General features: G+C 62.7%; 51 protein-coding genes (2 of these 51 running past the window's edge). 25 read left to right on the top strand and 26 right to left on the bottom strand.

From position 1 onward, the window contains the following. From A0O30_RS18290 to A0O30_RS18270, 5 genes are all read left to right on the top strand, one after another. On the top strand, positions 1-857 hold the 3' end of the coding sequence (locus A0O30_RS18290) for a TonB-dependent receptor (protein ID WP_105947418.1). It extends 1,480 nt beyond the left edge of the window; 857 of the gene's 2,337 nt are visible here — the last part of the coding sequence; its start codon lies off the left edge, out of view; it ends in the stop codon at positions 855-857. Positions 858-874: 17 nt separating this feature from the next. Next, positions 875-2,551, top strand: coding sequence for an aryl-sulfate sulfotransferase (locus A0O30_RS18285; RefSeq protein ID WP_105947417.1), 1,677 nt, complete (start codon positions 875-877; stop codon positions 2,549-2,551). A gap of 339 nt (positions 2,552-2,890) precedes the next feature. Further along, the gene (gabD, locus tag A0O30_RS18280; protein ID WP_015268576.1) at positions 2,891-4,333 is read left to right on the top strand and encodes an NADP-dependent succinate-semialdehyde dehydrogenase; all 1,443 of its coding nucleotides are present in this window, start codon (positions 2,891-2,893) and stop codon (positions 4,331-4,333) included. Positions 4,334-4,515: 182 nt separating this feature from the next. Next, positions 4,516-5,793: a 4-aminobutyrate--2-oxoglutarate transaminase gene (gene gabT, locus A0O30_RS18275; RefSeq protein ID WP_105947416.1), complete on the top strand. Its 1,278-nt coding sequence runs from the start codon at positions 4,516-4,518 to the stop codon at positions 5,791-5,793. A 138-nt stretch (positions 5,794-5,931) separates the two neighbouring features. Beyond that, complete coding sequence (locus tag A0O30_RS18270; protein WP_105947415.1) at positions 5,932-7,191, top strand: response regulator; 1,260 nt, start codon at positions 5,932-5,934, stop codon at positions 7,189-7,191. Positions 7,192-7,354: 163 nt separating this feature from the next. Here the strand turns inward: A0O30_RS18270 and A0O30_RS18265 are convergent, their stop codons facing one another. Together A0O30_RS18265 and desA are read right to left on the bottom strand one after the other, a co-directional pair. Continuing rightward, positions 7,355-8,341, bottom strand: a complete 987-nt coding sequence (locus A0O30_RS18265; RefSeq protein WP_105947414.1) for a sensor domain-containing diguanylate cyclase — start codon at positions 8,339-8,341, stop codon at positions 7,355-7,357. Between the two features lie 140 nt (positions 8,342-8,481). Next, positions 8,482-9,666, bottom strand: a complete 1,185-nt coding sequence (desA, locus tag A0O30_RS18260) for a delta-9 fatty acid desaturase DesA (RefSeq protein ID WP_019096488.1) — start codon at positions 9,664-9,666, stop codon at positions 8,482-8,484. A gap of 146 nt (positions 9,667-9,812) precedes the next feature. Here desA and dibA point away from each other — a divergent pair, with 146 nt between their 5' ends. Next, a complete protein-coding gene (gene dibA / locus A0O30_RS18255) occupies positions 9,813-11,708 on the top strand; it encodes a phosphodiesterase DibA (protein WP_105947413.1) in 1,896 nt (631 codons plus the stop codon). A gap of 126 nt (positions 11,709-11,834) precedes the next feature. Here dibA and A0O30_RS18245 read toward each other — a convergent pair whose 3' ends face one another. The 9 genes from A0O30_RS18245 to tcyJ form a co-directional block, all read right to left on the bottom strand. Continuing rightward, positions 11,835-12,479 carry a methionine ABC transporter permease gene (locus A0O30_RS18245; protein ID WP_105947411.1) on the bottom strand — a complete coding sequence of 215 codons (645 nt, stop codon included), beginning with the start codon at positions 12,477-12,479 and terminating at the stop codon, positions 11,835-11,837. Then, positions 12,469-13,578, bottom strand: a complete 1,110-nt coding sequence (locus tag A0O30_RS18240; protein WP_105947410.1) for a methionine ABC transporter ATP-binding protein — start codon at positions 13,576-13,578, stop codon at positions 12,469-12,471. The genes A0O30_RS18245 and A0O30_RS18240 overlap by 11 nt, the downstream gene beginning before the upstream one ends. 1 nt (position 13,579) lies before the next feature. Beyond that, complete coding sequence (locus A0O30_RS18235; protein ID WP_105947409.1) at positions 13,580-14,380, bottom strand: MetQ/NlpA family ABC transporter substrate-binding protein; 801 nt, start codon at positions 14,378-14,380, stop codon at positions 13,580-13,582. Then, positions 14,373-15,764, bottom strand: a complete 1,392-nt coding sequence (locus A0O30_RS18230) for an LLM class flavin-dependent oxidoreductase (protein WP_105947408.1) — start codon at positions 15,762-15,764, stop codon at positions 14,373-14,375. Before A0O30_RS18230 ends, A0O30_RS18235 begins: the two co-directional genes overlap by 8 nt. After that, positions 15,764-16,945 carry an SfnB family sulfur acquisition oxidoreductase gene (locus tag A0O30_RS18225; RefSeq protein WP_105947407.1) on the bottom strand — a complete coding sequence of 394 codons (1,182 nt, stop codon included), beginning with the start codon at positions 16,943-16,945 and terminating at the stop codon, positions 15,764-15,766. Before A0O30_RS18225 ends, A0O30_RS18230 begins: the two co-directional genes overlap by 1 nt. A 153-nt stretch (positions 16,946-17,098) precedes the next feature. Further along, positions 17,099-18,340, bottom strand: coding sequence for an SfnB family sulfur acquisition oxidoreductase (locus A0O30_RS18220; protein WP_105947406.1), 1,242 nt, complete (start codon positions 18,338-18,340; stop codon positions 17,099-17,101). Between the two features lie 327 nt (positions 18,341-18,667). Then, positions 18,668-19,426, bottom strand: coding sequence for an L-cystine ABC transporter ATP-binding protein TcyN (tcyN, locus tag A0O30_RS18215; protein WP_060499433.1), 759 nt, complete (start codon positions 19,424-19,426; stop codon positions 18,668-18,670). A gap of 2 nt (positions 19,427-19,428) precedes the next feature. Then, positions 19,429-20,097 (bottom strand): cystine ABC transporter permease, encoded by a 669-nt coding sequence (gene tcyL / locus A0O30_RS18210; protein WP_016714445.1) that lies wholly within the window; start codon positions 20,095-20,097, stop codon positions 19,429-19,431. Then, positions 20,094-20,888, bottom strand: coding sequence for a cystine ABC transporter substrate-binding protein (gene tcyJ, locus A0O30_RS18205; RefSeq protein ID WP_016714446.1), 795 nt, complete (start codon positions 20,886-20,888; stop codon positions 20,094-20,096). Before tcyJ ends, tcyL begins: the two co-directional genes overlap by 4 nt. A gap of 308 nt (positions 20,889-21,196) precedes the next feature. Here tcyJ and epsC point away from each other — a divergent pair, with 308 nt between their 5' ends. Then, a complete protein-coding gene (epsC, locus tag A0O30_RS18200) occupies positions 21,197-22,129 on the top strand; it encodes a serine O-acetyltransferase EpsC (RefSeq protein ID WP_016714447.1) in 933 nt (310 codons plus the stop codon). Positions 22,130-22,367: 238 nt separating this feature from the next. Further along, on the top strand, positions 22,368-24,329 hold the full coding sequence (gene betT, locus A0O30_RS18195) for a choline transporter BetT (protein WP_164525217.1): 1,962 nt from the start codon (positions 22,368-22,370) through the stop codon (positions 24,327-24,329). Positions 24,330-24,454: 125 nt separating this feature from the next. Here betT and tauD read toward each other — a convergent pair whose 3' ends face one another. Genes tauD through tauA form a run of 4 tightly spaced genes read right to left on the bottom strand, consistent with a single transcriptional unit; the run spans position 24,455 to position 27,946 of the window. Continuing rightward, the gene (tauD, locus tag A0O30_RS18185) at positions 24,455-25,288 is read right to left on the bottom strand and encodes a taurine dioxygenase (RefSeq protein WP_105947404.1); all 834 of its coding nucleotides are present in this window, start codon (positions 25,286-25,288) and stop codon (positions 24,455-24,457) included. A gap of 48 nt (positions 25,289-25,336) precedes the next feature. Then, the gene (tauC, locus tag A0O30_RS18180; RefSeq protein WP_105947403.1) at positions 25,337-26,176 is read right to left on the bottom strand and encodes a taurine ABC transporter permease TauC; all 840 of its coding nucleotides are present in this window, start codon (positions 26,174-26,176) and stop codon (positions 25,337-25,339) included. Further along, positions 26,173-26,961, bottom strand: coding sequence for a taurine ABC transporter ATP-binding subunit (gene tauB / locus A0O30_RS18175; protein WP_105947402.1), 789 nt, complete (start codon positions 26,959-26,961; stop codon positions 26,173-26,175). The genes tauC and tauB overlap by 4 nt, the downstream gene beginning before the upstream one ends. A 13-nt stretch (positions 26,962-26,974) precedes the next feature. Beyond that, complete coding sequence (tauA, locus tag A0O30_RS18170; protein WP_016484395.1) at positions 26,975-27,946, bottom strand: taurine ABC transporter substrate-binding protein; 972 nt, start codon at positions 27,944-27,946, stop codon at positions 26,975-26,977. A gap of 498 nt (positions 27,947-28,444) precedes the next feature. Here tauA and A0O30_RS18165 point away from each other — a divergent pair, with 498 nt between their 5' ends. The 8 genes from A0O30_RS18165 (at position 28,445) to A0O30_RS18130 (ending at position 35,504) form a co-directional block, all read left to right on the top strand. Then, a complete protein-coding gene (locus A0O30_RS18165; protein WP_105947401.1) occupies positions 28,445-29,773 on the top strand; it encodes an OprD family porin in 1,329 nt (442 codons plus the stop codon). 165 nt (positions 29,774-29,938) lie between these two features. Next, positions 29,939-30,577 carry a peroxiredoxin gene (locus A0O30_RS18160; protein ID WP_105947400.1) on the top strand — a complete coding sequence of 213 codons (639 nt, stop codon included), beginning with the start codon at positions 29,939-29,941 and terminating at the stop codon, positions 30,575-30,577. A gap of 197 nt (positions 30,578-30,774) precedes the next feature. After that, on the top strand, positions 30,775-31,368 hold the full coding sequence (gene ssuE / locus A0O30_RS18155; RefSeq protein WP_105947399.1) for an NADPH-dependent FMN reductase: 594 nt from the start codon (positions 30,775-30,777) through the stop codon (positions 31,366-31,368). Between the two features lie 84 nt (positions 31,369-31,452). Further along, on the top strand, positions 31,453-32,418 hold the full coding sequence (locus A0O30_RS18150) for a sulfonate ABC transporter substrate-binding protein (protein WP_105947398.1): 966 nt from the start codon (positions 31,453-31,455) through the stop codon (positions 32,416-32,418). Between the two features lie 60 nt (positions 32,419-32,478). Next, positions 32,479-33,627, top strand: coding sequence for an FMNH2-dependent alkanesulfonate monooxygenase (gene ssuD / locus A0O30_RS18145; protein WP_060501273.1), 1,149 nt, complete (start codon positions 32,479-32,481; stop codon positions 33,625-33,627). Positions 33,628-33,637: 10 nt separating this feature from the next. Continuing rightward, positions 33,638-34,435, top strand: coding sequence for an aliphatic sulfonate ABC transporter permease SsuC (gene ssuC / locus A0O30_RS18140; protein WP_105947397.1), 798 nt, complete (start codon positions 33,638-33,640; stop codon positions 34,433-34,435). Next, positions 34,432-35,244, top strand: coding sequence for an aliphatic sulfonates ABC transporter ATP-binding protein (ssuB, locus tag A0O30_RS18135; protein WP_019096900.1), 813 nt, complete (start codon positions 34,432-34,434; stop codon positions 35,242-35,244). Before ssuC ends, ssuB begins: the two co-directional genes overlap by 4 nt. Positions 35,245-35,288: 44 nt before the next feature. Beyond that, the gene (locus tag A0O30_RS18130) at positions 35,289-35,504 is read left to right on the top strand and encodes a molybdopterin-binding protein (protein ID WP_008095172.1); all 216 of its coding nucleotides are present in this window, start codon (positions 35,289-35,291) and stop codon (positions 35,502-35,504) included. A 128-nt stretch (positions 35,505-35,632) separates the two neighbouring features. Here the strand turns inward: A0O30_RS18130 and A0O30_RS18125 are convergent, their stop codons facing one another. From A0O30_RS18125 to A0O30_RS18110, 4 genes are all read right to left on the bottom strand, one after another. Continuing rightward, on the bottom strand, positions 35,633-36,259 hold the full coding sequence (locus A0O30_RS18125; protein ID WP_105947396.1) for a TetR/AcrR family transcriptional regulator: 627 nt from the start codon (positions 36,257-36,259) through the stop codon (positions 35,633-35,635). Beyond that, a complete protein-coding gene (gshA, locus tag A0O30_RS18120) occupies positions 36,259-37,836 on the bottom strand; it encodes a glutamate--cysteine ligase (RefSeq protein ID WP_371921627.1) in 1,578 nt (525 codons plus the stop codon). The genes A0O30_RS18125 and gshA overlap by 1 nt, the downstream gene beginning before the upstream one ends. Before the next feature lie 153 nt (positions 37,837-37,989). Beyond that, entirely contained in the window at positions 37,990-38,373 is a 384-nt protein-coding gene (locus A0O30_RS18115) for a PaaI family thioesterase (protein WP_105947394.1), read from the bottom strand. Next, entirely contained in the window at positions 38,373-40,697 is a 2,325-nt protein-coding gene (locus A0O30_RS18110) for a Tex family protein (RefSeq protein WP_105947393.1), read from the bottom strand. The genes A0O30_RS18115 and A0O30_RS18110 overlap by 1 nt, the downstream gene beginning before the upstream one ends. A 217-nt stretch (positions 40,698-40,914) precedes the next feature. On the opposite strand from A0O30_RS18110, the gene ompR reads away from it, so the two are divergent. Continuing rightward, positions 40,915-41,655 carry a two-component system response regulator OmpR gene (gene ompR, locus A0O30_RS18105; protein ID WP_016484407.1) on the top strand — a complete coding sequence of 247 codons (741 nt, stop codon included), beginning with the start codon at positions 40,915-40,917 and terminating at the stop codon, positions 41,653-41,655. Positions 41,656-41,668: 13 nt separating this feature from the next. Then, on the top strand, positions 41,669-42,982 hold the full coding sequence (locus tag A0O30_RS18100; RefSeq protein WP_060501261.1) for an ATP-binding protein: 1,314 nt from the start codon (positions 41,669-41,671) through the stop codon (positions 42,980-42,982). 115 nt (positions 42,983-43,097) lie between these two features. Here the strand turns inward: A0O30_RS18100 and rimK are convergent, their stop codons facing one another. Continuing rightward, positions 43,098-44,003 carry a 30S ribosomal protein S6--L-glutamate ligase gene (gene rimK / locus A0O30_RS18095; protein ID WP_012316721.1) on the bottom strand — a complete coding sequence of 302 codons (906 nt, stop codon included), beginning with the start codon at positions 44,001-44,003 and terminating at the stop codon, positions 43,098-43,100. After that, complete coding sequence (locus A0O30_RS18090) at positions 44,000-44,482, bottom strand: ATP-dependent zinc protease (RefSeq protein WP_025754077.1); 483 nt, start codon at positions 44,480-44,482, stop codon at positions 44,000-44,002. Before A0O30_RS18090 ends, rimK begins: the two co-directional genes overlap by 4 nt. 109 nt (positions 44,483-44,591) lie before the next feature. Here A0O30_RS18090 and A0O30_RS18085 point away from each other — a divergent pair, with 109 nt between their 5' ends. Next, positions 44,592-44,993 carry an RNA-binding S4 domain-containing protein gene (locus A0O30_RS18085; RefSeq protein WP_105947392.1) on the top strand — a complete coding sequence of 134 codons (402 nt, stop codon included), beginning with the start codon at positions 44,592-44,594 and terminating at the stop codon, positions 44,991-44,993. A 126-nt stretch (positions 44,994-45,119) separates the two neighbouring features. On the opposite strand, the gene A0O30_RS18080 is transcribed toward A0O30_RS18085, so the two are convergent. Continuing rightward, complete coding sequence (locus A0O30_RS18080) at positions 45,120-45,914, bottom strand: phosphatase PAP2 family protein (RefSeq protein ID WP_105947391.1); 795 nt, start codon at positions 45,912-45,914, stop codon at positions 45,120-45,122. 120 nt (positions 45,915-46,034) lie between these two features. On the opposite strand from A0O30_RS18080, the gene hslO reads away from it, so the two are divergent. The 3 genes from hslO to A0O30_RS18065 all read left to right on the top strand — a co-directional run bounded on the left by hslO (position 46,035) and on the right by A0O30_RS18065 (position 49,357). Further along, positions 46,035-46,934: an Hsp33 family molecular chaperone HslO gene (hslO, locus tag A0O30_RS18075; RefSeq protein WP_105947390.1), complete on the top strand. Its 900-nt coding sequence runs from the start codon at positions 46,035-46,037 to the stop codon at positions 46,932-46,934. A 179-nt stretch (positions 46,935-47,113) separates the two neighbouring features. Further along, entirely contained in the window at positions 47,114-48,655 is a 1,542-nt protein-coding gene (locus tag A0O30_RS18070; protein WP_016714468.1) for a phosphoenolpyruvate carboxykinase, read from the top strand. A gap of 261 nt (positions 48,656-48,916) precedes the next feature. Beyond that, positions 48,917-49,357, top strand: a complete 441-nt coding sequence (locus tag A0O30_RS18065; protein WP_060501251.1) for a thioesterase family protein — start codon at positions 48,917-48,919, stop codon at positions 49,355-49,357. Between the two features lie 55 nt (positions 49,358-49,412). Here A0O30_RS18065 and A0O30_RS18060 read toward each other — a convergent pair whose 3' ends face one another. The 3 genes from A0O30_RS18060 to fdhD all read right to left on the bottom strand — a co-directional run bounded on the left by A0O30_RS18060 (position 49,413) and on the right by fdhD (position 53,270). After that, positions 49,413-49,892 (bottom strand): glycine zipper domain-containing protein, encoded by a 480-nt coding sequence (locus A0O30_RS18060; RefSeq protein WP_060501250.1) that lies wholly within the window; start codon positions 49,890-49,892, stop codon positions 49,413-49,415. Between the two features lie 196 nt (positions 49,893-50,088). Continuing rightward, positions 50,089-52,434 carry an FdhF/YdeP family oxidoreductase gene (locus A0O30_RS18055; RefSeq protein ID WP_105947389.1) on the bottom strand — a complete coding sequence of 782 codons (2,346 nt, stop codon included), beginning with the start codon at positions 52,432-52,434 and terminating at the stop codon, positions 50,089-50,091. Positions 52,435-52,439: 5 nt separating this feature from the next. Beyond that, positions 52,440-53,270: a formate dehydrogenase accessory sulfurtransferase FdhD gene (gene fdhD, locus A0O30_RS18050; protein ID WP_105947388.1), complete on the bottom strand. Its 831-nt coding sequence runs from the start codon at positions 53,268-53,270 to the stop codon at positions 52,440-52,442. Between the two features lie 177 nt (positions 53,271-53,447). On the opposite strand from fdhD, the gene lysM reads away from it, so the two are divergent. Continuing rightward, positions 53,448-53,888 carry a peptidoglycan-binding protein LysM gene (lysM, locus tag A0O30_RS18045; protein WP_105947387.1) on the top strand — a complete coding sequence of 147 codons (441 nt, stop codon included), beginning with the start codon at positions 53,448-53,450 and terminating at the stop codon, positions 53,886-53,888. 112 nt (positions 53,889-54,000) lie between these two features. Here lysM and yrfG read toward each other — a convergent pair whose 3' ends face one another. After that, positions 54,001-54,663, bottom strand: a complete 663-nt coding sequence (gene yrfG / locus A0O30_RS18035; RefSeq protein ID WP_019096888.1) for a GMP/IMP nucleotidase — start codon at positions 54,661-54,663, stop codon at positions 54,001-54,003. Between the two features lie 64 nt (positions 54,664-54,727). On the opposite strand from yrfG, the gene nudE reads away from it, so the two are divergent. Then, entirely contained in the window at positions 54,728-55,294 is a 567-nt protein-coding gene (nudE, locus tag A0O30_RS18030) for an ADP compounds hydrolase NudE (protein WP_060501240.1), read from the top strand. Beyond that, positions 55,291-56,006, top strand: partial view of a 3'(2'),5'-bisphosphate nucleotidase CysQ gene (cysQ, locus tag A0O30_RS18025; RefSeq protein WP_105947385.1) — the 5' portion only. The gene runs 103 nt beyond the window's last position; 716 of the gene's 819 nt are visible here — the first part of the coding sequence; its start codon is at positions 55,291-55,293; the stop codon falls past the right edge of the window. The genes nudE and cysQ overlap by 4 nt, the downstream gene beginning before the upstream one ends.

The raw sequence follows: 56,006 nt of genomic DNA, 5'->3' as shown, positions 1-56,006 counted from the left end.
ACGATTCGGGCGACCTCAACCAGTACAGCTTCAGCCCCTCCGGCCTGCTGGGCCTGAGCTACCGCTTCAACGAGCAGCTGCTGGGCTACGCCACCCTGACTCACGGCGAGAAGTCTGGCGGCGTCAACCTCACCGTCGGTGCTGCGCCACGGTTGGGTACCGATTCGCTGCTGGTCGGTACCGAGCGGGTCAACAATGCCGAACTGGGCTTGAAAAGCACCCTGTTCGACGGCCGCCTGCAACTCAACAGCAACCTGTTCTGGGCCGAAGTGCATGGCTACCAGGCCAACGTCTACGACCAGATCAACCGCGTGCAATACCTGGCCAACGCCGGCCGCGTACGCTCGCGAGGCCTGGAGTTCGAGGCCATGGCGCTGCCGATCCGCGGCCTTACCGTCAACTTCAACGGCTCGTGGAACGATGTGCGCTACACCGAGTACAAGGATGCCCCGTGCCCACCTGAGGTGAGCCTGGCTAATGCCACCGCCACTTGCGACTTGTCCGGCCACCAGGTGGTCGGTGCCTCCAAGTACATCGCCAACCTCAACACCCAATACAAATGGCAGGCCACCGAGCACGTAGAACCCTACGTCACTGCCAGCTACGCCTTCCGCTCGAAGGCGGTGGGCACCATCGACGATTCCGATTTCGGCCAGATCCCCAGCTACGCGCTGGTCAACCTTTCCGCCGGTGTGCGCCTGGACCAGGGCGACGGCGTAGTCGACCTGTCGCTGTGGGTGAAAAACGCCGGCGACAAAACCTATTTCACCAGCCTGTGGAACTCCGCCAACGGTGGCTATGCCGGTGTACTCGGCACCCCGCGCACCTTCGGCGCAACTGCCCGTTACGACTTCTGAGCACAAGGAGCTTTGCCATGAATGCCAAGACTGAAACCCCTGCATTGCCTGAGGGCGCCTGCCTGACCGCGAAAGTGCCGGAGCGCGACGAAGCGCTGCTGGGGGACGTGGTCGTCAACCCGTACCGCCTGGCGCCGTTGACCGCGATCATCCGGGACGGTGGCCGCAGCCTGAGTGACGCGCATGTGCGCGTACTGGGGCGCGGCGAGCGCGGTGTGGACATTGCCTACGAAGTGTCTGACCGCTCGTTGTGGACCTACGGCGGTATCCCCGTGTTCGGTTTGTACCCAGACTACGTCAATCAGGTGGAAGTGACCTATAAGCTCGACGGCGAGCGTATTCGCCAGCAATACCAGATCTACGCCCCGGCCGTGCGCCTGCCGGTGGTGGCGAAGCAGACCGCTGCGTTGCCGGAAGTGGAGCCGATCAAGGTGGCGCCGGGCTTTGAAAAGCGCCTTTACCTGTTCAACCACTTGCAGGGCGATATTCCTGGGGGCCGTGCCTTCAAATGGAACGCACTGGGCGGTGCGGCGGAATGGGACCAGGTGGGCAACAACTGGATCGCCGACAGCAACGGCGATGTGCGCTGGTACCTGGACATCGAGCAGATCCACGATTCCAACCGCCGCGATGGCCTGGGCGGCACCATGGGCTTCCAGCAGACCCGCGACGGCAAGCTGATCTGGGGCCAGGGCCAGACCTATTCCAAGTACGACTTGCTGGGGCGGCGTATCTGGCAGCGCACGCTGCCCGACAAGTTCGCCGATTTCTCCCATGAAATTCGCGAGACTACCAATGGCACTTATCTGCTGCGGGTGGGTACCAGCGACTATCGCCGCCCGGACGGTAAGCGCGTACGTTCGATCCGCGACCACATCATCGAGGTTAACGAGGCCGGGGATGTGCTGGACTTCTGGGACCTCAACCAGATCCTCGATCCGTATCGAGGCGACTTGCTGGAAACCTTGGGCAAGGCCGCCATTCAGTTGCCGGAAGGGGTGCAGAAGCAAGACGAGCGGCTGGCAAATGAACTGGCCGAAGGTGATTTGCCCTTTGGTGACACCCCCGGCGTGGGCACCGGGCGCAACTGGGCGCACGTCAATGCCATCGACTACGACGCCGATGACGACAGCATCATCGTTTCAGCACGGCACCAGGGCGTGGCGAAGATCGGCCGCGACAAGCAGGTGAAATGGATTCTGGCCTCGCCCCAAGGCTGGCCGCAGCATCTGCGTGAGAAGGTGCTGAATCCGGTCGAGCGCGAAGGTTTTGACTGGTCGTGGACCCAGCACACCGCCTGGCTGACCGGCAAGGGCACGCTGACCGTGTTCGACAACGGCTGGGGCCGCGACTTTGCACCGACCAAGCTGAGCGGCAACTATAGCCGGGCGGTGGAATACCGCATCGACGAAGCCAAGGGTACCGTCGAGCAGGTGTGGGAGTACGGCAAGGAGCGCGGCGACGAGTGGTACAGCCCGGTCACTTCGGTGGTGGCTTACCGGCCCGAGACCGACACCCAGTTCATTTACTCGGCCTCGGTTAATTTCCTGACCCCCGAAAAACTGACCACGACCGTGCTCAACGAGGTACGGCGCGGGACCCAGGAGGTGCTGGTGGAGCTGAAGGTGCACAGCCGACAGCCGGGCAGTGTCGGCTACCGGGCACTGGTGATCGACCTGGCCAAGGCCTTCTGACACATCCCTGCCGGGAGGGCCGTCGGTCCTCCCATCACATTTCCTTCAGCTTGTTCGTCTAACCTGTACCGGCCCTATCGCCGGCAAGCCAGCTCCCACAGGGACCCCACAAAATTCAGCACCTGTGCAGTCCCTGTGGGAGCTGGCTTGCCGGCGATAGGGCCAGTTGCCACAGCACAAAATTGTGAAATTTCCGCCCGGCTGTTCAACCATTCGTTCTTTTTTTCGAACAGCCTATTGTCCAACACCCCAGCAGCCGCTTAGCATTCGTTTGAGATTTCAAACGCTCGATGCCCTGCCTTGGGCGCTTTTCAACAATCAACAATTCGGGAAGCCGACATGCAGCTCAAAGACGCTCAGTTGTTCCGCCAGCAAGCCTATATCAATGGTGAGTGGCTGGATGCGGACAACGGCCAGACCATCAAGGTGACCAACCCGGCCACCGGTGAAGTCATCGGTACCGTGCCGAAGATGGGCACCGCGGAAACCCGCCGCGCCATCGAAGCCGCCGACAAGGCCCTGCCGGCCTGGCGTGCCCTGACCGCCAAGGAGCGTTCGGCCAAGCTGCGTCGCTGGTTCGAACTGATGATCGAGAACCAGGACGACCTGGCTCGCCTGATGACCACCGAGCAAGGCAAGCCACTGGCCGAAGCCAAGGGCGAAATCGCCTACGCCGCCTCGTTCATCGAGTGGTTCGCCGAAGAAGCCAAGCGCGTCTACGGTGACACCATCCCTGGCCACCAGCCAGACAAGCGTCTGATCGTCATCAAGCAGCCAATCGGCGTTACCGCGGCCATCACCCCGTGGAACTTCCCGGCCGCCATGATCACCCGTAAAGCCGGCCCGGCCCTGGCCGCTGGCTGCACCATGGTGCTCAAGCCTGCTTCGCAAACCCCATACTCCGCCCTGGCCCTGGTCGAGCTGGCCCACCGTGCCGGTATCCCGGCTGGCGTGCTGAGCGTCGTTACCGGCAGCGCTGGCGAAGTTGGCGGCGAGCTGACTGGCAACTCCCTGGTACGCAAGCTGTCCTTCACCGGCTCGACCGAAATCGGTCGCCAGCTGATGGAAGAATGCGCCAAGGACATCAAGAAGGTTTCCCTGGAGCTGGGTGGCAACGCCCCGTTCATCGTGTTCGACGACGCCGACCTGGACAAGGCGGTCGAGGGCGCGATCATCTCCAAGTACCGTAACAACGGCCAGACCTGCGTCTGCGCCAACCGTATCTACGTGCAGGACGGCGTCTACGACGCGTTCGCCCAGAAGCTGGCCGCCGCTGTTGCCAAGCTGAAGATCGGTAACGGCCTGGAAGAAGGCACCACCACTGGCCCGCTGATCGACGGTAAAGCTGTCGCCAAGGTTCAGGAACACATCGAAGACGCCGTTGGCAAAGGCGCCAAGGTGCTGTCCGGTGGCAAGATCATCGAAGGCAACTTCTTCGAGCCGACCATCCTGGTTGACGTACCGAAGACCGCTGCCGTCGCCAAGGAAGAGACCTTCGGCCCACTGGCGCCGCTGTTCCGCTTCAAAGACGAAGCCGAAGTCATCGCCATGTCCAACGACACCGAGTTCGGCTTGGCTTCGTACTTCTACGCCCGCGACATGAGCCGTGTGTTCCGTGTTGCCGAAGCCCTGGAATACGGCATGGTGGGTATCAACACCGGCCTGATCTCCAACGAAGTGGCACCGTTCGGTGGCATCAAGGCTTCGGGCCTGGGCCGCGAAGGTTCCAAGTACGGTATCGAGGACTACCTCGAAATCAAATACCTGTGCATCAGCGTCTGATAGCACGGTAAAGGCTTTACCTCTGCCAGCGGGGCGCGAGAGCGACGTCTCGCTGGCCTTTTTTACATCGCAGTACCTGGTGGCCAGGGCGTTTGCGGCAGTCGATCAACGAATACTGTTCGCGAGCACTCCCAGCCACCCCCGAATAAAAGCGCCATTCCTGTCGGCGCAATGAGGGCATTATGAGCAAGACCAACGAATCCTTGATGCAACGTCGTGTAGCTGCCGTCCCACGTGGCGTCGGCCAAATCCACCCGATCTTCGTCGACACCGCGAAGAACTCGACCGTGATCGACGTTGAAGGCCGCGAACTGATCGACTTCGCCGGCGGCATCGCAGTACTGAACACCGGCCACCTGCACCCGAAAGTGGTTGCAGCCGTGCAAGATCAGCTGACCAAAGTCAGCCACACCTGCTTCCAGGTGCTGGCCTACGAACCCTACGTAGAGCTGTGCGAAAAGATCAACAAGCTGGTACCAGGCGACTTCGACAAGAAGACCCTGCTGGTCACCACCGGCTCCGAAGCCGTTGAAAACGCCGTAAAAATCGCCCGTGCCGCCACTGGCCGCGCTGGCGTGATCGCCTTCACCGGCGGCTACCACGGCCGTACCATGATGACCCTGGGCCTGACCGGCAAGGTCGTGCCGTACTCCGCTGGCATGGGCCTGATGCCAGGCGGCATCTTCCGCGCCCTGTTCCCGAGCGAACTGCACGGTATCAGCGTTGACGACGCCATCGCCTCGGTCGAGCGCATCTTCAAGAACGACGCCGAGCCACGCGACATCGCCGCGATCATCCTCGAACCAGTACAAGGCGAAGGCGGCTTCCTGCCAGCGCCGAAAGAGCTGATGAAGCGCCTGCGCGAGCTGTGCGACAAGCACGGTATCCTGCTGATCGCCGACGAAGTACAGACCGGCGCTGGCCGTACCGGTACCTTCTTCGCCATGGAACAGATGGGCGTTGCGCCTGACCTGACCACCTTCGCCAAGTCCATCGCTGGCGGCTTCCCGCTGGCCGGTGTGTGCGGCAAGGCCGAGTACATGGATGCCATCGCGCCAGGCGGCCTGGGCGGCACCTACGCCGGTTCGCCGATCGCTTGCGCCGCGGCCCTGGCCGTGATCGAAGTGTTCGAAGAAGAGAAACTGCTGGACCGCAGCAAGGCTGTGGGTGAGCGCCTGACCACTGGCCTGCGCGAAATCCAGAAGAAGTTCCCGATCATCGGCGACGTCCGTGGTCTGGGCTCGATGATTGCTGTCGAAGTCTTCGAGAAAGGCACTCACACCCCGAACGCTGCTGCTGTTGGCCAGGTTGTTGCCAAGGCACGCGACAAGGGTCTGATCCTGCTGTCCTGCGGCACCTACGGCAACGTCCTGCGTATCCTGGTACCGCTGACTGCCGAAGACGCCCTGCTGGACAAAGGCCTGGCCATCATCGAAGAGTGCTTCGCTGAACTCGCTTGATGTGACACGCTTCAGAAAAAACCCGCCTCGGCGGGTTTTTTTTGTGCCCAGAAAAGCCATGGGGCGCTATCGTTAGCGGAGGATTTGCTTTGGAAGCTGCGACGGACTGTGTGTCAGGCTAATCAGGAGCTGTTGGCGATGAGCGCTGCAAACCCCACCGCACCAAACGTACTGATTGTCGAGGGCGATCCTTGGGTACGTGACATGCTCAGCGAAATGCTGCTCAGCGTACGCTGTGATGCCCGGTTGCATGTATGCGCCGACGGTTCGCAGGCACTCAACCTGTTGGCCAACAAACCTGACCTGATCATCGCCGCCCGCGAGCTGGCCGGTGTCGACGGCCTGGACCTGTTGCGCAAGGTCCGCGCCAAAGGGCCGGAGTTGCCGTTCATCCTCATGAGCAACCGCAGCGACAGCGCCAGCGTGCGCGAAACATTGCCGCTGCACCCTACCGCCTACCTGAGCAAGCCGCTGAACCTGGACAACCTGCGCAAGCGCCTGGAAGAGCTGCTGGTGGCGGTTGGCGAGGAAATCGCCTGCCCGGTCCCTGCCTTGCAGCCCGGTGCCAGCCTGCCGGCCTACCTTGAGCAACGCCGCGCTACTGCCGATGGTGGGCCGTTGCTGGCGGATGTGCAGGTAGCGATCAAGCGCGCGCTCAACCCTCAGGGCCTGAACCTGAAGGTGCTCGAAGAGGAAGTGCGTAACGACCCTCAGGTTACCGCTGTGTTGATTGCCGCCGCCAACAGCGCCGCGCTGCACCGTGACGCCCCGGTACAAACGTTGCTGCAGGCTTTGAACAAGCTTGGCAGTACCCAGAGCATGAACCTGATCCTGGGCATGACCCTCAAGCGCAGCGCACGCCTCAGCGACCCGTTGCTGGCGGAACATGCCGCCCGTTACTGGGACCTGTCGCTGCACACTGCCGAATATGGCCGTACCTTGGCGCGCATGCTCGAACTGGACGAAGGGCGTTGTTATTGCGCGGGTTTGCTGCATTGCCTGGGTGACCTGGCGGTGTTGCGTTGCCTGCAGGAGTGGCGCCTGGCCGGTGGCGAGCTGGACGAGGGCAAGGTGCAGCTGTCGCTTGACGAATTTGGTGCTGCGTTCGGCTCGGCGCTGCGTACCCGCTGGCGCTTGCCGTTGGCGCTGCGGGAGTTGATCGCGGCCATTTACCAGCTTGGCGGTGGCGTGTATTCGCGGGAGATTCTGGCCATGAACCTGGCTGGGCAGTTGTCGCGGCTGCCGGCCGAACAGGGGATGGAGAAGGTGGCCAGTGGCAAGACGGCGCGGTTGCTCAAGCTTGGGTTGCCAGAGCTGAACCGGCTGCGCAAGGTGGAAAACCCGGAGTTGAAGCCGCAGCAAGAGCCGCCTGTGGCTGAGACTGAAGTGTCCAACTGAGATTTTGGGGCCGCTTTGCGGCCCATCGCCGGCAAGCCAGGCTCCCACAGGTACAGCGCAATGCCTGAGGGGTGCACCGTACCTGTGGGAGCCTGGCTTGCCGGCGATGGGCTGCGCAGCAGCCCCATTTATCCTCGGCATCGCCTGAGTCGCGGGTAATGCGTCAGCCGCGGACTATCTGGTTCTTGCCCTGCCGCTTTGCCTGGTACATCGCCGCGTCAGCCCGGGCATACAGGCTATCCAGCGTCACATCTTCATCCGTCAGCGCAGTTAGCCCCTGGCTCACCGTCACCCCGTACACCTGCTCTTCATGGCTAAAGCTCAAACGCTGGATCGCCCGCTGCAAGCGCTCGGCAATCTGTTCTGCCGCGTGGGCATCGCAACCCGGGAACACCGCCGCAAATTCCTCACCACCAATACGCCCGAACAGGTCGCCACGGCGTAGCACGGCCTTGCCGCTGTCGGCGATGCGTTGCAGCACCTGGTCGCCTTCCTGGTGGCCGTAGCTGTCGTTGATGCGCTTGAAATCATCGATATCCAGCAACAGGAAGGCCAGCGGCGTACCGGCTTCGCGGGCGTTGTCGAAGGCTTGCTGGGCACACTCGAAAAAGTGCCTGCGGTTGCTGCTCTGGGTCAGCACGTCAGTGGTGGCCAGGCGTTGCAACTCGCCTTCAAGCTGCTTCTTTTCGGTGATGTCTTCGGCGATGCCGACAATGATCACCCGGTCGCCGTCGTGCTGCTGGTTGATGTAGCACTTGTCGCTCAGCCAGCGCAGTTGGCCGTCGGCATTGAGAATGCGGTATTCGCGGTCTTCCACCGAGCCCTTGAGCAGCACCTGGGCCAGGCTGCGCTCGGCGTACTCCAGGTCGTCGGGGTAGATGCTGTCGCGCCATTCGTTGTAGTCGGCCAGCACCAGGCTGACCGGGCGGCCGAAGATTCGCTCGTAGGCGGGGCTGACGTACAGCACCTGGCGGGTTTCCCAGTCGAAGGCCCAGAGCACCGCATTGACGCTGTCGAGCAGTGAACTGAACAGTTGCTCGCGTTCGCTCAGGCGGGCGACTTCGCCTTGGGCGTGGAGCAAGGCCAGCAGGGTCTGGGCGGCTTCAGGAGGCGGGGTACCGGGAAGGATCGTGGGGATGTTCTTGGCCATGTGCACGAATCAGGTCTCGACTTGAAAGCGTGCGGCCAGCATCCTGCCCGCCACGCGGGCGATGTGCGAGTTTGAGTGGTGGCGAGGGGGCGAAGTTCCGAACGGCATGCCCCGAAAGGGGGCATGCCGACTAACGGCGGTCAGGCGCCGGAGGGGCGTAGGGAATAGGTTTTCAGCTGCGCTGCGAAGTCGCGCAGGGCATGAATGCCGCTGGTTTCGGCCTCGTGTACCCAGTCCTTCATGGCCGCTAGCATGTCGTGCCCGTTGGCGCTGGTACGCGCCCAGATCTGCTGCAGGGCCAGGCGCTTTTCGTAAATGGTCTTCAACGCCTGGCTGTGCGCAAGCATGGACTCGATGCGCATGTGGTGGCGGTCTTCCAGCAGGCTGGTTTCACGCGACAGCAGGCGCTTGGCGCGGCGGAAGTGGTGACTTACCGAGGCGTCTACCCGGGCCAGCTCCTGCTTGACCAGCGGGCCGATCACCAGCTTGCGGTACTGCGCCATGATCTGGAAGCGGTTGTTGAGGATGGCCATGGCGGTGTCCATGTCCAGGCTGGCCTTGCCCGCCACCCGGTGAGCGATCGGCGCCACACGCTGCACCTTGGCCAGGCGCAACAGGCAGAACAGGCGTATCCAGGCCCAGCCCATGTCGAATTCCCAGCGTTTGACCGACAGCTTGGCCGAGTTGGGGTAGGTGTGGTGGTTGTTGTGCAGTTCTTCACCTCCAATGACGATGCCCCAAGGCACCAGGTTGGTGGCTGCATCGCGGCATTCGAAGTTGCGATAACCCAGTGCGTGGCCCAGGCCGTTGACCACGCCGGCAGCCCAGAACGGAATCCACATCATCTGCACGGCCCAGATGGTGATACCGATGGTGCCGAACAGCAGCAGGTCGATGACGGCCATCAATGCAATACCGCCCAGCTTGTAGCGCGAATAGAGGTTGCGCTCGATCCAGTCCTCCGGGCAGTTCTTGCCATAAATGCGCAGGGTTTCGGGGTTGCGCGCCTCTTCCCGGTACAGCTCGGCGCCCTTGCGCAATACCGTGCTCAGGCCCTTGTGCACCGGGCTGTGCGGGTCGTCGGGGGTTTCGCATTTGGCGTGGTGTTTGCGGTGGACAGCGGTCCACTCGCGTGTGTTCTGCGCCGTGGTCAGCCACAGCCAGAAGCGGAAGAAGTGCTTGAGCGCGCCGTTGAGCTCCAAGGCCCGGTGCGCGGAGTAGCGATGCAGGTAGACCGTGACGCTGACGATGGTCACATGGGTCATCAACAGAGTGATGCCGACCAGTTGCCAGGCCGACAAGTCGAGCAGGCCGTTGTACCACATAGGTGTAAAAACCCTCGGAATGCAGGAGGAGGGGCTGATTATCCCTCGGGAGGGAAATAAAACCAGTCACCCGTTCAGATAGGAGGTCACGACATGTTTCAGCCTTTATACTGCCCCATTATTTCTGATGGGCTATCCCACCCGACATGTCTGTTTCCGTTCGCGACGCCTTGCGCATGGCTGCGCTGTATGTGGTGCTCTCGATCCTCTGGCTGGTGCTGGCCGAGGTGGTGCTGCACGGCATGACTGACGATCCCCTCGCATTGACCGTGGGGCGGCAGATCAATGTGGTGCTGTGGGTGCTGTTCAGTGCCTTGCTGATTTACGTGTCGCGGGTGCGCCTGCTCAATTTCATCGGCCGTGGTGCCCGCTTGCGTTGCGAAGACCGTGAGCGGCTGCGCATGGCGGCTGCGGTGTTCGACAGCACACTCGAAGGGGTGTTGGTCACCGACCGCCAGGGCCTGATCGTGCACGTCAACCGCGCGTTCATGCGCATCACCGGCTACCAGCAGAATGAAGTCATCGGGCAGCGCCCGAACAAGTTCAAGTCAGGCCGCCATGGGTTGCCGTTCTACGAGCAGATCTTCGCCACGCTGGCCGATAAGGGCGAGTGGAGCGGGGAAATCTGGAACCGGCGCAAAAGCGGCGAAATCTACCCGCAATGGCAGACCATTTGCGCCATTCGCGACGACGATGGTGAACTGAGCCATTACGTGGCGGTATTCAGTGATATCAGCGCAATCAAGCATTCGGAGCAGGAACTGGCCTACCTGGCCCACCACGACCCGCTGACCGGCCTGCCCAACCGGCTGCTGTTCACCGACCGCGTCGAGCAGGCTTTGGCGTCGGCCCAGGCCAACAAGCGCGGGTGTGCCCTGTTGCTGCTGGACCTGGACCACTTTCAAAGCATCAACGATGGCCTGGGCCACACCATCGGTGACCAGTTGCTGAAGCTGGTGGGCGAGCGCCTGGGTGAGGTACTGGGTGCAGGCGTGACCTTGGCGCGCCTGGGCGGCGACGAATTTGGCGTGCTGGCGGAGAACTGCCAGCAGGTCGGCCAGGCGGGCAAGCTGGCGCAGTGCATCATCGAGCGTATGCGCGAGCCGTTCCAGTTCGATGGCCATCGCCTGTTCATCAGTGTCAGTGCGGGCATCAGCCTGTTCCCCAGCGATGCGTTGAGTGCCGAACAACTGCTGCGCAACGCCGATTCGGCACTGTTCAAAGCCAAGAGCAACGGGCGGGCGTGCTATGCGCTGTATACCGAAGAACTGACCGCCCATGCCCAGCACCGGGTAGAGACCGCCGGTGAGCTGCGCCGGGCCCTGGAGCAGGATGAGCTGCGGGTGTACTTCCAGCCGGTACATGACCTGGCTTCAGGCCGACAAGTCGGGGTCGAAACGCTGGTGCGCTGGCAGCACCCCCAGCGCGGCCTGGTGCCGCCGGGCGAGTTCATCCCGATTGCCGAGCGCACGGGGCTGATTGCCGAGATCGACACCTGGGTGCTGCGCCAGGCCGGCCAGCAAATGGTGCAATGGCAGGCCGAAGGCCGGCAGCTGGCGTTCGTGGCGGTAAACATCTCCAGCCGCCTGTTTGGCCAGCACGAGTTGTACCGGCAGGTGGCCGAAGTGCTGCACGAGACGGGCCTGGCCCCGGCCCTGCTGGAGCTCGAAGTAACCGAAAGCGCGGTGATGGAAGACCCGGAAGTGGCACTGGAGCAGTTGCACCGGTTGCGTGAGCTGGGGGTGACCTTGGCCATCGATGACTTTGGCACCGGGTATTCATCGCTGCTGCGGCTCAAGCGTTTGCCGGTGCAGAAGCTGAAAATCGACCAGGGCTTCGTGGCCGGTTTGCCGCATGATGAAGACGACATCGCGATCGTGCGGGTGATCATCGCCCTGGCCCACAGCATGGGTATGCAGGTGCATGCCGAGGGCATCGAGCAGGCAGAGCAGGCCAGCTTCCTGTTGCAGGAGCAGTGTCAGCTGGGGCAGGGCTATTGGTTCGGGCGGCCGGTGCCGGCTGGGGATCTTCGCTGGGATTGAGATCTTGGGGCCGCTTTGCGGCCCATCGCCGGCAAGCCAGCTCCCACAGGTACAGCATAAGGCTGGAGGGCTGCGCGGTAGTTGTGGGAGCTGGCTTGCCGGCGATGGGCGCAAAGCGCCCCCTATCTATCGCTTGTTCAAGCCCTTCGCCAAGCGGTCCCCGCCCAGCTGGATCAACGCCACCAACGCCACCAGCATGGCGATCACGGTCAGCATGATCTGGCTGTCGAAACGCTGGTAGCCATACCGGTAGGCAATATCCCCCAACCCTCCCGCACCAATCGCGCCGGCCATGGCCGAAGAGTTGATCAGGGTTACCAGGGTAATGGTGAAGCCACCGACAATGCCGGGCAGCGCCTCAGGCAAAAGCACATGCCAGACGATGTGCCAGCGTCGGCAGCCCATGGCCTGCGCAGCTTCCACCAGGCCATGGTCCACTTCGCGCAGGCTGACCTCGGCAATCCGCGCGAAGAACGGTGTGGCGGCAATGGTCAGCGGCACCACCGCCGCCCATACGCCGTAAGTGGTACCTACCAGCAGGCGGGTGAAGGGGATCAGCGCGACCATCAGGATCAGGAACGGGATCGAGCGGAACAGGTTGACGAAGGCGCCCAGCACGCGATTAAGCAGCGGTGCTTCGAAGATGCCACCCTTGTCACTGGTGACCAGCAGCACCGCCATCGGCACCCCTACCAGCAGGGCGATCAGCGACGACACGCCGACCATCAGCAGGGTATCGAGCAAACCTTCCAGCAGGCGATCAAACCACATGGCCCAGTACCTCCACGTCCTCGGCCCAGCGGCGGGCGCGCTCCAGTAATTGATGCGTGTCATGCGGCGAGTGCCGCACCGACAGGATCAGCTGGCCCAAGGCATGTTCGCCAATGGTCTCCACGCCGCCCTGCAGCAGGCGCACACGCCCGCCCAGTTCGTTGAACAGGGCAGACAGTTCAGGCTCGCCCAGCACCGTCAGTTTCAACACCACGGCACTGTCGCGGCTCGCCGGGCTGGCTTGCAGGCCGGCTTGCAGCGCGGCAGGCAGCCTGGCCTGCAGTGGCGCAAGCAAGGTGCGGGTGACCTCGTGGCGAGGCGAACCGAACACCCGCCAGACCTCGCCCTGCTCGACCACTTCGCCACGTTCGAGCACCACCACCCGGTGGCAGATATCGCGGATCACGGCCATTTCGTGGGTGATCAGCACGATGGTCAGCCCCAGGCGCTGGTTGATGTCGCGCAGCAGCTCAAGGATCGAGGCCGTGGTTTCCGGGTCCAGCGCGGAGGTGGCTTCGTCGCACAGCAGAATCTCGGGGTCGTGTACCAGCGCCCGGGCAATACCGACGCGCTGCTTTTGCCCGCCGGACAGCTGCGCCGGGTAGACGTGGTGTTTTTCCTGCAGACCAACCAGCTCCAGCAGTTCACGCACCTTGCGCTGGCGCTCGGCCTTGGCCACGCCGGCCACTTTCAATGGCAACTCGACGTTCTGCCACACGGTTTTGGCCGACATCAGGTTGAAGTGCTGGAAGATCATGCCGATGCGCTGACGCAGCGCCACCAGGCGGTCTTCGTCGAAGGGGGCGATGTCCACCTGATCGATCAGCACCCGGCCTTGGCTGGGTTGCTCCAGCCGGTTGATGGTGCGCAACAGCGATGACTTGCCGGCCCCGCTGCGGCCGATGATGCCGAAGATCTCGCCATGGCGGATGTTCAGGTCGATGCCTCGCAAGGCCGGTTGTGCCTGGCCAGGGTAGGTCTTGCCCAGGCCGATGAAGCGCACATGGGCTTCATTGACCTCCGGGCGCAGGGCCTGTTCCTTGACCGTTGGCGGCAATGGTTGGGGGGTAGGCGCCCTGAGCGCGCTGGCCTGGCTCATGTCAGCCTTCCCAGCCGGCTTGATAGAGCTTGCCGTGGGCTTTGTCGAGCGCTGCACGCACGGCTGGCGAGTGCTGGTAGATGTCAACAAACTTGGCCAGGCGCGGGTCGTCCTTGCTCTGTGGGCGAATGACGAACTGGATCACGTATTCCTTGTTCTCCAGGCCGTCGAACAGCAGCGCAGAGCCTGCGTCGAAGCTGTTGGCCAGGCGGATGTAGGCCGGGTAACCCTGCACCAGGTCGGCGTCATCGTAGGCGCGGACCAGCTGAACCGCCTCGACCTGAAGGATTTTCAGCTTTTTCGGGTTGGCGACGATGTCGTCCTCGGTGGCCTTGTAGCCAACGCCCGGCTTGAGGGTAATCAGCCCGGCCTTGGCCAGCAGTTGCAGGCCACGGCCGCTGTTGATCGGGTCGTTGGCAATGGCCACGCTGGCGCCCTCAGGCAGCTCGGCAAAGCTTTTGTACGTTTTCGAGTACAGGCCAACGTTGTTGATGATGCCGGGTGCGTAAGGCACCAGGTTGAAGCCGGCAGCTGCCTTGGCGTTTTCCAGGAACGGGATGTGCTGGAAGTAGTTCACGTCGATGTCGCCGCTGTTGAGGCTGACGTTGGGTGCGATCCAGTCGCTGAACTCGATGAGCTTCACTTCCAGGCCTTGCTTGTGCGCTTCTTCCACGGCGGCTTCCAGCGGGATCGCAAAGGCCGAGGTGGTGCCGATCTTCAGTGGGTCGGCTGCCAGGGCGTGGGCGGACAGGCCAAGGGTGAGGGCAATGGCCGCGACGGGCCGGAACAGTTTCTCAAGCATGGTGCGGGACTCCAGTCGGGGCAGGGGAAGGGACAAAGCGATAGGCCGAACCAGGGTGATCGGCGGGCAAGTGCGGGTGGTCGGCCTGGAACAGCTTCTCGCGCAGGGTGCCTTCGGCGTAGGCCGTCTTGTAGCGGCCACGCTGCTGCAGTTGCGGGACGACCAGGTCGATGAAGTCTTCGAAGCTTTCCGGGGTGACGGTGCGGGTCAGGTTGAAACCGTCCAGGCCGGTTTCATCAATCCACGCGATCAACTGCTTGGCCACCTGGTCAGGTGAGCCGACCAAGGTTACGTAGCGGCCACCGAGGGCGTGCTGCTCAAGCAGACGGCGGCGGGTCCAGGCGTTGTCTTGTAACTGGCGCGTGGCGGACTGAATGGCGTTGCCCTGGCTGAAGCCGATTGGCTCGTCCAGTTCATAGGCCGCAAAGTCTATGCCGGTGGATGCTGCGAAGTGCGCGACGCCGGCTTCAGGGCTTGCATGGCGCAAGTACTCGGCATGCTTGGCCTGGGCCTCTTGCTCGGTGGCTGCCACGATCACTGTGATACCCATGAACACCTTGATTGCCTGCGGGTCGCGGCCAGCGGCCTGTGCAGCGGCGCGCACCTTGTCGACCTGGGCGCGGGTGGCGGCTTTGTCCTGGCCACTGATGAACACGCATTCGGCATGATTGCCGGCAAAGGCCAGGCCGCGCTGCGAGCTGCCGGCCTGGAACAGCACCGGCGTGCGCTGTGGCGAGGGTTCGCTCAGGTGATAGCCCTCGACGTTGTAGAACTCGCCGTGGTGGCTGACTTTGCGCACCTTGTCGGGCTGGGCGTACACGCGCTGCTGGCGGTCGGCGACCACCGCATCGTCGGCCCAGCTGCCTTCCAGCAGCTTGTACAGCACCTGCAGGTATTCGTCGGCCTGGTCGTAGCGGCGGTCATGCTCCGGTTGCTGCGCCAGGCCCATGGCCCGGGCGGCGCTGTCGAGGTAGCCGGTGACGATGTTCCAGCCCACCCGGCCATTGCTCAGGTGGTCGAGGGTGGAAAGGCGCCGGGCGAACAGGTACGGCGCCTCGTAGGTGAGGTTGGCGGTAAGGCCGAAACCCAGGTGGCGGGTAACTGCTGCCATGGCCGAAACCAGCAGCAGCGGGTCGTTGACCGGCAGCTGGATCGACTCCTTGAGGGTGACGTCCAGCGACTGACCGTAGATGTCGTAGGTACCCACGATGTCGGCAATGAACAGCCCATCGAACAGGCCGCGTTCCAGCAGGCGTGCCAGGTTGGTCCAGTAGTCCAGGGTCTTGTACTGGGTCGAAGTGTCCCGTGGGTGGGTCCACAACCCATGGTTGATGTGCCCGATGCAGTTCATGTTGAAGGCATTGAGCAGGAGCTGCTTGGCCATCAGATGGTCCCCCGGCGTGGCGGGTTGGCATCGTTGAGGTAGTAGTTGCCGATGGCGTGGTACTTCCAGCGCACCGGGTCGTGCAGGGTGTGCACGCGGGCGTTGCGCCAGTGGCGGTCGAGGTTGTGTTCGGCCAGGGTGGCCTGGCTGCCGCCCAGTTCGAACAGGGCGGTACCGGCGGCAAGGGAAATCTCGGTGCTGATGGCCCGTGCTTCGGCCACGGCGATGGAGGCGGCGGCCACATTGTCTGCGGTGCTGTCGTCGCGGGCGCGGTCGAGGTATTCACCGGCGCGTTCCAGCAGGGCCTCGGCGGCGTGCAGGCGGATGGCCAGGTGGCCGAAGCTTTTGAGGGTCAGCGGGTCGTCCGTGGCCTTGTCCAGGCCGGAGTCGACCCACGGGCGGCTGCGGGTACGCACGAAGTGCAGGGCATCTTCATAAGCGGCGCGGGCGATGCCGGTGTCGATGGCGGCATGAAGGATCTGCGCCAGCGGGCCGACCGGAGTAGGGCGCTCGAAGGCGCTCTGGAATGGCACCACGTCGGCAGCGCTGACGTACACGTTGTCGAACACCACCGAGCCACTGCCGGTGGTGCGCTGGCCGAAACCGCTCCAGTCGTCGATCACTTGCAGGCCCTGGCTGTCGGCCGGGACGAAGGCCAACTGCTGTACGCCTTGGTCATCAACGACCGAAGTCGGGATGCGCTGGGCAAAAATGGCGCCAGTCGAATAGAACTTGCGGCCGTTGATGCGGAAACCGTCACCCTCACGGCTCAGGCGAGTGGTGCGCTCGTTGGCGGTCTTGGTGCCCAGTTCGGCCAGGGCGTTGCCGAAGCGGCTGCCGGCCAGTACTTCGGCGTACAGGCGTTGTTGCTGCTCGGGTGTACCGTTTACCCGCAGCACTTCCAGGCCGTAGAAGTGGTTTTGCGGGATTTGCCCGAGCGAGCCGTCGGACTGGGCGATACGGGCAATGACCTTGGCCAGGGTGACGTTGGACACGCCAGCGCCGCCGAAGGCCTTGGGTACGCTGATGGCCCACAGGCCGGAGCGGGTGAACAGCTCCAGTTCGGCGTGGGGCAGGCGGCGCTCGCGGTCGCGCAGGGCGCTGTCGCGGCGCAGTTGCTGGGCGATGTCTTCGGCGACGGCCAGGGCTTGGGCGTCGCTGGTGATGATTTTTGTAGTCATGTTGTTTCTCCGGGGCCCTAGGGGCCGCTTCGCGCCCCAATCGCCGGCAAGCCAGCTCCCACAGGGACCGCACAGGTCTTGAGGTCAGTGCGGTCCCTGTGGGAGCTGGCTTGCCGGCGATTGGGCTGCAAAGCAGCCCCCAAGGCCTGAAAATCAGATCCAGGAATGCCGCGCAGGCAGGGTGCCGTTGAGGTGGTAAGCGCCCACCGCGTGGTACTTCCAGCGCACCGGGTCATGCAGGGTGTGCACCCGGGCATTGCGCCAGTGGCGGTCGAGGTTGAACTCGGCAAGGGTGGCGCGGCTGCCAGCCAGTTCGAACAGCTTCTCGCTGGCTTGCAGGGAAATCTCGGTGGTCAGCACCTTGGCCTCGGCCACGGCAATCGAGGCTCGCGCCGCGCTGGCTGCGTCGATTGGCGCGGCATTGACCTCGTCCAGTACCCGCGCAGCCTTGCGCAGCAGCGCTTCGGCGGCGTGTAGCTCAAGCTTCAGGCGCCCGATGTCGGCGATGACATACGGGTCGTCGCTGGCGCGGTCCACGTTGGCTTCGATCCACGGGCGAGACTTTTCGCGCACGAAGGTGATCGCATCATCAATTGCTGCTTCGGCGATGCCGGCATCAATTGCCGCCTGGATCAGCTGTGAAGCCGCACCCTGGATGTTGGGGATATCACGCTGGCGCCAGTTGTCGATCACCAGCTCCGCGTCGACCGGCACCTGGTCCAGCAGCACGGTGCCGCTGGCAGTGGTGCGTTGGCCGAACCCGGACCAGTCATCGACGATGCGCAGCCCCGGGCTGCCACGGCGCACGAACGCAAGGCGCTGACGTCCTTCGTCGTCCAGTGCCTTGACGGCCACCCAGTGGGCGAACAGGGCGCCGGTGGAATAGAACTTCTCGCCGCTGATGCGATAGCTGTCGCCAGCGCGAGTGATCCGGGCCTTGAGGGTGAGGGTGTCTTTGGTGCCGCGCTCGGGGCCGGCATTGCCGATGCGCCAACCGTCGAGCACGCTGCGGAAGATCAGCGCCTGTTGCGCCTCGGTGGCTGTCAGGCGAATCAGTTGCAGCATGCCGAACTGGTTCTGCGGGATCTGCCCCAGGGCCGGGTCGGCGGCGCTGATCACGCGGAACACTTCGGCAACGGTTTCGAACGACACGTCGGGGCCGCCGTGGGCCTTGGGTACGCTGATGCTGCCCAGGCCGCTGCGGGTGAACAGTTCGATCTCGGCCCAAGGCAGTTTGCGTTGCTGGTCGCGGCGTGCGGCCTGCTCGCGGGCGACCTCAGCCAGTTCGCGGGCCGCTTGCAAGGCTTCGGCGTCGTTGCGCAGAACCTTGGCCGGCAGCAGCAGGGGCGAGCTGTCGAGATCGCTATGGAATTGGGTGTTTGGCTGGCTGGACATCAGTACCGCTCCTTGGCTGCACTCAATGCCCTGGCGTTACGCACTGGGGTGATTGTGATCCTGACCATTCCTGACCTCACAAAAAAGTTGTGCCGCTACAGCTGATCGCGACAGATATGTGCTGGTCCGGTGGTCCGGTTTATATACCCTAATGCTTTATAAAAAGTTTATGAACTAACTCTTTGGAATATGTATAGAAGGAGGGATTTTCTACACATGTGCCGGCCCTTTCGCGGGTGAACCCGCTCCCACAGGTTCTCGCACCAGCCCTGAAAGCGGTGCGATTCCTGTAGGAGCGGGTTTACCCGCGAAGAGGCCGGAACAGGTTTATTCGGAGGCCGCAGTACCGAGGAACTTGCGCAAAAACTGGCGGGTACGTTCTTCCTTAGGCGCTGCAAACAGCGCCTTGGCTTCACCCTGTTCCACGATCACGCCCTTGTCGAAGAAGATCACCCGGTTCGCCACATCCCGGGCAAAGCTCATTTCGTGCGTGACGATGATCATGGTGCGCTTCTCCTCGGCCAGGCCGCGGATGGTCGCCAGCACTTCACCCACCAGCTCCGGGTCCAGTGCCGAGGTGGGTTCGTCGAACAGGATCACCTCCGGCTCCATGGCCAGGGCACGGGCGATAGCCACCCGTTGCTGCTGACCACCGGACAAGCGCCGGGGGTAGGCGTCTTCCTTGCCTGCTAGGCCAACCTTGGCCAGCAGGCGCCGGCCAAGGTCGATGGCCTGCTCGCGGGGCGTCTTCTTGACGATCACCGGCCCCTCGATCACGTTCTCCAGGGCGGTGCGGTGCGGGAACAGGTTGAAGTTCTGGAACACGAACCCTGCTTGCTGGCGCAAACGGCGAATTGCACTTTGCTGCCCGCCCAGCGGGCGGTTGGCATCGATGCTGATAGCACCGATCTGGATCTGCCCGGCATCCGGGGTTTCCAGCAGGTTGAGGCAGCGCAGGAAGGTGGTCTTGCCCGAGCCGCTGGGGCCGATGATGGCCACCACTTCGCCGGGCTGTACGGTCAGGTCGATACCGTTGAGCACGGTCTGGCCCTTGAACCGCTTGGTCAGGCCTTTGACTTCAATCATGCTCAGTGCTCCTGGTCATGCTGGTTGACCCGCGCTTCCATGCGGTTCTGGAAGTGCGCGAGGATGCTGCACAGCACCCAGTAGATGACCGCGACCGCCACGTACATGGTGAACACTTCGAAGGTGCGTGCGGTAATCAGCTGCGCCTGGCGGAACAGTTCGGGCACCTGGATGGTGGCGGCCAGGGCGGTGTCCTTGACCAGCGAAATGAAGCTGTTGCCCAGCGGTGGCAGCGCAGTGCGCAAGGCTTGTGGCAGGATCGCCCGGCGCATGGCCTGGACGCGGGTCATGCCGATGCTGGCGGCCGCTTCCCACTGGCCACGGTCGATCGAGGAGATGGCTGCGCGCAGGATCTCGCAGATGTAGGCCGCCATGTTCAACGACAGGCCGATCAGCGAGGCGGGGATGGGGTCGAGTTCGATGCCGATCTGCGGCATGCCGAAATAGATCACGAACAGCTGCACCAGCAGCGGCGTGCCGCGGAAAAACGATACGTAGATCCGCGCCAGCCAGTTCAGCGGCAAGATCTTCGACAGGCGCATCAGCGCCAGGGCAAAGCCCAGCACCAGGCCGAAGAACATGCCGCCAACGCTGAGCAGCACCGTATAACCCGCGCCCTTCAGCAGGAAGGGCGTGGAGTCGACAACGAGTTGCAGGCTTTCAGCGATCATTTGGTGACATCAGCACCGAAGTATTTCTCGGACAGCTTGGCCAGCGTGCCGTCAGCCTTGAGCTTGTCGATGGCCTTGTTGATGGCATCGAGCAGCTCTGGCTCGCCCTTGCGCAGGGCCACGCCGCTTTCCAGGCGCGAGAAGGCATCGCCGGCCAGCTCCGTGTCCTTGGCTTTTTGCGCGTATTCCAGCGCGGCCAGGCGGTCGATCAGGATGGCGTCGATGCGGCCGTTACGCAGGTCGGCGAACTTGCTCGGGTCGTCTTCATAGGTGCGCACATCGGCTTGCGGCACGTCTTTTTTCACCCACTGTTCGTAGTTGGTGCCCAGGCCCACGCCCACTTTCTTGCCGGCCAGGTCGGCGGCCTTGTGGATGTTCAACTGCTCGGCCTTCTTCTTCAGGATCAGCGCCTGGATGCCGGAGATGGTGTAGGGCTCGGAGAAGTCGTACTTCTTCTTGCGCTCTTCGGAAATGGTCACCTGGTTGATGACTACGTCCAGGCGCTTGGACTCCAGCGCAGCGAGGATGCCGTCCCACTTGGTCGGCTGGACCTTGGCCTTGACCCCCAGCTCCTTGGCCAGCAGCTCGGATAGCTCCACTTCGAAGCCAGTCAGCTTGCCGTTTTCGTCCTGGAAGCTGAACGGTGGGTAGGTGCCTTCCAGGCCGACGTTGATCACGCCTTTTTCCTGGATGGTCTTCAGCTGCTCGCCCGCGAAGGCCTGGCTGAGCAGGCCGGTACCCAGCAGAACAGCCAGGGTAGCATTGAGTAGCGGTTTGGCGAATTTCGACATGTCAGAGCCCCGCGCTTGTTGTGTAAGTAGTGAGGTGGCGACTATAGGGTTGGCTGCTTAGGCCAGGAAATACTAAAAAATTATTTTGTTATTTCCATTTTGATTGGTGCCAGGAGCTGGCTGCTTTGAGGGTAGGCGAGGATGCCTGTGCCGTCATCGCGGCTTATGCCTGACTTAGCGCAGGATGGAATAAAGCGTTGTTTTTTCCAAGGGGCTGATTTGCCGTAGAGTGGATCGCATGTAGCCAGGCCCGGTTTCTTCGCGGGCCTGGCGACACCATTAGATGGCCTATACGGCAGGAGAAAACCGTGAGCGAACAACCTTCATCCGCGCACTGGCAGTTGCAGAGCATCGTCAGTGGCCTGCGCGGCGCCCGTGAGCAATGGCGCACCCGCAATGGCCGCAGCATTGGCGAGCAGGGTGGGCGCGAGTTGCCGTCGCGCGAGGCGATGCGGCAGATTCTGGAGCAACTGTGCGGCGCGCTGTTCCCCATGCGCCTTGGCCCGGTCGATTTGCGCGAAGAGAGCGAAGATTTCTACGTCGGCCATACCCTGGATGCCGCGCTGACCGCCTTGCTTGCCCAGGCTCGCCTTGAACTGCGCTATGCGGCACGGCAAAGCAAGGCTGAGCTGGCTGGCGTCGATGCCCATGCGCTGAGCCTGATCCAGGGTTTTGCAGCTGCGCTACCGGAACTGCGCGTACTGCTCGACACCGACGTGCTGGCCGCCTACCACGGCGACCCGGCAGCGCGCAGCGTGGATGAAGTGCTGCTGTGCTACCCGGGTATCCTGGCGATCATCCACCACCGCCTGGCGCACCACCTGTACCAGGCCGGCTTGCCGCTGCTGGCGCGGATCAGCTCGGAGCTGGCGCATTCGGCCACCGGTATCGACATTCACCCTGGCGCGCAGATTGGCCCGAGCTTCTTCATCGACCACGGGACCGGTGTGGTGATTGGCGAAACCGCGATCATCGGCGAGCGCGTGCGCATCTACCAGGCCGTGACCCTGGGCGCCAAGCGCTTCCCGAGCGATGAGTCGGGGACCCTGCACAAAGGCCTGCCACGGCACCCGATTGTCGAGGACGATGTGGTGATCTATGCCGGGGCCACGGTGCTGGGGCGCATTACCATCGGCAAAGGTTCGACCATTGGCGGCAATGTGTGGCTGACCCGCAGTGTGCCGGCTGAAAGCAACATTACCCAGGCCAACCTGCAGCTGGATTGCCAGGACAAGAACTGATCTAACCTTGCGGTAGGCCGCGACGAGGCTGGAACGAGAGGGCGCCAATCGGCGCCCCGGTTCGCAATGAAATTCGATCCATGTTTAACTTGAACGCTTGTTCAATGAAAAACGCTGGTCCGCTGCCGGTGTTCAACAGGAGGATTCCTTTGCTGAACCCGTTCATTCCGAACCTCACGTCATTCGACGAGGTGCATACCTCATGAGTGCGCCGATCCCTTCCAACAGCACGATCCGCATGAACCCTCCGGTGTTCTATTTCGCGGCAAGTTTCATCCTTATTTTTGGCCTGGTAGTCATTTCCAACCCGCAAGCGGCAGGTGACTGGTTGCTGGCAGCGCAGAACTGGGCGGCCAACACGGTCGGCTGGTACTACATGCTGGCCATGACGCTGTACCTGGTCTTCGTGGTGGTCACCGCCTTGTCCGGCTACGGCAAGATCAAGCTCGGTGCCGACCACGACGAACCCGAGTTCAGTTACCTGTCGTGGGCCGGCATGCTGTTTGCCGCCGGTATCAGCATCACGTTGTTCTTCTTCTGTGTTTCCGAACCGCTGACCCACATGCTGCAGCCGCCCCAGGGCGAAGCGGGCACGGCAGAGGCCGGGCGCCAGGCGATGCAGATTCTGTTCCTGCACTGGGGCCTGCATGGCTGGGGGGTGTTCGCCTTCGTCGGCATGGCCCTGGCCTATTTCGCCTACCGGCACAACCTGCCGCTGGCGTTGCGTTCGGCGCTGTACCCGCTGATCGGAAAGCGCATCAACGGGCCGATCGGCTACGCAGTGGATGGCTTCGGCATCATCGCCACGGTGTTCGGCCTGGGGGCCGACATGGGCTTTGGCGTGCTGCACCTGAACGCGGGCCTGGACTACCTGTTCGGCATCAGCCACAGCCAGTGGGTGCAGGTGATCCTCATCACCCTGATGATGGGCGCGGCGGTAGCCGTGGCTGTTGCCGGGGTGGAGAAGGGCGTGCGGGTGATGAGCGACATCAACCTGTTCCTGGCCTGCGCACTGCTGCTGTTCGTGCTGTTCGCCGGGCCGACCCAGCACCTGTTCAATACGCTGATCCAGAACCTTGGCGACTATCTGGGCGCTTTGCCACGCAAGAGTTTCGATGTGTATGCCTACGGCGAAAACCGTGACTGGCTGGGTGGCTGGACGGTGTTCTACTGGGCCTGGTGGATTGCCTGGGCACCGTTCGTGGGCCTGTTCATCGCCCGTATCTCCCGTGGCCGCACCATCCGCGAGTTCGTCTTTGGCGTGCTGCTGATTCCGTTGGGGTTCACCCTGGCGTGGATGTCGATCTTCGGCAACAGCGCGCTGGACCAGGTGATCAACCATGGCATGACCGCACTGGGCCAGTCGGCACTGGATAACCCGTCGATGAGCCTGTACCTGCTGCTGGAGACCTACCCCTGGAGCAAGGCGGTGATCGCCACCACGGTGTTCATCAGCTTCGTGTTCTTCGTCACGTCGGCCGACTCGGGCACCGTGGTGCTGTCGACCTTGTCGGCCAAGGGGGGGGAAGCCGATGAGGACGGGCCGAACTGGCTGCGCATTTTCTGGGGCGCGATGACCGCGCTGATCACCAGTGCGCTGTTGTTCGCGGGCAGCATCGACTCGCTGAAGTCGGCGGTGGTGCTGACCTCGCTGCCGTTCTCGCTGATTCTGTTGTGCATGATGTGGGGGCTGCACAAGGCGTTCTACCTGGAGTCGCAACGGCAGATCGCGCAAATGCACTCGCTGGCCCCGTTCGCGCAGTCACGTCGCGGCCGTGGCGGCTGGCGCCAGCGCCTGAGCCAGGCCGTGCATTTCCCGTCGCGTGATGAGGTTTACCGCTTCATGGACGACGTCGTGCGCCCGGCGATTGCCGAGGTCCGTGAGGTGTTCGAGCAGAAGGGCCTGGTGCTGATTACCCAGGATGACCCGAGCCACGACAACGTCAGCCTGAAGATTGGCCATGGCGAGGAGCAGCCGTTCATCTACCAGGTGCAGATGCGTGGGTATTTCACGCCGTCGTTCGCCTTGGGTGGGCTGGGCACGCAGGAGTTGAAGAACCGCCGTTATTACCGGGCGGAGGTGCACCTGAGCGAAGGTAGCCAGAACTATGACCTGGTGGGCTACAGCAAGGAGCAGATCATCAACGACATTCTGGACCAGTACGAGCGGCACATGCAGTATCTGCATCTGGTCCGCTGACCGAGCAATCCTGGCATGGCCTCTTCGCGGGCTTGCCCGCTCCCACAAGTACGGCACCGGTTTCAAAACCTGTGGTGTGCCTGTGGGAGCGGGCGAGCCCGCGAAGAGGCCGGCACAGGAAACTACTAGAAGGGTGCATCTCCAAGAATGGTAGCCCGGTGCATCACCCGCCGGTTCGGCCGGTAATCATCCACCGCAAAATGCTGGGTCACGCGGTTGTCCCAGAACGCCACGTCATTCTCCTGCCAACGCCAGCGAATGCTGAACTCCGGCCGCGTCGCATGGGCGAACAGCAGCTTCAACAGCGCTTCGCTTTCCAGCTCGCTCAGCTCATTGATGCGCGTAGTGAACCCTTCATTGACGAACAGCGCCTTACGCCCGCTCACCGGATGCGTGCGCACCACCGGGTGTGACAGCGGCGGGTTGTTGCGCCGTGTCGCCTCCCAGCGCGCCAGGTCTTCCGGCGTGGTGCCGAACCGCTCCAGCGGAAACGACTTGGTGAAGTCGTGGGTGGCGGTCAGCCCGTCGAGCATTGCGCGCAACGGCGCCGACAAGGCTTCGAAGGCCGCAATGCCGCTGGCCCACAGGGTATCGCCACCGTAAGCCGGCAACTGCTTGGCGCTGAGCACCGCGCCCAGTGCCGGGGTTGGCAAGAACGTCACGTCGGTGTGCCACACGGCGTTGTCGCGCACATCGGTCACCGCCGTGTCGAGCACCAGCACCTGCGGGGTTTCCGGCACGTTGGGGTAGATCGGGTGAATGTGCAGGTCGCCGAAGCGGGCGGCAAAGCGCGCTTGCTGTTCCGGGTTGATCGGCTGGTCGCGGAAGAACAGCACCTGATGCTTGAGCAGCGCCTGCTCGATGGCGTCGCGCTGTTCGGCCGAGATCTCGCGGCTGATATCCACGCCGCTGATCTGAGCACCGAGGGCCGGGCTGAGGGGGGTAACGGTCAGGCTCATGTCTTTTCTCGTTCTAGGCGCCGGGTTGCCGGCGTGGTCAGTCGGCAATCAGTGGCTCTGCCCGTGCCAGGGCACCAGTTTGCGTTGCAGGGCACGCAGGCCCATTTCCAGGGCGAAGGCGATCAGGGCGATCAGCAGGATGCCCAGCACCACCACATCGGTGACCAAAAACTGCGCCGCCGACTGCACCATGAAGCCCAGGCCGCTGGTGGCGGCAATCAGTTCGGCGGCCACCAGGGTCGACCAGCCGACCCCCAGGCCGATGCGGATGCCGGTAAGGATGTCGGGCAGTGCACTGGGCAGGATCACATGGCGGATCAGCTGGGCCTTGGTGGCGCCCAGCGACTGCGCTGCACGCAGCTTGGCGGGGTCGACCGTGCGCACGCCGGTGGCGGTGGCAATGGCGATGGGGGCGAAGATCGCCAGGTAAATCAGCAGCACCTTCGACAGCTCGCCGATGCCGCACCAGATGACGATCAGCGGCAGGTATGCAAGCGGTGGTATTGGCCGGTAGAACTCGATCAGCGGGTCGAGGATGCCACGGGCCACGCGGTTGTAGCCGATGGCGATGCCCACCGGGATCGCGGTCAGGGTCGCGGCAACCAGCGCCAGGCCGATGCGGCCCAGGCTTGCGCCCAGGTGCTGCCACAGGCTGGCATCCATGTAGCCTTGGCTCAGCAGGGTCCAGGCCTTGGCCAGGATGTCGCCGGGCGAAGGCAGGAACAGCGGCTCGATCCAGCCGGCGGCGGTCACCAGCCACCAGACCAGCAGCAGGCTGGCCAGGGTCAGGGTACTGATCCAGCGGGTAGAGAGTTGGCGGCGTGCTGTTGCAACAGGCCGGGTTTGGGCGTCGTGCTTACCGGCAACCGGCAGGTCCAGGCTGCTCATGCGCGCTCCTGCAGGCTTTGGCGTTGGGAGAACACCCGCGCCAGCACATGCTCGCGGGTTTCGATGAAGCGTGGGTCGGATTTGATTGCCCGGGCCGATTCGCCAGCGGCATAGCGCTGGCCGAACTCCAGTTGCAGGCGTTCCACTACGCGGCCCGGGTTGGGGGCCAGTAGCACCAGCTCGCTGGCGAGGAACACCGCTTCTTCAATGTCGTGGGTAATCAGGAACACCGGTTTGGCGGTGCGTTGCCAGACCTGCAGCAGCAGTTCCTGCATCTGTTCGCGGGTGAAGGCGTCGAGGGCGCCGAATGGTTCATCCATCAGCAACACCCGTGGGTCGGCTGCCAGTGCACGGGCCAGGCCTACGCGCTGCTTCTGGCCACCGGACAATTGCCAGATGCGTCGCTCGCCAAAGCCATCCAGGTCGACAAGTGCGAGCATTTCACGGGCCTTGGCTTCACGCTGGGCGCGAGGCACGCCAGCCAGTTCGAGGCCGAAGGCGACATTGCCCAGCACGTTCTGCCATGGCAGCAGGGCATCGTCCTGGAACACCACGCCGCGCTCGGCACCCGGGCCTTGCACCGGTACGCCATCGAGGGTGATTCGCCCGCCACTGGGGGCGACGAAGCCGGCGATCAGGTTGAGCAGCGAGGTCTTGCCGCTGCCGGACGGCCCCAGGGCCACTAGCAGCTGGCGCGGGCCCAGGCTCAGGTTGAAGTCGGCCAGCACCGGGGTGCTGGCGCCAGGGTACTGTGCGCTGATGCGCTCCAGTTCAAGCAAGGCCATGACGGGCTCCGGATCAGTTTGGAAGGAACTTGGCGCTGACGTACGGCGAGTAGTCCGGCAGCACGGCGTCGACCTTGCCTTGCTGCTTGAGGAAATTGGCCGTGTCGGTCAGTGCCTGGGTGGTCGGCGCGCCCAAGGCATTGGCCTGGTCTGCGGCCAGTGGGTAGACGTTGCCCTCCAGCAGCACCGGAATGTCGCTGGCCTTGGCGCCGGACAGCTTCACCAGCTTGTCTACGTTGCCCTTGTCGGCCAGCCAGGCTTTCGGGTCCTTGCGGTAGTCGGCGTAGGCGTCCAGGGTGACTTTGGCAAAGGCCTTGACCACCTCAGGGTGCTTCTCGGCGAAGTCCTTGCGCACGATCCAGGCATCGAAGGTGGGGGCGCCTTTCTGGGCCAGTTCGCCAGAAGTGATCAGCACCTTGCCGTTTTCCTTGGCTACGCCCAGGGCCGGGTCCCACACGTAGGTGGCGTCGATGTCACCGCGTTTCCAGGCGGCAATGATGGCCGGTGGTGCCAGGTTGAGGATCTGTACCTTGGACGGGTCGATATTCCAGCTTTTGAGTGCTGCCAGCAGGCTGTAGTGGCCGGTGGACACGAACGGTACGGCGACTTTCTTGCCGATCAGGTCTTGCGGCGTCTTGATGCTGTCGCGGGCGACCAGCGCTTCACCGGCGCCAATCTGGGTGGCGATAAGGAAGGTCTCGACGGGTAGCTTGCGGGTGGCGGCAGCGGCCAGCGGGCTGGAACCCAGGTAGCCGATCTGCACATCACCGCTGGCCACGGCGGTGATCACGTCGGCGCCATTATCGAATTTGCGCCAGTCGATGCTGGCCTTGCTGGCTTTTTCGTAGTCGCCGTCTACCTGCGCCACTTTGGCAGGGTCGACGGTGGTCTGGTAGGCCACGGTCAGGTCGGCAGCCTGGGCAAACCAGCTGGTGCTGGCGAGGGTCAGGGCGGCGAACAGGCGCAGCGGAGCGTGCGGGATCATGGTGGACCTCTCGTCAGGCAATCGATGTGATGGATGACGAGAAGACTAAATGATCTAAGAATATAAAAATAAATAACTTTTTTGCATTAGCTTAGGAGCCAAATGCTTTAAGCCCAGGATCGGTGATTACCCTCAATGGCGAATGTCGAGGTACCTGCTAGGCTTTTTCGTCCCTATAGAACGATACGGAATTAGGTTATGAGCAAACGTTTGCAAATAACCAAACGTTATGAATTGGGCTGTTGCTACAACGAATGGCAGTAAAGGTTCCTAACATATTCCGTAAAAATCTTACAAATTCATAAAACGGTCATTTTGGATTTATAGGATTGTCATTATCCTGTAGCGCAGGTGGCGCCTTAGACCAAAGTCTCGAAACGTTTAGAAACGATTGACTTATGAGTCACGCTTTGGGACTAAATCGCCAATCCACGGTGAGCGGGGCAGCAGACCCCGCCGCCAGAGATACACAAGAATTAGAACGTAGAGGAGCAAATTATGTACAAGTCCAGCCTGGCTCTGGCCGTGGCACTGGGGGTTCTCGCCCAACAAGCAGGCGCTGCCGGTTTCGTTGAAGACAGCAAACTGTCGCTCAGCTCGCGCACCATGTACTTCAACAACGACAACCGTGATGGCGGTGCCGACAACCGTGAGTCGGGTCAGGGCTTCAAGCTCGACTACATCTCCGGCTTCACTGAAGGCACCGTTGGCTTCGGTGTCGATGCCCAGGCCCTGTGGGGTATCCACCTGGATGGTGGCCGTGGCAAGCACCCAGACAACAGCAGCTTCTTCCCGAGCGACACCGACGGTTCGGCTGTAAGCCAGTGGGCTCGTGTTGGCGCCAACGCCAAGGCACGCTTCTCGAAGACTGAGGTTCACTACGGTAGCGCCCTGGCGCCAAACCTGCCGATCCTGGTCTCCAACGATGGCCGTCTGCTGCCGCAAACCTTCGAGGGTGGCACCATCCAGTCGAAGGAAATCGACAACCTGACCATCAACGCCGGCCAGCTGACCCACGCCATGGGCCGTGCTTCGAGCAACCGTACCGGCCTGTCGGTAGCCGGTGCTACCCAGGACAGCAACAAGTTCCGTTACGGCGGCCTGGACTACAAGCTCACGCCAGACCTGACCCTGCAGTACTACTACTCGAACCTGGAAGACTTCTACAAGCAGCACTTCCTGGGCGCCACCCACGTATTCAAGATCGCTGACGACCAGTCGTTCAAGACCGACCTGCGCTACTTCGACAGCAGCAGCGACGGCAAGAACGGTGAGGCCGGTTACCGCTTCAGCAACAACGGCGGTTATGCCAAGAACACTGGCGAGGTCGACAACAAGACCTGGTCCGCGATGTTCACCTACACCTTGGGTGGCCACTCGCTGATGCTGGGCCACCAGCGCGTCAATGACGACGGTGGTTTCGTCTGGCTGAACCAAGGCAACGTGGTTGATGGCAATGGCCGCAACGAAGGTGCCGGTGGTTCGAGCTTCTACCTGTTCACCGACAGCATGATCAACCAGTTCGCCAAGGCCGGTGAAAACACCACCTTCGGTCAGTACGCCTACGACTTCGCCCGCCTGGGTGTACCGGGCCTGAAAGCCTCGGTTGCCTACCTGAAAGGTGAAGACGGCAAGAACGCCAACGGCAACGGCACCTTCAGCGAATGGGAACGTGACGCCCGCGTTGACTACGTCATCCAGGAAGGCACCTTCAAGGGCCTGGGCGCCAGCCTGCGTCACGGCGTATACCGTGGCACCGGTACCAGCTCGCTGGCTGACCAGGATCAGACCCGTCTGATCTTCAACTACACTTACAACTTCCTGTAAGCCGTAGCTGAACCAGAAGCCTCGCCTAGTGCGAGGCTTTTTTGTGCCTACAAATTCGTATGCATTATGGTTATAAATAAATCGTTATTTATTCTTTTTGTTTTTAACCGAATGCAGGCACATTGAACCCATACGGTACAGAACCCAGCCAAGGAGCCGCAGCCCATGAGCCTCAAACTCGGCGATATCGCCCCCGATTTCGAACAGGATTCCAGCGAAGGCAAAATCCGCTTCCACGAGTGGCTGGGCAGCAGCTGGGGGGTATTGTTCTCCCACCCCGCCGACTTCACCCCGGTGTGCACCACCGAGCTGGGCCTGACCGCCAAGCTGAAAGATGATTTCGCCAAGCGTGGGGTCAAGGCCATCGCCTTGTCGGTGGACCCGGTCGACTCGCACCATCGCTGGATCGATGACATCAACGAAACCCAGAACACCGTGGTCAATTTCCCGATCATCGCCGACGCCGACCGCAAGGTGTCCGACCTGTACGACCTGATCCACCCGAACGCCAGCGACACCCTCACCGTGCGTTCGCTGTTCGTGATCGACCCGAACAAGAAGGTGCGCCTGACCATCACCTATCCGGCCAGTACCGGGCGCAACTTCAATGAAATTCTGCGGGTGATCGACTCGCTGCAACTGACCGACAACCACAAGGTCGCCACACCAGGTAACTGGCAGGACGGTGACGAGGTGGTGATCGTGCCTTCGCTCAAGGACGAGGAAGAGATCAAGCAGCGCTTCCCGAAAGGTTACCGGGCGGTCAAACCCTACCTGCGTCTGACCCCGCAGCCTAATCGTTAAAGGATTCCTCGTTGTATTGCTCTTAGCCAAGCAGGGATTTTCGGGCCGTTTCGACGGCCCTTTTTTATGCCTGCTGAAACCGCGTGGAGGACTTTGAAGAAAAACAAAAATGGAATAAACAAATGAAAAAATATGATTTCTAGATATATGTGGCAGCTGTTAATGTCACTTCCAACAGAACACAAGGAAGCGCTGCAATGCTGGTCGTATCAATCGGTGGTAGCCCCAGTACCCGCTCACGCTCCGGCGTGCTGCTTGAGCGTTCGCGGCAGTGGTTGCAGAACCGTGGCGTTGAAGTGGTGACGTTCCAGGTACGTGACTTCCCCGCCGAAGACCTGCTGCATGCCCGTTTCGACAGCCCGCAGGTACAGCACTTCCAACAGTTGGTAGCCCAGGCCGATGGCCTGATCGTTTCCACCCCGGTGTACAAGGCCTCGTTTGCCGGCGCCCTGAAAACACTGCTCGACCTGCTGCCCGAACGCGCTCTGGCGCACAAGATCGTATTGCCGATCGCCACGGGCGGCAGCATCGCCCACATGCTGGCAGTGGATTATGCATTGAAACCCGTGCTGTCGGCACTCAAGGCTCAAGAGACCCTGCAAGGGATCTTCGCCGACGACAGCCAGGTGGCTTACGCAGAAGGCTCCAAACCCGCGCAGCTGACACCGGCGCTGGAAGAACGCCTGCTGGACTCGCTGGAAACCTTCCACGTTGCCTTGGCCCGCCGGCCACGCCCCGTGGCCCCCGGCGTACTGAATGAACGCCTGATCAGCGCTCGCTGGAGCATCTGACCGGCCCAACCCGCTTCACCACCTTACTCGCCCGATAACGAGGCAAGCAGGTGCAACCCGAACCCAAACGTACAGGAGAGCGCCATGCGCACAGTCTTCTTGCGTCGCGGTCTGGTCGCCCTGTTTGCGGCGGCTGTGTCCTTCGGCGCCATTACCCAAGCCCAGGCCGAAAGCCTGCGTATCGGTTACCAGAAATACGGCACCCTGGTGCTGCTCAAGGCCAAGGGCACGCTGGAAAAGCGCCTGGCAGAGCAGGGCGTGCAGGTGCAGTGGACCGAGTTCCCCGGTGGCCCGCAGCTGCTTGAAGGGCTGAATGTCGGCTCCATCGATTTTGGCGTAACCGGCGAGACTCCGCCTGTATTCGCCCAGGCTGCTGGTGCCGACCTGCTGTATGTGGCTTACGAGCCGCCAGCACCACACAGCGAGGCGATCCTGGTGCCGAAAGGCTCAGCGATCCAGTCGGTGAAAGACCTCAAGGGCAAGAAAGTCGTCCTCAACAAAGGCTCGAACGTTCACTACCTGTTGGTGCGCGCGCTGGAAGATGCCGGCCTGAAATACAGCGACATCCAGCCCGTGTACCTGCCACCTGCCGATGCCCGCGCCGCCTTCGAGCGTAGCAGTGTGGATGCCTGGGTCATCTGGGACCCGTACCAGGCCGCCGCCGAACAACAGCTGCAGGCCCGCACCCTGCGTGATGGCAAGGGCCTGGTCGACAACCACCAGTTCTACCTGGCCACCCGCAACTACGCCACCCAGCACCCGGCGGTGATCAACACCGTGATCGAGGAAGTGCGCGCCGTGGGCGAGTGGTCCCAGGCCAACCCGCAAGAAGTGACCGACCAGGTCGCACCGCTGCTCGGCCTGCCCGCCGACATCACCCTGACTTCGGTCAAACGCCAAGGCTACGGTGCAGCGCCGCTCACCCCTGAGGTCGTGGCCGCACAACAGAAAATCGCCGACACCTTCCAGGCGCTCAAGCTGATACCCAAGCCACTGAGCATCAAGGACGTGATCTGGACACCCCCGGCCAAGGTCGCTAGCGCGCCTTGATTGATTCGCCTGTGCCGGGGCGTCGCCCTGGCTTGAGCCACCCTTGAGGAGACAACTCCAATGAGCCTTAACATTTTCTGGTTCCTCCCAACCCACGGTGACGGCAAGTACCTGGGCACTTCCGACGGCGCCCGTGCGGTCGACCACGGTTACCTGCAGCAGATCGCCCAAGCCGCTGACCGTCTGGGTTTTGGCGGGGTGCTGATCCCCACCGGGCGCTCCTGCGAGGACTCCTGGCTGGTGGCCGCGTCGCTGATCCCTGTGACCCAGCGACTGAAATTCCTGGTGGCCCTGCGCCCAGGCATCATTTCGCCAACCGTGGCAGCACGCCAGGCGGCAACGCTGGACCGCCTGTCCAATGGCCGTGCCCTGTTCAACCTGGTAACCGGTGGCGACCCGGACGAACTGGCCGGTGATGGCCTGCACCTGAGCCATGAAGAGCGCTACGAAGCCTCGGTCGAGTTCACCCGTATCTGGCGCAAGGTGCTGGAAGGCGAAAACGTCGATTACGACGGCAAACACATTCAGGTGAAGGGCGCCAAGCTGCTCTACCCACCGATTCAGCAACCACGTCCGCCGCTGTATTTCGGCGGCTCGTCCGAGGCAGCACAGGACCTGGCCGCCGAGCAGGTCGAGCTGTACCTGACCTGGGGTGAGCCACCGGCAGCCGTTGCCGAAAAAATTGCCCAGGTGCGCGAAAAAGCGGCCGCTCAAGGCCGAGAAGTACGCTTCGGTATCCGCCTGCATGTGATCGTGCGGGAAACCAACGAAGAGGCCTGGGCCGCTGCCGACAAGCTGATTTCGCACCTGGACGATGACACCATCGCCCGTGCCCAGGCCTCGCTGGCGCGCTTTGACTCGGTGGGCCAGCAGCGCATGGCTGCCCTGCATGGCGGCAACCGCGACAACCTGGAAGTCAGCCCCAACCTGTGGGCGGGTGTTGGCCTGGTGCGTGGCGGCGCCGGTACCGCACTGGTGGGCGATGGCCCGACTGTGGCGGCACGGGTGAAGGAATACGCCGATCTGGGTATCGATACCTTCATCTTCTCGGGTTATCCACACCTGGAAGAGTCGTACCGGGTTGCCGAACTGCTGTTCCCGCACCTCGATGTACAACGCCCGGAGCAACCGAAAACCGGTGGCTACGTAAGCCCGTTCGGCGAGATGGTAGCCAACGACATCCTGCCCAAGTCCGTGTCGCAGAGCTGAGGGCCGGGCCATGAGTCGTGCAACTTCCTCCAACCTGACCCAGCGCCTGGCGCCGTGGGCGCTGCCGGTGCTGCTGTTGGCAGTCTGGCAGCTGGCGGTCAGCGCAGGCTGGCTGTCGACGCGCATTCTGCCGGCACCCAGCGCTGTGGTCAGCGCGGGTGTCGAGCTGGTGCGCAGCGGCGAAATCTGGACCCACCTGGCCATCAGCGGTTGGCGTGCCGGCCTGGGCTTCGTCATCGGCGGCAGCATCGGCCTGGTGCTGGGGTTCATCACCGGCTTGTCGAACTGGGGCGAACGCCTGCTCGACAGCTCGGTGCAGATGATCCGCAACGTGCCGCACCTGGCACTGATCCCGCTGGTGATCCTGTGGTTCGGTATCGACGAGTCGGCAAAGATTTTCCTGGTCGCGCTGGGCACGTTGTTTCCGATCTACCTGAACACCTACCACGGCATTCGTAATGTCGACCCGGCATTGGTGGAAATGGCGCGCAGCTATGGCTTGTCCGGCTTCAGCCTGTTCCGCCAGGTGATCCTGCCGGGGGCGCTGCCATCGATTCTGGTGGGTGTGCGCTTTGCGCTGGGCTTCATGTGGCTGACCTTGATCGTGGCGGAAACCATCTCGGCCAACGCCGGCATCGGTTACCTGGCAATGAATGCCCGTGAGTTCCTGCAGACCGACGTGGTGGTACTGGCCATCGTCCTGTACGCCGTGCTTGGCAAGCTCGCCGACCTCGCCGCTCGCGGCCTGGAGCGTGTGTGGCTGCGCTGGCACCCGGCCTATCAAGTAGCCAGGAAGGAGGGCGCATGACCGTGCTCAAGGAACAGCCGCCTCGCCTGCTGCGTGGCATCCCGCTGGCCTCCAACGGCCTGCGCAAGACCTTTGGCCAGCGCGAAGTGCTGAAAGGTATCGACCTGCACATTCCGGCCGGTCAGTTCGTGGCCATCGTTGGCCGCAGCGGCTGCGGCAAGAGCACCTTGCTGCGCCTGCTGGCCGGGCTCGATCAACCCACCGCCGGCCAACTGCTGGCCGGTGCTGCGCCGCTGGAAGAGGCCCGTGAGGAAACCCGCCTGATGTTCCAGGACGCACGCCTGCTGCCCTGGAAGAAGGTGATCGACAACGTTGGCCTGGGCCTGTCTGGCGACTGGCGCCCACGTGCGCTGGAAGCGCTGGAGGCGGTGGGCCTGGCCGATCGCGCCAATGAATGGCCGGCAGCCCTCTCGGGTGGCCAGAAGCAGCGCGTGGCCTTGGCCCGCGCCTTGATTCACCAGCCACGCCTGCTGCTGCTGGATGAGCCGCTGGGTGCGCTGGATGCATTGACCCGTATCGAGATGCAGCAATTGATCGAGCGCCTGTGGCGTCAGCATGGCTTCACCGTGCTGTTGGTCACCCACGATGTCAGCGAAGCCGTTGCCGTGGCTGACCGGGTGATTTTGATCGAGGACGGCGAGGTCGGGCTCGACCTCACTGTCGACCTGGCACGGCCCCGGGCGCGTGGTTCGCACCGCCTGGCCGCGCTGGAAAGCGAAGTGCTCAACCGTGTTCTGTCGGCCCCGGGCACTGCGCCCGAGCCGGATCCTGTAGCCCCTCTGCCCACGCAGTTGCGTTGGGCGCACTGACTCACTCACTTACCAGACTGAAGCCATAGAGAAGGAATCAAATCATGACTATCAAAGCCATCAACGTCCGCAACCAGTTCAAAGGCACCGTGAAAGAAATCCTCGAAGGCCCGGTACTGTCGGAAATCGACGTGCAGACTGCCTCGGGTATCGTGACTTCGGTCATCACCACCCGTTCTGTGAAGGAGCTGGAATTGCAGGTTGGCAGCGAAGTGATTGCCTTCGTGAAATCGACTGAAGTGTCTATCGCCAAGTTGTGATGAAAATGGCCAATGGGGCTGCTTTGCAGCCCAATCGCCGGCAAGCCAGCTCCCACAGGTACTGTGCAGGTTTCAAGCCTTGTGTTGTACCTGTGGGAGCTGGCTTGCCGGCGATGAGGCCTTTAAATCTAACGCTTGGCCAGAAACGGCGGCAGGTACAACCCCAGATACGCCTCGAACACCCGCTTGCCTTCTTCGGCCATGCGCGGGGTGATCGCTTCGTGCAACTGCACCGATCGCGCATACACCCGGTCGCTCAGTTCCATGGCCAGGGCAAACACATCCACATCCAGTGGCATCACCGGCAGGTGAAAATGCTGGTCGAACAACTTGTGCATCAAGTCGCCCAGTTCCATGTCGTGCTGCCGATCGGCCTGCACCACTTCGCTCAGCCCATGCTGGGCCAGGATTAGCTGCCGCGCCGCCGCATCTTCGTTATAGATACAAAGCATGCGTTCTTCGATGAGCCGTGACAGTTCGTGCCAGGTGCTGAACGCGCTGCTGTCGATCGGTGCACTCAGTGCTTCGCGAAAGGCCCGGTGTACGTCGGCAGTCAGTGCTTCCAGCAACGCTGGCACGCTGGCGAAGAAGTGATACACCGACGACGGCGGAATCTGTGCCCGTTCGGCCACGCTGTAGATGGACAGTGCCGCCACCCCTTGCTCTGCCAGCAACTCGCGTGCAGCCGTCAGGATCGCTTCGATCCTGGCCTGGCTGCTGGCGCGCGGCTTGCGCGGGGTGGCGGTACGGGTCATCAGTTGCTGATCGCCAGGATACTGGCCTGGTAGGCACCGACGAACAGGTCGAAGTCACCGACTTCTTCCTGTTCCAGCTCGGACTGCTTGGCGAGCGATTCACGGGCCAGTGTTTCGAACGCCTGTTGCTGCTCGTTGTTCAGGGGCTGTTCGCGGAACGTTTCGGCGTGGATCCGGCTTTGGCGCAGGGAGAACTGGACGAAGGTTTCGTCGTGTTCGGTCATGCGCGCCAGCACCTGGGCCGACGGTGTCAGCGAAGCGTCGTCAACCTTGGCTTGCTGGGCATCCAGGGCTTTGGCGTGCTCGTCAACGCCTTGCGCCTGGTCGAGCAGGTCGGCCAACGGTCGAATACGCTGGATCAGTTCGCTGGCCCAATCTTTCAAGCTGATTGGCTGGCCATCGCGATGCAGCGCCAGGCCCGGGCGACGGCCTTCCTTGACCACGGTCAGGAAGTTGCTGGTGCACTGGCCGCATTCGCCGTTGTCCAGCTGCGGGCTGTCTTCCAGTGCGCAGAACAGCAGGAACGCATCGAGGAAGCGTGCCTCGGGCAGGTCGATGCCCACCGGCAGGAACGGGTTGATGTCCAGGCAACGCACTTCCACGTACTGCACGCCACGCGAGGTCAGGGCCTGGATCGGCCGTTCGCCGGTGTAGGTGACCCGCTTGGGGCGGATGTTCGAGTAGTACTCGTTCTCGATCTGCAGGATGTTGGTGTTCAGCTGCACCCACTCGCCGTCCACGTGGGTACCGACTTCTACGTACGGCGGGTAGGGCGTGCCCACGGCCTTGCGCAGGCTATCGGTGTAGCTGGCCAGGTTGTTGTAGCACGGCGTGAGGCCGGCCTGGGCGTTGCTCTGGTAGCCCAGGTCGCTCATGCGCAGGCTGGTGGCATAGGGCAGGAACAGGGTTTCGGCATCCAGCTCTTCGAGCTGGTGCGGGCGGCCACGCAGGAAGCCTTTGTCCAGGGCCGGCGAAGCGCCGAACAGGTACATCAGCAGCCAGCTGTAGCGGCGGAAGTTGCGGATCAGGGCGATGTAGGCCGATGACTGGTAGTCGCGGTCGTTTTCGCTGCCGCCTTCAGCCTCACGCAGCAGCGGCCACAGGGCCTCGGGCAGCGAGAAGTTGTAATGGATACCGGCGATGCACTGCATGGTGCGGCCGTAGCGCAGGGCCAGGCCCTTGCGGTAGACGTGCTTGAGCTTGCCGATGTTCGAGGTGCCGTACTCGGCAATCGGGATGTCCTCCTCGGCCGGCAGCGTGCACGGCATCGACGGGCTCCACAGGTATTCGTCGCCCAGCTTGCTGTAGACGAAGCGGTGGGTCTGTTCGAGGCTTTCGAGTACCTTGGCCGGGTCGGGCAGGGCTGGGGTGATGAACTCCAGCAGCGACTCGGAATAGTCGGTAGTGATCTGCTCGTTGGTCAGCGCCGACCCCAGGGCTTCCGGGTGCGGGGTCTGGGCCAGGCGACCTTCTTCGGTCACTCGCAGGCATTCGCGCTCAATACCGTGCAGGCACTGCTTGAGCAGGGGAAGATTGGCGCCGAGCAGGCTCAGGCGGCGGTTGAGGAGGTCGCTCAAGATGTATTCCTTCACGCGTCAGTCGCCCCAATATGGGGGTAGAGATAACGGTCTACAAGGGTAGGAAGAAAGGAACTGGCGTTGTCGCCTGGTTTACGCGGTTCCAGCAGTGCCAGCGCACTGCTGAAAATACCGCAGATACTGCTTGGTGAGCTAGAGAACCGCGAAGGTTCCTTGCGCTTTTGCCACCAGCTTGTCGCCCTGGACTACGTCGGCGTCGACCACCAGGGTACGTCGCCCGGCGTGCAGCACACGGGCGGTGCACCGCACTTCGCCGTCACTGACGGCGCGCATGTAGTTGATCTTGCACTCGATGGTGACGCTTTGCTGGTCAAAGCCATGGCTGGCCGAGCAGGCCAGGCCCATGGCGATGTCCACCAGGCTGAAGATTGCCCCGCCGTGCAGCTTCTGGCCACGGTTGCGCAAGTGCGGTTCGAGCGGCAGGGCCACCTCTGCAACGCCTGTTTCCAGGCGTTGCAGGCGGCAGCCCAGCAGTTGGCTGAAGGCACTTTCGACGTATTCGCGTGGTACGTCCATCACTTCTTCTTCAACTGCTTGGCGTTGGCGAACAGGGCGGCCATGGCGTTGTTGGCCGGGGCGGCAGTGGCGGTTTCACGCTGGCGCGGCGCCTGCTGCTGACGGTTGCCGCCATTGCCACGGTTGCTGCCGCGGTTGCCTTCGACCTTCTCGCCCGGTGTGTCGCTCATGCGCATGGACAGGCCGACGCGCTTGCGCGGGATGTCCACTTCCATGACCTTGACCTTGACCACGTCGCCGGCCTTGACCGCTTCACGCGGGTCCTTGACGAACTTTTCCGACAGCGCCGAGATGTGTACCAGGCCGTCCTGGTGCACGCCGATGTCGACGAAGGCGCCAAAGTTGGTGACGTTGGTGACCACGCCCTCGAGGATCATGCCCGGCTCCAGGTCCTTGAGGTCTTCGACGCCGTCCTGGAAGGTGGCGGTCTTGAACTCGGGGCGTGGGTCGCGGCCCGGTTTGTCCAGCTCCTGCAGGATGTCGGTGACGGTCGGCAGGCCGAAGGTTTCGTCGGTGAACTTTTTTGGGTCCAGGCGCTTGAGGAAGCTGCTGTCGCCGATCAGCGAACGGATGTCGCGGTCGGTGTCGGCGGCAATGCGTTGCACCAGCGGGTAGGCCTCGGGGTGCACTGCAGAGGCGTCCAGCGGGTTGTCGCCGTTCATCACACGTAGGAAGCCAGCGGCTTGTTCGAAGGTTTTCTCACCGAGGCGGCTGACCTTTTTCAGCGCTGCACGCGTGGCGAACGGGCCGTTGGCATCGCGATGGGCGACGATGTTCTGTGCCAGCGTGGCGTTGAGGCCAGAGATACGGGTCAGCAGCGCCACCGAAGCGGTGTTCACGTCCACGCCCACGGCGTTCACGCAGTCCTCGACCACGGCGTCCAGGCCGCGGGCCAGTTTCAGCTGGGACACGTCGTGCTGGTACTGGCCGACACCGATGGATTTCGGGTCGATCTTCACCAGCTCTGCCAGTGGGTCCTGCAGGCGGCGAGCGATCGACACGGCGCCACGGATCGACACGTCCAGGTCCGGGAACTCGCGGGCGGCCAGTTCCGATGCCGAGTACACCGAAGCGCCGGCTTCGGAGACCATGATTTTGGTAATTTTCAGCGCTGGGTATTTTTTGACCAGCTCGGCCACCAGCTTGTCGCTTTCGCGGCTGGCGGTGCCGTTGCCGATGGCGACCAGCTCCACCGAGTGCTTGGCGCACAGCGCGGCCATGATGGAAAGGGTGCGGTCCCAGTCGTTTTTCGGCGCGTGCGGGTAGACCGTGGTGTGGTCCAGCAGCTTGCCGGTGGCATCGACCACGGCGATCTTGCAGCCGGTGCGCAGGCCCGGGTCGAAGCCCAGGGTGGCGCGCGGGCCGGCCGGTGCGGCCAGCAGCAGGTCGTGCAGGTTGTGGGCGAACACGTTGATCGCCTCGCCTTCGGCGTTGTCGCGCAACTCGCCGAACAGGTCGGTTTCCAGGTGGGTGTACAGCTTGACCTTCCAGGTCCAGCGCACCACTTCACCCAGCCACTTGTCGGCCGGGCGGCTGCGGTTTTCGATGCCGACGTGGTTGCCGATCATCACTTCGCACGGGTGCAGGGTGCCAGGCAGCTCTTCGCCCACTTTCAGCGAGGCACTCAGCACGCCTTCGTTGCGCCCGCGGAAGATTGCCAGGGCGCGGTGCGACGGGGCGGTGCGCAGCAGTTCGTCGTGGGCGAAGTAGTCGCGGAACTTGGCGCCTTCTTCTTCCTTGCCCGCTACCACGCGGGCGCTGAGCACCGACTCCTGCTTGAGGAAGTTGCGCAGTTTTTCGAGCAGCGAGGCGTCTTCGGCGAAACGCTCCATGAGGATGTACTTGGCGCCTTCCAGCGCAGCCTTGACATCGGCCACGCCTTTTTCGGCGTTGACGAAGCGTGCGGCTTCGCTTTCCGGTGCCAGGGTCGGGTCGTTGAACAGGCCGTCGGCCAGCTCGCCCAGGCCGGCTTCCAGGGCGATCTGGCCCTTGGTGCGGCGCTTTTGCTTGTACGGCAGGTACAGGTCTTCGAGGCGGGTCTTGGTGTCGGCCAGCTTGATCTCGCGGGCCAGCTCCGGGGTGAGCTTGCCTTGTTCCTCGATGCTGGACAGGATGCTGGCGCGGCGCTCGTCGAGTTCGCGCAGGTAGCGCAGGCGCTCTTCCAGATGGCGCAGTTGGGTGTCGTCCAGGCTACCGGTCACTTCCTTGCGATAACGGGCGATGAAAGGCACGGTCGAGCCTTCGTCCAACAGGCCCACGGCCGCCTCGACCTGCTGGGGGCGTACGCCCAGTTCCTCGGCGATACGGCTGTTGATGCTGTCCATGTAAACCACCTGACATTTGTGAATACGGGGGTCGCCTGTGGGCTTTTCGCCCGGCGGCGCTGGATGAAAGCCGCGCATTATACCCATCGCAAACGGCTTGCGGTGATGGCGCCCGGCCAGCCGGAACTGGCGCCCGGGGAAAAATCTGCTAACAATGCTCACGCAACGTGCAGCAATGGCTACGCCATAATGCGCGGCGATATCAGAGGAGTTATTCATGACCGGCACCGCAAACACCGCTGAAGGTGACAAGATTCTCATCGTCGACGACGACCCGGGGCTAAGCAGCCTGCTGGAACGTTTCTTCACCAGCAAGGGCTACCGTGCCCGCGCGGTGCCCAACACCGAACAGATGGACCGCCTGCTGCAACGCGAGGTGTTCAACCTGGTGGTGCTCGACCTGATGCTGCCAGGCGAAGATGGCCTGTCCGCGTGCAAGCGCCTGCGCCAGCAGAACAACCAGATCCCAATCATCATGCTTACCGCCAAGGGCGATGAGTTGAGCCGTATCAAAGGCCTGGAGCTGGGCGCCGACGACTACCTGGGCAAGCCGTTCAACCCGGACGAGCTGATGGCCCGCGTCAAGGCTGTGCTGCGTCGTCAGGCACCCGCTGTACCGGGGGCACCGGGTAGCGAAGACGAATCGGTCACTTTCGGTGATTACGAGCTGTCGCTCGCTACCCGCGAACTCAAGCGTGGCGATGAAGTGCACATGCTCACCACCGGTGAGTTCGCCGTGCTCAAGGCCTTGGTGATGCACGCCCGCGAACCGCTGACCCGCGACAAGCTGATGAACCTGGCCCGTGGCCGCGAGTGGGATGCACTGGAGCGCTCCATCGACGTGCAGATCTCGCGCCTGCGCCGCATGATCGAGCCGGACCCGTCCAAGCCGCGTTACATCCAGACCGTCTGGGGCGTGGGCTACGTGTTCGTGCCAGACGGAAACGCCGGTAAGTGATGCCTGGCCGTCGATGAAAACCCCGCTCTGGTTTCCGCAAAGCTTCTTCGCCCGCACCCTGTGGCTGGTGTTGATCGTGGTCCTGTTCAGCAAGGCCTTGACCCTGGTCTACCTGCTGATGAACGAGGACGTGCTGGTCGACCGTCAGTACAGCCACGGTGTGGCGCTGACCTTGCGTGCCTATTGGGCTGCCGATGAAGAAAACCGCGACAAGATTGCCGAGGCGGCTGGCCTTATCCGCGTGACCGGCTCGGGTGTGCCCGAGGGCGAACAGCACTGGCCCTACAGCGAGATCTACCAGCGGCAGATGCAGGCCGAACTGGGTGAGGACACCGAGGTGCGGCTGCGCATTCATGCGCCACCGGCGTTGTGGGTCAATGCGCCAAGCCTGGGCCCCGGTTGGCTGAAAGTGCCGCTGTACCCGCACCCGCTGCGCGGGCAGAAAATCTGGAACGTGCTGGGCTGGTTCCTGGCCATTGGGCTGTTGTCCACCGCCTCGGCCTGGATCTTCGTTCGTCAGCTGAACCAGCCGCTCAAGCGCCTGGTGTTCGCCGCTCGTCAGCTGGGCCAGGGGCGCAGCGTGCGTCTGCCGATCAGCGATACGCCCAGCGAAATGACCGAGGTGTACAAGGCCTTCAACCAGATGGCCGAGGACGTCGAGCAGGCCGGGCGCGAGCGTGAGCTGATGCTGGCCGGGGTTTCCCATGACCTGCGCACACCGCTGACCCGTTTGCGCCTGTCGCTGTCACTGCTGAACAGTGACAGCGATTTGAGTGACGACATGGTCCGCGATATCGAAGACATGGACGCGATCCTCGATCAGTTCCTGGCCTTTATCCGCGATGGCCGTGACGAGCCGGTAGAAGAGGTCGACCTGGCGGACCTGGTGCGCGAAGTGGTGGCGCCGTACAACCAGCCGGAAGAACGTGTGCGACTTTGCCTGGAGCCTATTCCGCCATTTCCGCTGCGTAGGGTTTCGCTCAAGCGCATGCTGGGCAACCTGATCGGCAACGCCCTGCACCACGCTGGCAAAGGGGTCGAGGTGGCGGCCTATGTGTCGGGTGACGAGAGTGCGCCGTATGTGGTGCTGAGCGTGCTGGACCGTGGCACAGGGATCGACGAATCGGAGCTGGAGACCATCTTCAACCCGTTCATTCGTGGTGACCGGGCGCGGGGTGGCAAGGGCACCGGGCTGGGGCTGGCGATCGTCAAAAGGATCGCGGCGCAGCATGGCGGGAATGTAGAGCTGCGCAACCGGTCTGGCGGTGGGATCGAGGCGCGGGTGCGGTTGCCGTTGGGGCTGTTGTTACCTCGGAATGCTGTGTGAAATTTGCCGGCCTCTTCGCGGCTAAAGCCGCTCCCACAGGTACTGCACAGGCCTGAGGGCTGTGGTAATCCTGTAGGAGCGGGTTTACCCGCGAAGGGGCCGGTACAGGCTTACATCAGCCTTTACCCTTGGTCCGGGTCTGGTTAGGCCCGCCGTTCTTCTCCAGGTGCTCGATGATCATCCCGGCCACGTTCTTGCCGGTGGTCACCTCGATCCCTTCCAGCCCCGGCGACGAGTTCACCTCCATCACCAGTGGCCCATGGTTGGAACGCAGGATATCCACACCCGCCACACTCAACCCCATCACCTTTGCAGCACGAATCGCGGTAATCCGCTCTTCAGGGGTGATCTTGATCAGGCTGGCGACGCCCCCCCGGTGCAGGTTGGAGCGGAACTCACCCGGCTTGGCCTGGCGCTTCATCGAGGCAATCACTTTGTCGCCCACCACGAAGCAGCGAATGTCGGCGCCACCGGCCTCCTTGATGTACTCCTGAACCATGATGTTCTGCTTCAGGCCCATGAACGCCTCGATCACCGACTCGGCCGCCTGGGTGGTTTCACACAGCACCACACCAATGCCTTGGGTACCCTCCAGCACCTTGATCACCAGCGGGGCACCATTGACCATCTGGATCAGGTCGGGGATATCGTCCGGCGAATGAGCGAAACCGGTGATCGGCAGGCCAATGCCGCGTCGTGACAACAGCTGCAACGAGCGCAGTTTGTCGCGCGAGCGGGCAATGGCCACAGACTCGTTGAGCGGATACACACCCATCATCTCGAACTGGCGCAGGACTGCGCAGCCGTAGAAGGTGACCGAGGCACCGATACGCGGGATGACCGCGTCGAAACCTTCCAGCGGCTTGCCGCGGTAGTGAATCTGCGGCTTGTGGCTGGCAATGTTCATGTAGGCCCGCAGGGTATCGATCACCACCATTTCGTGACCGCGCTGGGTACCGGCTTCGACCAGGCGGCGGGTGGAATACAGACGCGGATTGCGCGACAGCACAGCGATCTTCATGCAGCACCTGTGGCAGGAGAAAGAGTGGCCGGAAAGGCCGGTTTGTCTTGTACGTATTTCAGGCCAGGGTTGACCACCAACTGGCCGTGAATCAGGGCCTTGGAACCCAGCAACAGGCGGTAACGCATGTTCTTGCGGCAGGCCAGGGTGAACTCCACTTCCCAGACACCATCGCCCAAGGCCAGTGACGTGCGGATGACATAACGGGTCTGGGCCTGGCCGTTGGAGCTCTTGATGGTTTTCATGGTCACCAGCGGTGCTTCGCAACGGCGGTGGCGCAGTTGTACCACCGAGCCCAGGTGCGCAGTGAAGCGGACCCAAGGCTGGCCGTCGCGCTCGAAGGGTTCCACCTCGGTGGCGTGCAGGCTGGAGGTGCTGGCGCCGGTGTCGATCTTGGCGCGCAAACCGGCCACGCCGAGGTCAGGCAGGGCGACCCACTCGCGCAGGCCGATCACAGTCAAATGGTCAAATGTCTTCACGAAACGCACCCTGCGAATGAGGTGGTGAACTGTAAGCACGGCGGGGATTTTTTGCATCCGCTGGTTACGGTAGTACAGTTCGATGAAACACAGTGTTCGAGGTAACGGGATGGCACAAAAAGCCGAAGATGACGACAAGGTTCGCCTGGACAAGTGGCTGTGGGCGGCGCGTTTCTACAAGACGCGGGCGCTGGCCAAAGCGGCGATCGAGAGTGGCAAGGTGCATTGTCGGGGCGAGCGTTGCAAGCCGGGCAAGGAACCGCGTGTGGGGGACGAATTTGTGCTGCGCACCGGGTTTGACGAGCGCACCGTGGTGGTGAAGGCGTTGTCGGTGGTGCGGCGTGGGGCGCCGGAGGCGCAGACGTTATACGAGGAAACCGAAGAAAGTGTGCGCCGGCGCGAGCAGGCGGCCGAGTTGCGCAAGGCGGGGGCCATGGGCGTGACCACCGATGGCCGGCCGACCAAAAAGCAGCGCCGACAGATTCACCAGTTGCATGGGAATTTTGAATAGCTGGGGCCGCTTTGCGGCCCATCGCCGGCAAGCCAGCTCCCACAGGTACTGCGCAAGCCCTGAAACTTGTGCGATCCCTGTGGGAGCTGGCTTGCCGGCGATGGGCTGCGCAGCAGCCCCGAGGATCTAGCGCACTACCGCCAATCGCCCGACCAACGGTAGCCTGGCTGCAAGGTTGAACAACGGCGCCGTCCAACGCACCAGTGCTGCGCTACCCTTGGCCGCCAGCGGCGTGTAATAGCTCCAGCCCAACGCCAGCACCGCCATCAGCAACCCGCCGATGTAGTCATCCTGCCCCCAGTGAGCACCGGCCACCAGGCGCGGCAACATGAACAGCACCGCCAGCCCCCAGATCACCAGGTACTGCACCAGCCGGCGGCTGAACACGCTCATGAACAGTGCCCAGATCAACAGCACCGAAGCGTGATCCCCCGGGAAACTCTTGCTGGAACGGTCCTTGAGCTCCCAGGCCGCCTCCAGGTTCGGGTAGTAGTCACTGAGGTGGACGACGTCGTCAAACATCATCGACGGGCTCTTGTGTTGCCACCCGGCTGCATCCACCCACTTGGAAAACAGCGCGCGAATCACCACTAAGAGGAGTAGCGTGACCAGAAAGCCGAAGAAGGCCTGGCGAACTTGAGCAGCCTTGAACACCCAGTCGCCCCGGATAAGCACCGCCAGAAGGATCAGGCCGACAACGATGTCGAACGGGCGCAGGCTGCCGACGGTCCAGATGTAGCGCCAGGTGGTGCTGTCGGCCAGCGGCGCATTGAGGCTGTGGAACAGCCACTCGTCGAAAGTCAGGCACAAGATCTGGCCAATGGGCCATAACCAGAAACACAGTAGAGCGATGGGTAGCAGTGTGCAGGCTGCCAATGGCCCCAAGGACCACCTTGCTTGGAACAGTGGTCGATTGTCCATAAAATACCTCTATTGCAAACAGGAATCGGAGCGCCTTGTGAGCGCTCTGTCACGGGTTCTCGCAGGTTTTTCGATAACCCCTGTAACCATTTTGTCATCATTTTTAGATAGCCAAAACCTATGAGCGATTTGCCTGATACCGATTTCACCCAACGTTTCATCTTCGACGAGCGCGATGTGCGCGGCGAGTGGGTGTCTCTCGATGACAGCTACGCCGCGGTGCTGGCGCGTCACGAGTACCCACAGCCGGTCCAGGCACTGCTCGGCGAGCTGATGGCTGCCACCGCCTTGCTGGTGGGGGCTTTGAAGTTTGATGGCCTGCTGATTCTGCAGGCGCGTTCCGCAGGGCCGATCCCGCTGCTGATGGTGGAATGCTCCGGTGACCGCGACATCCGCGGCATGGCCCGTTACGAGGCAGACCAGATTCCGGCAGACGCCACCCTGTCGCAGTTGATGCCCGACGGCCACCTGACCCTGACCATCGATCCGGTCAAGGGCCAGCGCTACCAGGGCACCGTGGACCTCGATGGCGCCAACCTGTCGGAGTGCTTCACCAACTACTTCGTTCAGTCGCAGCAGCTCAACACCCGCTTCTGGCTCAACGCTGAAGGTGGCAAGGCCCGTGGGCTGCTGCTGCAGCAACTGCCGCGTGACCGCCAGCCGGACGATGAAGAGCGTGAAGAAAGCTGGCAGCACGTCGTGGCATTGGCCACCACGCTCAAGGCTGATGAGTGGGCGCTGGACAACGAAACCCTGTTGCACCGCCTGTACCACGAAGACGCTGTGCGCCTGTTTGATATCCAGCCACTGCGCTTCAATTGCAGCTGCTCCCGCGAGCGCTCCGGTAATGCGCTGGTCAGCCTGGGTGAGCACGACGCCAAGGCGTTGGTGGAAGAATGCGGTGGGACGGTGGAGATCGATTGCCAGTTCTGCAACGAGCGCTATTTCTTCGATGCCAGCGATGTGGCGCAACTGTTTGCCGGTGGCGGCACGGACGTAGCCTCAGAAACTCGTCACTGAAACGTTTAATTGCAGGGAAATCTCCTGTCGAATTGCGCAAAAGCGCGGTTACGACAGGAGGGGCCTACTTTTTTTGGGCGTTTCTGGCATAATCCGGCCACTTTTTTCGCTGTAGTAGTTTTTTCAAGACAACTACAAAACGTTTGGAGCACTCGGCCTCGGGCCGGATGGGGTATCTCATGACGCAAGCCAACAACACCGTGTACACCGACCTGAGCGTCGATGAGCTGGTAAAAGAAGCGCTGCAACGCGGTGAAGGCGTACTAGCCGATACTGGTGCACTGGTCGTGGAGACTGGTCACCGTACTGGCCGTTCGCCGGCTGACCGTTTCATCGTCGAAGAACCTTCCACCCAGGACGCCATTTCCTGGGGCCCGATCAACCGCAAGTTCCCGGCCGACAAGTTCGATGCCCTGTGGGACCGCGTCGAGGCGTTCAACAACGCCCAGGATCACTTCGTTTCCTACGTTCACGTAGGGGCGGCCGCCGAGCACTACCTGCCGGTGAAGATGACCACCCAGACTGCCTGGCAGAACCTGTTCGGCCGTTGCCTGTTCATCAACCCGGAGCAGTTCAACCCGGCTGGTCGCGACCAGTGGCAGGTCCTGAACGTCGCCAACTTCGTGTGCGAGCCTGAGCGTGACGGCACCAACTCCGACGGTTGCGTGATCATCAACTTCGCCCAGAAGAAAGTGCTGATCGCAGGCATGCGCTACGCCGGCGAAATGAAAAAAGCCATGTTCTCGGTGCAGAACTTCCTGCTGCCGGCTGCCGACGTACTGCCAATGCACTGCGCGGCCAACATCGGCGAAGAAGGCGATGTGACCCTGTTCTTCGGCCTGTCCGGCACTGGCAAGACCACCCTGTCGGCCGACGAAAGCCGTTACCTGATCGGTGACGACGAGCACGGCTGGGGCGAAGGCGTTGTCTTCAACATGGAAGGCGGCTGCTACGCCAAGTGCATCGACCTGTCCGAGAAGAACGAGCCGGTCATCTGGAAAGCCATCAAGCACGGTGCAGTGCTGGAAAACGTCGTCCTCGACGCCAACAAGCACGCCGACTACACCGATGTCAGCCTGACCCAGAACAGCCGTGCGGCCTACCCGCTGGAGCACGTTGCCAAGCGTTCCGAAGCGAACCTGGGCGGCGAGCCTAACGCAGTCATCTTCCTGACCTGCGACCTGACCGGTGTTCTGCCACCCGTTTCGATCCTGAACAACGAGCAGGCGGCCTACCACTTCCTGTCCGGCTACACCGCGCTGGTCGGTTCGACCGAAATGGGCTCGGGCGGCGGCATCAAGTCGACCTTCTCCACCTGCTTCGGCGCACCGTTCTTCCCGCGCCCGGCTGGCGAGTATGCCGAGCTGCTGATCAAGCGTATCAACGGCTTCAACTCCAAGGTCTACCTGGTCAACACCGGCTGGACCGGCGGTGGCTACGGCGTTGGCAAGCGCTTCAGCATCCCGACTACCCGTGCGGTGATCGCTGCGATCCAGAGCGGCGCGCTGGTCGGTGCTGAAACCGAGCACCTGGACATCATCAACCTGGACGTGCCAAAGGCCGTTCCGGGCGTTGAAACCGAGCTGCTCAACCCGCGCACCAACTGGGCTGACAAAGCGGCCTACGACGAGGCCGCCAAAGGCCTGGCCAAGCTGTTCATCGAAAACTTCAAGAAGTTCGAAGTTTCCGACGCCATCAAGGCTGCTGGCCCACAGCTGTAAGCTGAGCCTAGCCGCAACGAGAAAGCCGCCCTTAGGGGCGGCTTTTTTGTTCCTGCTAATCAGCACCGTCATTGTGGGAGCGGCCTTGCGTCGCGAAAGGGCTGCGTAGCAGCCCCAGGATTTCAGTGATGTATAGATTGCCGGGGCTGCTCTGCAGCCCTTTCGCGACGCAAGGCCGCTCCCACAACGGATCGCAGGCAGCCAAAGTCCGGAAATTCTGTTTCACTGTCAGCATCCATTGCGAAGACAAGAGCCAGACAGATGACCGAATCCCCTCAGCGCACTGCCTTCTCCCACTTCCACCCCATCCTTACCCGCCCTCAGGACAACGACCTGAACGGCCATATCGCCGGCGCCACCGTGCACGGTTTCTTCGAGACGGCCATTCAAGCGTTTCTTGTAGAGCAGGCCGAGCTGGACCTGCGTGACGGTGAGCTGGCGGCCTTCGTGGTCAGTTCGGCGGCGGACTTCTACGCGCTGCCGGGCTTCCCGGATGTACTGGAGGTGGGCTTGGGGGTAACGCGCCTGGCGGGCAGCACGGTGGAGTACCGCCTGGCGCTGTTCCGCCCGGGCGAACCAGAGGCGTGCGCGGCAGGCACGGTGGTGCAGGTGTTCATCGAACGGGCCAGTGGCCGGCCTGTGACGCTGCCAGAGGCGCTGCAGGTGATCCTGTCCGGCCTGGTGCTGGAACCACAGGCATAAAAAAGCCCCGCCGGCAGGGGCGGGGCTTTTGTTGCCGGGGCGAGGCCCTCAGGCATTAGTCGCGCCAGTGGCGCTTGTGCTTGCGGTGGCCGTAGTGGTGGCCACGGTCGTAGTGACGACGGTCGTCATAGTCGCGACGGTAGCGGCGGTTCTCGTGGCGCTCGTCTTCGTCGGCCTTGTTACCCATGTAGTTACCCAGTGCGCCACCGGCACCACCGCCGGCTGCCGCGCCAATGTAGCTACCGGTGGTGCCGCCCACCGAGCGACCGACCACGTTACCGCCTGCGGCGCCCAGTGCGCCGCCGATAGCGGCCTCACCGCGCTGGCGCTTGTCGGCGCCCAAGGCACCGCCGGCTGCGCCACCAAGACCGGCACCAATGGCGCCACCGGTGCTACCACCGATGGAGTTGCCCACCACTGAGCCCAGTACCCCACCCAATGCGCCGCCAATGCCGGCCTCGGTGGTGCCGCCTGCCATGGCCACGCCGCTGAGCAAGCTAAAAGACAACAACAGAATCGAGGAGTACTTCTTCATCAAGAGAGCCTCATAAGGATGACGAGGCGAATTTGAGGCTAAGCGGCGTGGCTGGCAAACGAAATCCGACGAGTAACACGAGTTGTACACAATTCTCTAAGTTACTGTATTTGCTGTGAAACTTTATCGATTTTTGGCTGTCTGAGACCTTTATGACAAAGCCCTGAACCGTTACGGAACAGGGCTTTTTTCGTTTTTACAGGATACGCCCGTCGTCCTGCGCCCGCTCCAGTTTGATGGCGATGAACTTCGAGGTTGGCGTATGGCTGCCATCGCCAATGCTCTCCAGCGGCACCAGCGGATTCACCTCGGGGTAGTACGCCGCCGCCTGCCCGGCCGGGATGTCGAAGGCCAGCAGGGTGAAGCCCTGCACCCGGCGCACATGCTCATCCCCCCACAACGAGACGATGTCCACTTTCTGCCCCGGCTGGAAGCCCAGGCGGATGATGTCGGCTTCGTTGGCGAACAGCACCTCGCGCTGGCCGCGCACACCACGATAACGGTCGTCCAGGCCGTAGATGGTGGTGTTGTACTGATCGTGCGAACGCATCGACTGCATGATCAGATCCGGCAGTTGGCCGCTGGCGCGCACGCGTTCGTCGAGCAACGTATCCGGCAACAGGTTGGCCTTGAAGTTGGCGCGGCCGGTGCTGGTCTTCCACTCGCGGCTGGCGGCGCTGTTACCCAGGTAGAAGCCACCGGGGTGTTGCAGGCGCTGGTTGAAATTACTGAAGCCCGCGATGGTATCGCCGATCAGGTCGCGAATACGGCCGTAGTCGGCCACCAGCCAGTGCCAGTCCACCGGTTGCTTGCCCAGGGTGGCGGCGGCAATGCCGGCTACCACTGCCGGTTCCGAGCGCATGTGCGTCGACAGGGGTTTCAGTTGGCCGTTGGAGGCATGGACCATGCTGAACGAGTCTTCCACCGTTACCGCCTGCGGCCCGTCGGCTTGCAGGTCGATGTCGGTGCGGCCCAGGCACGGCAGGATCAGCGCCTGCTTGCCATGCACCAGGTGGCTGCGGTTGAGCTTTGTGCTGATGTGCACGGTCAGTTCGCAATTGCGCAGCGCCTGGGCGGTACGCTCGGTGTCTGGTGTGGCTTGGGCAAAGTTGCCGCCCAGGCCGATGAATACCTTGGATCGGCCATCCAGCATGGCGTGGATCGCTTCGACGGTGTTGTGGCCGTTGTGCCGCGGTACGGGGAAGCCGAAGCGTTTTTCGATGGCATCCAGCAGCGCTACCGGTGGGCGTTCGTTGATGCCCATGGTGCGGTCACCCTGCACGTTGCTGTGCCCGCGTACCGGGCACAGGCCTGCGCCTGGTGCGCCAATGTTGCCGCGCAGCATCTGCAGGTTGACGATTTCCTGGATGGTCGGCACCGAGTGGCGGTGCTGGGTGATGCCCATCGCCCAGCACATGATCACCCGTTTGCCACGGCAGTACATGCGCGCGGCCAGTTCGATATCCGCCAGTGTCAGGCCGGACTGTGCCTGGATGTGTTCCCAGGGTGTGGCATCCACCACTGCCAGGTACTCGTCGACGCCGTGGCCATGCTCGGCGATAAAGGCATGGTCGAACACGGCCGGTTCGCCTTTGGCCTGGGCCTCGCGTTCCCACTGCAGGACGAACTTGGCCATGCCGCGCAGCATCGCCATGTCGCCACCCAGCGCCGGGCGGAAGAAAGCGGTGTTGGTCGGCCGGTCGCTGTTGGTGAGCATCTCCAGCGGGTTTTGCGGGTGCTGGAAGCGCTCCAGGCCACGTTCCTTGAGCGGGTTGATGCACACCACCTGGGCGCCACGCTTCACCGCATCGCGCAGCGGGTCGAGCATGCGTGGGTGGTTGGTGCCCGGGTTCTGGCCCCAGACGAAAATCGCATCGGCATGCTCGAAGTCGTCGAAGGTGACGGTGCCCTTGCCGACACCGACGCTCTGCCCCAGGGCGACGCCACTGGCTTCGTGGCACATGTTCGAGCAGTCGGGGAAGTTGTTGGTGCCGTAAGCACGGACGAAAAGCTGGTACAGGTACGCCGCTTCGTTGCTGGCGCGCCCCGAGGTATAGAACTCGGCCTGGTCAGGGTTGGCCAGTTTGTTCAGCTCGCGGGCGATCAGGGCGAAGGCAGCATCCCAGCTGATGGGTTGGTAGCGATCGCTGGGGGCGTCGTAGACCATTGGCTCGGTCAACCGGCCTTGGTACTCCAGCCAGTAGTCGCTCTGCTGCAGCAGCGAGGTGACGCTGTAACGGGCAAAGAAGGCGGCATCCACGCGGCGCTTGGTCGCCTCCCAGTTCACCGCCTTGGCGCCGTTCTCGCAGAACTTGACCATGCCGCTTTCCGGCGAGTCGCCCCAGGCGCAGCCCGGGCAGTCGAAGCCGCCGTTCTGGTTGGTCTTGAGCAGGGCGCGAATGTTCTTCAGCGCGTTGTCGCTGCCGACCCAGGCCTTGGCCACGCTGCGCAGTGCGCCCCAGCCACCGGCGGGGCCGTGGTAGGGCTTGTAGCGAGGGGTGGAGGCTGGGGCGTTGTCCGGAAGGTGCTGGTACGAGGTCACGGCTGTTACGACTCCGCCGCTGGGCTGTAGACCCGCGGTGCGCTGTGCTTGGGCAAATGGATGAGGTTGAGGTTGTGCTTGCGCGCCCATTGCAGGGCAAGGCCGGTGGGCGCCGACAGGCTGACCAGGGTCTGGATGCCGGCACGCAGCACCTTCTGGATCAGCTCCAGGCTGCAGCGGCTGGTGACGATGGCCAGGCCACCCTGGCTGTCGATGCCTTGGCGCAGCAGTGCGCCGATCAGCTTGTCGAGGGCGTTGTGCCGGCCGATATCTTCGCGGCCGAGCAGCAATTTGCCATGGCGGTCCATGAACAGCGCAGCATGTACGGCGCCGCAATGCTGGCCCAACGGCTGGAAGGCATCGATACGCTCACGCAGGCCGACCAGCCACTGGGCCGGGGGCAAGGGCGCACCGGGCAGTACGGCCAGGTCCGGCAGGGCCTGCTCCAGCGCTTCGACCCCACACAGGCCGCAACCACTGGTGCCGGCCAGTTGGCGGCGCTGGTTTTTCAGGTTCCAGAAGGCCCGGCTGGAGATTTCCAGGTCGGCATACATCGCCGAACCACTGCCGGAGAGCTTCAGGTCGTAGATTTCGGCCGTGCCTTCGACAATGCCGCTGCCAACGCTGAAACCGACGGCAAAGTCTTCAAGGTCGGTGGGGCTGACCAGCATCACTGCCTGGTTGAGGCCGTTGTAGACGATGGCCAGGGCTACTTCTTCGGCCAGCGGCGTGCTGTCACGTTTGGCGTCACTGAGCTGGACGTAATCGTAGGTGTTGCTGGCGGCGGGCATGGACAAGGGCGATGAGGCCGCGCAGACCGGAGGTTTGCTGTTCATCGGAGGCGTTGAATACCGGCGGCTTTCTGATAGCACAAGCCTAGGCTTGCGGGCCGGCGGCGTCTAATCGCTAGGGTCTATGCCGTGATAGACCGCGTCGATTGGTCGCACAGGGGCGGGAGTGGAAAAGCTGGCCTAGACTCGTGTGTCCGAGGTTTCGTCAACAAGGAGAACACAATGAGCCTGTTCAGTTTCGTGAAGGAAGCCGGCGAGAAGTTGATCGACCTGCTGACTCCCGGTAATGCCAATGCCGAAGAGCAGTTAAAGGAACACGTGAAAAAGGTCGGCCTGGGTAATCCGAACATCAGTGCCACTGTAGAGGGTGACAAGATTATCCTCAAGGGTGAGGTGGCCAGCCAGGAGGAGAAGGAGAAGATCATTCTCGCCGCCGGCAACATCAATGGCGTTGCAAGTGTGGAGGACCAGATTACCGTAACCGGGCCGGTGGTGGTGGCGGCCAGGTTTGTTACGGTGAAGAAGGGCGACACGCTGTCGGCCATTTCTTTGGCGGTCTATGGCAATGCCAACCAGTACAACAAGATCTTCGAGGCCAACAAGCCGATGCTGTCGCACCCGGACAAGATCTATCCGGGGCAGGAGCTTCGTATTCCTGAATGATTTCTTCCGCCTGTACCGGCCCATTCGCGGGCTTGCCCGCTCCCACAGGTACAGCGCCAGTCGTGAATGTGGCGCTGTACCTGTGGGAGCGGGCGAGCCCGCGAAGAGGCCCTCACAGGCCTACCAATAGTTCCCGGTAATCCTCGACTGCGGCAAACTCTTCGGTATCCCGTGGCCCAGCCTGGCTATCCGGCTGGCGCACCGCCAACAAATGCCCCACACCAAACCGCCGCGCACTGCGCAGTATGGCCAACGTGTCATCGATAAACAGGCTGCGCGCCGGCTCAAAGCCGATATCCGCCTGCAACGCATCCCAGAACTGCGGGCTCTCTTTCGGGTAGCCATAATCGTGTGAGCTGATCAGCCGCTCGAAATACGGCGCCAGTTCCACCCGTTCCAGCTTCAGCGACAGCGAATCACGATGCGCGTTGGTAATCATCACCACCCGCTTGCCGGCTTGGCGAATCGCCGCCAGGAAAGTATCGGCATCCGGCCGCAGGGCAATCAGGTCGGCGATTTCCTGCTTCAGCTCGCGAATCGGCAGGCGCAACTCGCGGCTCCAGAAGTCCAGGCAATACCAGTTCAGCGTGCCGGCATTGCGTTCGAACAGCGGCTGCAGCTCCATTTCCGCCATGGCCCGGCTTACCCCGTGCAGCTCGGCATAGCGTTGGGGCAGGTGCTCCAGCCAGAAGCGGTTGTCGTAGTGCAGGTCGAGCAGGGTGCCGTCCATGTCCAGCAGGACGGTATCGATGGCAGACCAGGGAAGAACAGGCATGGGAAACTCTCGTTCAGTCGGCAAGCCACGGTATAGTAACCCGTTCACGCCAAGGAGCCGCCCCATGCGCCAGAAACCCACCGTCCTCAGCCGCGAAATCGTCGCCAGCAGCCGCCTGTTTCGCGTCGAAGCCGTGCAATTGCGCTTCAGCAATGGCAACGAACGTACCTACGAGCGTTTGGTGGGCCGGGGTAACGGCTATGGTGCGGTGATGATCGTGGCCATGCTCGACGCCGAGCACGCTGTGCTGGTGGAGGAATACTGCGGTGGCACCGATGAGTACGAGCTGTCGTTGCCCAAAGGCCTGATCGAACCGGGCGAGGACGTGCTGGCGGCCGCCGACCGGGAGCTCAAGGAAGAAGCCGGTTTTGGCGCGCGTCAGCTGGAGCACCTGACCGAGCTGTCGCTGTCGCCGGGCTACATGAGCCAGAAAATCCAGGTGGTGTTGGCCAGCGACCTGTACGAAGAACGCCTGGAAGGCGACGAGCCGGAGCCGATGCGGGTCGACAAGGTCAACCTGCGCGAGCTGTCGGCATTGGCCATGCACCCGCAGTTCACCGAAGGACGTGCCTTGGCGGCGCTGTACCTGGCGCGTGACCTGCTGATCCAGCGGGGGCTGCTGGAGCTATGAACGACCTGCAACTGATGCACGAAGTGGTCAAGCTGGCGCTGACGGCGGGCGAGGCGATCCTGCCGTTCTGGCGTGCCGATGTAGCGGTTACCAACAAGGCTGATGACTCGCCGGTAACCGCCGCCGATCTGGCAGCGCACCGGGTAATTGCCGAGGGCCTGTTGGCGCTGGCCCCGCACATTCCGGTGTTGTCCGAAGAAGACTGCAACATTCCGTTGGCCGAGCGCCAGGGCTGGAGCCGCTGGTGGCTGGTCGACCCGCTGGATGGCACCAAGGAATTCATCGCGGGCAGTGAGGAGTTCACGGTCAACATCGCGCTGGTGGAAAACGGTGAGGTGGTGTTTGGCGTGGTGTCGATGCCGACCAATGGGCGCTGCTACTTTGGTGGGCGGGGTTTGGGGGCTTGGCGTGCGGAGGCCGGTGAGGCAGCACAGCCGATCCAGGTGCGTAACGCACCCGCTGTGGGCGAGCGTTTCACCGTAGTTGCCAGCCGTCGGCATTCCAGCCCGGAGCAGGAAGCGCTGTTGGCCGGGCTGGGTGCTGCGGTGGGGGAGCTGGAGCTGGCCAATATCGGCAGTTCGCTGAAGTTCTGCCTGTTGGCTGAGGGTAGTGCCGATTGCTATCCGCGCCTGGCGCCGACTTCGCAGTGGGATACTGCGGCGGCGCAGGGGGTGGTGGAAGGGGCTGGTGGGGAGGTAATCGGGCTGGATGG

Origin of the sequence: Pseudomonas sp. LLC-1, from assembly GCF_002992185.1 — a bacterium.
In the GTDB taxonomy this organism is placed as follows: domain Bacteria; phylum Pseudomonadota; class Gammaproteobacteria; order Pseudomonadales; family Pseudomonadaceae; genus Aquipseudomonas; species Aquipseudomonas monteilii.
Note: the sequence above shows the minus strand (reverse complement) of the source record. Positions and strands in the feature narration are given on the sequence as shown.

What these genes read in the sequence shown, in the direction of transcription:
- A0O30_RS18285 (WP_105947417.1), top strand. Translation starts at nt 875, where the DNA reads ATGAATGCCAAGACTGAAACCCCTGCATTGCCTGAGGGCGCCTGCCTG.
- gabD (WP_015268576.1), top strand. Translation starts at nt 2,891, where the DNA reads ATGCAGCTCAAAGACGCTCAGTTGTTCCGCCAGCAAGCCTATATCAAT.
- gabT (WP_105947416.1), top strand. Translation starts at nt 4,516, where the DNA reads ATGAGCAAGACCAACGAATCCTTGATGCAACGTCGTGTAGCTGCCGTC.
- A0O30_RS18270 (WP_105947415.1), top strand. Translation starts at nt 5,932, where the DNA reads ATGAGCGCTGCAAACCCCACCGCACCAAACGTACTGATTGTCGAGGGC.
- A0O30_RS18265 (WP_105947414.1), bottom strand. Translation starts at nt 8,341, where the DNA reads ATGGCCAAGAACATCCCCACGATCCTTCCCGGTACCCCGCCTCCTGAA.
- desA (WP_019096488.1), bottom strand. Translation starts at nt 9,666, where the DNA reads ATGTGGTACAACGGCCTGCTCGACTTGTCGGCCTGGCAACTGGTCGGC.
- dibA (WP_105947413.1), top strand. Translation starts at nt 9,813, where the DNA reads ATGTCTGTTTCCGTTCGCGACGCCTTGCGCATGGCTGCGCTGTATGTG.
- A0O30_RS18245 (WP_105947411.1), bottom strand. Translation starts at nt 12,479, where the DNA reads ATGTGGTTTGATCGCCTGCTGGAAGGTTTGCTCGATACCCTGCTGATG.
- A0O30_RS18240 (WP_105947410.1), bottom strand. Translation starts at nt 13,578, where the DNA reads ATGAGCCAGGCCAGCGCGCTCAGGGCGCCTACCCCCCAACCATTGCCG.
- A0O30_RS18235 (WP_105947409.1), bottom strand. Translation starts at nt 14,380, where the DNA reads ATGCTTGAGAAACTGTTCCGGCCCGTCGCGGCCATTGCCCTCACCCTT.
- A0O30_RS18230 (WP_105947408.1), bottom strand. Translation starts at nt 15,764, where the DNA reads ATGGCCAAGCAGCTCCTGCTCAATGCCTTCAACATGAACTGCATCGGG.
- A0O30_RS18225 (WP_105947407.1), bottom strand. Translation starts at nt 16,945, where the DNA reads ATGACTACAAAAATCATCACCAGCGACGCCCAAGCCCTGGCCGTCGCC.
- A0O30_RS18220 (WP_105947406.1), bottom strand. Translation starts at nt 18,340, where the DNA reads ATGTCCAGCCAGCCAAACACCCAATTCCATAGCGATCTCGACAGCTCG.
- tcyN (WP_060499433.1), bottom strand. Translation starts at nt 19,426, where the DNA reads ATGATTGAAGTCAAAGGCCTGACCAAGCGGTTCAAGGGCCAGACCGTG.
- tcyL (WP_016714445.1), bottom strand. Translation starts at nt 20,097, where the DNA reads ATGATCGCTGAAAGCCTGCAACTCGTTGTCGACTCCACGCCCTTCCTG.
- tcyJ (WP_016714446.1), bottom strand. Translation starts at nt 20,888, where the DNA reads ATGTCGAAATTCGCCAAACCGCTACTCAATGCTACCCTGGCTGTTCTG.
- betT (WP_164525217.1), top strand. Translation starts at nt 22,368, where the DNA reads ATGAACCCTCCGGTGTTCTATTTCGCGGCAAGTTTCATCCTTATTTTT.
- tauD (WP_105947404.1), bottom strand. Translation starts at nt 25,288, where the DNA reads ATGAGCCTGACCGTTACCCCCCTCAGCCCGGCCCTCGGTGCTCAGATC.
- tauC (WP_105947403.1), bottom strand. Translation starts at nt 26,176, where the DNA reads ATGAGCAGCCTGGACCTGCCGGTTGCCGGTAAGCACGACGCCCAAACC.
- tauB (WP_105947402.1), bottom strand. Translation starts at nt 26,961, where the DNA reads ATGGCCTTGCTTGAACTGGAGCGCATCAGCGCACAGTACCCTGGCGCC.
- tauA (WP_016484395.1), bottom strand. Translation starts at nt 27,946, where the DNA reads ATGATCCCGCACGCTCCGCTGCGCCTGTTCGCCGCCCTGACCCTCGCC.
- A0O30_RS18165 (WP_105947401.1), top strand. Translation starts at nt 28,445, where the DNA reads ATGTACAAGTCCAGCCTGGCTCTGGCCGTGGCACTGGGGGTTCTCGCC.
- A0O30_RS18160 (WP_105947400.1), top strand. Translation starts at nt 29,939, where the DNA reads ATGAGCCTCAAACTCGGCGATATCGCCCCCGATTTCGAACAGGATTCC.
- ssuE (WP_105947399.1), top strand. Translation starts at nt 30,775, where the DNA reads ATGCTGGTCGTATCAATCGGTGGTAGCCCCAGTACCCGCTCACGCTCC.
- A0O30_RS18150 (WP_105947398.1), top strand. Translation starts at nt 31,453, where the DNA reads ATGCGCACAGTCTTCTTGCGTCGCGGTCTGGTCGCCCTGTTTGCGGCG.
- ssuD (WP_060501273.1), top strand. Translation starts at nt 32,479, where the DNA reads ATGAGCCTTAACATTTTCTGGTTCCTCCCAACCCACGGTGACGGCAAG.
- ssuC (WP_105947397.1), top strand. Translation starts at nt 33,638, where the DNA reads ATGAGTCGTGCAACTTCCTCCAACCTGACCCAGCGCCTGGCGCCGTGG.
- ssuB (WP_019096900.1), top strand. Translation starts at nt 34,432, where the DNA reads ATGACCGTGCTCAAGGAACAGCCGCCTCGCCTGCTGCGTGGCATCCCG.
- A0O30_RS18130 (WP_008095172.1), top strand. Translation starts at nt 35,289, where the DNA reads ATGACTATCAAAGCCATCAACGTCCGCAACCAGTTCAAAGGCACCGTG.
- A0O30_RS18125 (WP_105947396.1), bottom strand. Translation starts at nt 36,259, where the DNA reads ATGACCCGTACCGCCACCCCGCGCAAGCCGCGCGCCAGCAGCCAGGCC.
- A0O30_RS18115 (WP_105947394.1), bottom strand. Translation starts at nt 38,373, where the DNA reads ATGGACGTACCACGCGAATACGTCGAAAGTGCCTTCAGCCAACTGCTG.
- A0O30_RS18110 (WP_105947393.1), bottom strand. Translation starts at nt 40,697, where the DNA reads ATGGACAGCATCAACAGCCGTATCGCCGAGGAACTGGGCGTACGCCCC.
- ompR (WP_016484407.1), top strand. Translation starts at nt 40,915, where the DNA reads ATGACCGGCACCGCAAACACCGCTGAAGGTGACAAGATTCTCATCGTC.
- A0O30_RS18100 (WP_060501261.1), top strand. Translation starts at nt 41,669, where the DNA reads ATGAAAACCCCGCTCTGGTTTCCGCAAAGCTTCTTCGCCCGCACCCTG.
- rimK (WP_012316721.1), bottom strand. Translation starts at nt 44,003, where the DNA reads ATGAAGATCGCTGTGCTGTCGCGCAATCCGCGTCTGTATTCCACCCGC.
- A0O30_RS18085 (WP_105947392.1), top strand. Translation starts at nt 44,592, where the DNA reads ATGGCACAAAAAGCCGAAGATGACGACAAGGTTCGCCTGGACAAGTGG.
- A0O30_RS18080 (WP_105947391.1), bottom strand. Translation starts at nt 45,914, where the DNA reads ATGGACAATCGACCACTGTTCCAAGCAAGGTGGTCCTTGGGGCCATTG.
- hslO (WP_105947390.1), top strand. Translation starts at nt 46,035, where the DNA reads ATGAGCGATTTGCCTGATACCGATTTCACCCAACGTTTCATCTTCGAC.
- A0O30_RS18070 (WP_016714468.1), top strand. Translation starts at nt 47,114, where the DNA reads ATGACGCAAGCCAACAACACCGTGTACACCGACCTGAGCGTCGATGAG.
- A0O30_RS18065 (WP_060501251.1), top strand. Translation starts at nt 48,917, where the DNA reads ATGACCGAATCCCCTCAGCGCACTGCCTTCTCCCACTTCCACCCCATC.
- A0O30_RS18060 (WP_060501250.1), bottom strand. Translation starts at nt 49,892, where the DNA reads ATGAAGAAGTACTCCTCGATTCTGTTGTTGTCTTTTAGCTTGCTCAGC.
- fdhD (WP_105947388.1), bottom strand. Translation starts at nt 53,270, where the DNA reads ATGAACAGCAAACCTCCGGTCTGCGCGGCCTCATCGCCCTTGTCCATG.
- lysM (WP_105947387.1), top strand. Translation starts at nt 53,448, where the DNA reads ATGAGCCTGTTCAGTTTCGTGAAGGAAGCCGGCGAGAAGTTGATCGAC.
- yrfG (WP_019096888.1), bottom strand. Translation starts at nt 54,663, where the DNA reads ATGCCTGTTCTTCCCTGGTCTGCCATCGATACCGTCCTGCTGGACATG.
- nudE (WP_060501240.1), top strand. Translation starts at nt 54,728, where the DNA reads ATGCGCCAGAAACCCACCGTCCTCAGCCGCGAAATCGTCGCCAGCAGC.